General features: G+C 66.8%; 48 protein-coding genes and 1 tRNA gene (2 of these 49 only partly in view). 13 read left to right on the top strand and 36 right to left on the bottom strand.

Annotated elements, in window-relative coordinates:
- The 4 genes from ACXJKM_RS20280 to ACXJKM_RS20265 form a co-directional block, all read left to right on the top strand.
- Nucleotides 1-424: the end of a methyl-accepting chemotaxis protein gene (locus ACXJKM_RS20280; protein ID WP_457354732.1), read on the top strand. Its footprint begins 1,172 nt before the window's first position; 424 of the gene's 1,596 nt are visible here — the last part of the coding sequence; its start codon lies off the left edge, out of view; it ends in the stop codon at nt 422-424.
- Nucleotides 421-1,521, top strand: a complete 1,101-nt coding sequence (locus tag ACXJKM_RS20275) for an ABC transporter substrate-binding protein (protein ID WP_457354730.1) — start codon at nt 421-423, stop codon at nt 1,519-1,521. Before ACXJKM_RS20280 ends, ACXJKM_RS20275 begins: the two co-directional genes overlap by 4 nt.
- A 35-nt stretch (nt 1,522-1,556) precedes the next feature.
- Nucleotides 1,557-2,489 carry an alpha/beta hydrolase gene (locus ACXJKM_RS20270; RefSeq protein ID WP_457354728.1) on the top strand — a complete coding sequence of 311 codons (933 nt, stop codon included), beginning with the start codon at nt 1,557-1,559 and terminating at the stop codon, nt 2,487-2,489.
- 121 nt (nt 2,490-2,610) lie between these two features.
- A complete protein-coding gene (locus ACXJKM_RS20265) occupies nt 2,611-3,960 on the top strand; it encodes a glycoside hydrolase family 27 protein (RefSeq protein ID WP_457354726.1) in 1,350 nt (449 codons plus the stop codon).
- Nucleotides 3,961-3,964: 4 nt separating this feature from the next.
- Here ACXJKM_RS20265 and ACXJKM_RS20260 read toward each other — a convergent pair whose 3' ends face one another.
- From ACXJKM_RS20260 to ACXJKM_RS20215, 10 genes are read right to left on the bottom strand one after another with little or no spacing between them, the layout of a single operon-like run.
- Complete coding sequence (locus tag ACXJKM_RS20260) at nt 3,965-4,417, bottom strand: MarR family winged helix-turn-helix transcriptional regulator (RefSeq protein WP_457354724.1); 453 nt, start codon at nt 4,415-4,417, stop codon at nt 3,965-3,967.
- A 41-nt stretch (nt 4,418-4,458) separates the two neighbouring features.
- The gene (locus ACXJKM_RS20255; protein WP_457354722.1) at nt 4,459-5,445 is read right to left on the bottom strand and encodes an aldo/keto reductase; all 987 of its coding nucleotides are present in this window, start codon (nt 5,443-5,445) and stop codon (nt 4,459-4,461) included.
- Nucleotides 5,442-6,404, bottom strand: a complete 963-nt coding sequence (locus ACXJKM_RS20250; RefSeq protein WP_457354720.1) for a Gfo/Idh/MocA family oxidoreductase — start codon at nt 6,402-6,404, stop codon at nt 5,442-5,444. The genes ACXJKM_RS20255 and ACXJKM_RS20250 overlap by 4 nt, the downstream gene beginning before the upstream one ends.
- Nucleotides 6,401-7,267 carry a class III extradiol dioxygenase subunit beta gene (locus ACXJKM_RS20245; protein ID WP_457354718.1) on the bottom strand — a complete coding sequence of 289 codons (867 nt, stop codon included), beginning with the start codon at nt 7,265-7,267 and terminating at the stop codon, nt 6,401-6,403. Before ACXJKM_RS20245 ends, ACXJKM_RS20250 begins: the two co-directional genes overlap by 4 nt.
- Before the next feature lie 2 nt (nt 7,268-7,269).
- A complete protein-coding gene (gene ligA / locus ACXJKM_RS20240) occupies nt 7,270-7,704 on the bottom strand; it encodes a protocatechuate 4,5-dioxygenase subunit alpha (RefSeq protein ID WP_457354716.1) in 435 nt (144 codons plus the stop codon).
- Entirely contained in the window at nt 7,704-8,618 is a 915-nt protein-coding gene (locus tag ACXJKM_RS20235; protein WP_457354714.1) for an amidohydrolase family protein, read from the bottom strand. The genes ligA and ACXJKM_RS20235 overlap by 1 nt, the downstream gene beginning before the upstream one ends.
- Before the next feature lie 4 nt (nt 8,619-8,622).
- Nucleotides 8,623-9,306, bottom strand: a complete 684-nt coding sequence (ligK, locus tag ACXJKM_RS20230) for a 4-carboxy-4-hydroxy-2-oxoadipate aldolase/oxaloacetate decarboxylase (RefSeq protein ID WP_457354712.1) — start codon at nt 9,304-9,306, stop codon at nt 8,623-8,625.
- 1 nt (nt 9,307) lies between these two features.
- Nucleotides 9,308-10,336, bottom strand: a complete 1,029-nt coding sequence (locus tag ACXJKM_RS20225) for an amidohydrolase family protein (protein ID WP_457354710.1) — start codon at nt 10,334-10,336, stop codon at nt 9,308-9,310.
- A gap of 18 nt (nt 10,337-10,354) precedes the next feature.
- Nucleotides 10,355-11,743, bottom strand: a complete 1,389-nt coding sequence (locus ACXJKM_RS20220; RefSeq protein ID WP_457354708.1) for an MFS transporter — start codon at nt 11,741-11,743, stop codon at nt 10,355-10,357.
- 24 nt (nt 11,744-11,767) lie between these two features.
- The gene (locus ACXJKM_RS20215) at nt 11,768-12,469 is read right to left on the bottom strand and encodes a substrate-binding domain-containing protein (RefSeq protein ID WP_457354706.1); all 702 of its coding nucleotides are present in this window, start codon (nt 12,467-12,469) and stop codon (nt 11,768-11,770) included.
- Nucleotides 12,470-12,564: 95 nt separating this feature from the next.
- On the opposite strand from ACXJKM_RS20215, the gene ACXJKM_RS20210 reads away from it, so the two are divergent.
- Nucleotides 12,565-13,467, top strand: coding sequence for a LysR family transcriptional regulator (locus tag ACXJKM_RS20210; protein ID WP_056197427.1), 903 nt, complete (start codon nt 12,565-12,567; stop codon nt 13,465-13,467).
- On the opposite strand, the gene pobA is transcribed toward ACXJKM_RS20210, so the two are convergent.
- Complete coding sequence (gene pobA / locus ACXJKM_RS20205; RefSeq protein ID WP_457354766.1) at nt 13,446-14,618, bottom strand: 4-hydroxybenzoate 3-monooxygenase; 1,173 nt, start codon at nt 14,616-14,618, stop codon at nt 13,446-13,448. The two genes, ACXJKM_RS20210 and pobA, sit on opposite strands and share 22 nt — an antisense overlap.
- A 192-nt stretch (nt 14,619-14,810) precedes the next feature.
- On the opposite strand from pobA, the gene ACXJKM_RS20200 reads away from it, so the two are divergent.
- Nucleotides 14,811-15,647 carry a helix-turn-helix domain-containing protein gene (locus ACXJKM_RS20200; protein WP_457354704.1) on the top strand — a complete coding sequence of 279 codons (837 nt, stop codon included), beginning with the start codon at nt 14,811-14,813 and terminating at the stop codon, nt 15,645-15,647.
- On the opposite strand, the gene ACXJKM_RS20195 is transcribed toward ACXJKM_RS20200, so the two are convergent.
- Nucleotides 15,641-17,941, bottom strand: a complete 2,301-nt coding sequence (locus ACXJKM_RS20195) for an ATP-binding cassette domain-containing protein (RefSeq protein ID WP_457354702.1) — start codon at nt 17,939-17,941, stop codon at nt 15,641-15,643. The genes ACXJKM_RS20200 and ACXJKM_RS20195 overlap by 7 nt on opposite strands.
- A gap of 276 nt (nt 17,942-18,217) precedes the next feature.
- Here ACXJKM_RS20195 and ACXJKM_RS20190 point away from each other — a divergent pair, with 276 nt between their 5' ends.
- The gene (locus tag ACXJKM_RS20190; protein WP_457354700.1) at nt 18,218-19,117 is read left to right on the top strand and encodes a hypothetical protein; all 900 of its coding nucleotides are present in this window, start codon (nt 18,218-18,220) and stop codon (nt 19,115-19,117) included.
- 229 nt (nt 19,118-19,346) lie between these two features.
- Here ACXJKM_RS20190 and ACXJKM_RS20185 read toward each other — a convergent pair.
- The 23 genes from ACXJKM_RS20185 to kduD all read right to left on the bottom strand — a co-directional run bounded on the left by ACXJKM_RS20185 (nt 19,347) and on the right by kduD (nt 45,493).
- Nucleotides 19,347-19,423: transfer RNA gene (locus tag ACXJKM_RS20185), tRNA-Pro, on the bottom strand.
- A 35-nt stretch (nt 19,424-19,458) separates the two neighbouring features.
- Nucleotides 19,459-19,989: a MerR family transcriptional regulator gene (locus ACXJKM_RS20180; protein WP_056197417.1), complete on the bottom strand. Its 531-nt coding sequence runs from the start codon at nt 19,987-19,989 to the stop codon at nt 19,459-19,461.
- Nucleotides 19,990-20,035: 46 nt separating this feature from the next.
- Nucleotides 20,036-20,407, bottom strand: coding sequence for an integration host factor subunit alpha (locus ACXJKM_RS20175; RefSeq protein WP_056197414.1), 372 nt, complete (start codon nt 20,405-20,407; stop codon nt 20,036-20,038).
- A gap of 20 nt (nt 20,408-20,427) precedes the next feature.
- The gene (gene pheT / locus ACXJKM_RS20170; protein ID WP_457354698.1) at nt 20,428-22,857 is read right to left on the bottom strand and encodes a phenylalanine--tRNA ligase subunit beta; all 2,430 of its coding nucleotides are present in this window, start codon (nt 22,855-22,857) and stop codon (nt 20,428-20,430) included.
- Between the two features lie 6 nt (nt 22,858-22,863).
- Nucleotides 22,864-23,907: a phenylalanine--tRNA ligase subunit alpha gene (gene pheS, locus ACXJKM_RS20165; protein WP_457354696.1), complete on the bottom strand. Its 1,044-nt coding sequence runs from the start codon at nt 23,905-23,907 to the stop codon at nt 22,864-22,866.
- An 86-nt stretch (nt 23,908-23,993) separates the two neighbouring features.
- Nucleotides 23,994-24,350: a 50S ribosomal protein L20 gene (rplT, locus tag ACXJKM_RS20160; protein ID WP_025564000.1), complete on the bottom strand. Its 357-nt coding sequence runs from the start codon at nt 24,348-24,350 to the stop codon at nt 23,994-23,996.
- Between the two features lie 26 nt (nt 24,351-24,376).
- The gene (gene rpmI / locus ACXJKM_RS20155; protein WP_056197410.1) at nt 24,377-24,580 is read right to left on the bottom strand and encodes a 50S ribosomal protein L35; all 204 of its coding nucleotides are present in this window, start codon (nt 24,578-24,580) and stop codon (nt 24,377-24,379) included.
- Nucleotides 24,581-24,699: 119 nt separating this feature from the next.
- Nucleotides 24,700-25,245, bottom strand: a complete 546-nt coding sequence (gene infC / locus ACXJKM_RS20150; RefSeq protein WP_082532663.1) for a translation initiation factor IF-3 — start codon at nt 25,243-25,245, stop codon at nt 24,700-24,702.
- 66 nt (nt 25,246-25,311) lie between these two features.
- Nucleotides 25,312-27,219, bottom strand: a complete 1,908-nt coding sequence (gene thrS, locus ACXJKM_RS20145; protein ID WP_457354694.1) for a threonine--tRNA ligase — start codon at nt 27,217-27,219, stop codon at nt 25,312-25,314.
- Between the two features lie 179 nt (nt 27,220-27,398).
- Nucleotides 27,399-28,487, bottom strand: coding sequence for a patatin-like phospholipase family protein (locus ACXJKM_RS20140; RefSeq protein ID WP_457354692.1), 1,089 nt, complete (start codon nt 28,485-28,487; stop codon nt 27,399-27,401).
- Between the two features lie 19 nt (nt 28,488-28,506).
- A complete protein-coding gene (locus ACXJKM_RS20135; protein ID WP_457354690.1) occupies nt 28,507-30,765 on the bottom strand; it encodes a TonB-dependent receptor plug domain-containing protein in 2,259 nt (752 codons plus the stop codon).
- Between the two features lie 160 nt (nt 30,766-30,925).
- On the bottom strand, nt 30,926-33,256 hold the full coding sequence (locus tag ACXJKM_RS20130; RefSeq protein ID WP_457354688.1) for a Tex family protein: 2,331 nt from the start codon (nt 33,254-33,256) through the stop codon (nt 30,926-30,928).
- Between the two features lie 147 nt (nt 33,257-33,403).
- A complete protein-coding gene (locus ACXJKM_RS20125; protein WP_457354686.1) occupies nt 33,404-34,408 on the bottom strand; it encodes a PEP-CTERM sorting domain-containing protein in 1,005 nt (334 codons plus the stop codon).
- A gap of 115 nt (nt 34,409-34,523) precedes the next feature.
- On the bottom strand, nt 34,524-35,780 hold the full coding sequence (locus ACXJKM_RS20120) for a TIGR03862 family flavoprotein (RefSeq protein ID WP_457354684.1): 1,257 nt from the start codon (nt 35,778-35,780) through the stop codon (nt 34,524-34,526).
- A 69-nt stretch (nt 35,781-35,849) separates the two neighbouring features.
- Nucleotides 35,850-37,361, bottom strand: a complete 1,512-nt coding sequence (locus tag ACXJKM_RS20115; protein WP_457354682.1) for an MFS transporter — start codon at nt 37,359-37,361, stop codon at nt 35,850-35,852.
- 257 nt (nt 37,362-37,618) lie between these two features.
- Nucleotides 37,619-38,506 carry an SDR family oxidoreductase gene (locus tag ACXJKM_RS20110; RefSeq protein ID WP_457354680.1) on the bottom strand — a complete coding sequence of 296 codons (888 nt, stop codon included), beginning with the start codon at nt 38,504-38,506 and terminating at the stop codon, nt 37,619-37,621.
- A gap of 2 nt (nt 38,507-38,508) precedes the next feature.
- Nucleotides 38,509-39,033: a GNAT family N-acetyltransferase gene (locus ACXJKM_RS20105; RefSeq protein ID WP_457354678.1), complete on the bottom strand. Its 525-nt coding sequence runs from the start codon at nt 39,031-39,033 to the stop codon at nt 38,509-38,511.
- On the bottom strand, nt 39,033-40,052 hold the full coding sequence (locus tag ACXJKM_RS20100) for an NADP-dependent oxidoreductase (protein WP_457354676.1): 1,020 nt from the start codon (nt 40,050-40,052) through the stop codon (nt 39,033-39,035). Before ACXJKM_RS20100 ends, ACXJKM_RS20105 begins: the two co-directional genes overlap by 1 nt.
- 90 nt (nt 40,053-40,142) lie before the next feature.
- Entirely contained in the window at nt 40,143-40,949 is an 807-nt protein-coding gene (gene kdgR / locus ACXJKM_RS20095) for a DNA-binding transcriptional regulator KdgR (protein ID WP_457321418.1), read from the bottom strand.
- Nucleotides 40,950-40,994: 45 nt separating this feature from the next.
- A complete protein-coding gene (locus ACXJKM_RS20090; RefSeq protein ID WP_457354674.1) occupies nt 40,995-42,254 on the bottom strand; it encodes a pectate lyase family protein in 1,260 nt (419 codons plus the stop codon).
- A complete protein-coding gene (locus ACXJKM_RS20085) occupies nt 42,251-43,336 on the bottom strand; it encodes a pectinesterase family protein (RefSeq protein ID WP_457354672.1) in 1,086 nt (361 codons plus the stop codon). The genes ACXJKM_RS20090 and ACXJKM_RS20085 overlap by 4 nt, the downstream gene beginning before the upstream one ends.
- Entirely contained in the window at nt 43,333-44,502 is a 1,170-nt protein-coding gene (locus tag ACXJKM_RS20080; RefSeq protein ID WP_457354670.1) for an oligogalacturonate lyase family protein, read from the bottom strand. Before ACXJKM_RS20080 ends, ACXJKM_RS20085 begins: the two co-directional genes overlap by 4 nt.
- Before the next feature lie 229 nt (nt 44,503-44,731).
- On the bottom strand, nt 44,732-45,493 hold the full coding sequence (kduD, locus tag ACXJKM_RS20075) for a 2-dehydro-3-deoxy-D-gluconate 5-dehydrogenase KduD (protein WP_457354668.1): 762 nt from the start codon (nt 45,491-45,493) through the stop codon (nt 44,732-44,734).
- A gap of 424 nt (nt 45,494-45,917) precedes the next feature.
- Here kduD and ACXJKM_RS20070 point away from each other — a divergent pair, with 424 nt between their 5' ends.
- The 6 genes from ACXJKM_RS20070 to ACXJKM_RS20045 all read left to right on the top strand — a co-directional run bounded on the left by ACXJKM_RS20070 (nt 45,918) and on the right by ACXJKM_RS20045 (nt 57,396).
- Complete coding sequence (locus ACXJKM_RS20070) at nt 45,918-48,866, top strand: TonB-dependent receptor (RefSeq protein WP_457354666.1); 2,949 nt, start codon at nt 45,918-45,920, stop codon at nt 48,864-48,866.
- Between the two features lie 137 nt (nt 48,867-49,003).
- A complete protein-coding gene (locus ACXJKM_RS20065; RefSeq protein ID WP_457354664.1) occupies nt 49,004-49,570 on the top strand; it encodes a PEP-CTERM sorting domain-containing protein in 567 nt (188 codons plus the stop codon).
- Complete coding sequence (locus ACXJKM_RS20060; RefSeq protein ID WP_457354662.1) at nt 49,567-52,374, top strand: pectinesterase family protein; 2,808 nt, start codon at nt 49,567-49,569, stop codon at nt 52,372-52,374. Before ACXJKM_RS20065 ends, ACXJKM_RS20060 begins: the two co-directional genes overlap by 4 nt.
- Before the next feature lie 32 nt (nt 52,375-52,406).
- Complete coding sequence (locus ACXJKM_RS20055) at nt 52,407-55,298, top strand: TonB-dependent receptor domain-containing protein (protein WP_457354660.1); 2,892 nt, start codon at nt 52,407-52,409, stop codon at nt 55,296-55,298.
- A gap of 2 nt (nt 55,299-55,300) precedes the next feature.
- Nucleotides 55,301-56,641, top strand: coding sequence for a pectate lyase family protein (locus ACXJKM_RS20050; RefSeq protein WP_457354658.1), 1,341 nt, complete (start codon nt 55,301-55,303; stop codon nt 56,639-56,641).
- Complete coding sequence (locus ACXJKM_RS20045) at nt 56,638-57,396, top strand: rhamnogalacturonan acetylesterase (protein WP_457354656.1); 759 nt, start codon at nt 56,638-56,640, stop codon at nt 57,394-57,396. Before ACXJKM_RS20050 ends, ACXJKM_RS20045 begins: the two co-directional genes overlap by 4 nt.
- Before the next feature lies 1 nt (nt 57,397).
- Here ACXJKM_RS20045 and ACXJKM_RS20040 read toward each other — a convergent pair whose 3' ends face one another.
- On the bottom strand, nt 57,398-57,671 hold the 3' portion of the coding sequence (locus tag ACXJKM_RS20040; RefSeq protein ID WP_457354654.1) for a cupin domain-containing protein. It continues 53 nt past the right edge of the window; only the last 274 of its 327 coding nucleotides appear in the window; the start codon falls outside the window, past its right edge; its stop codon occupies nt 57,398-57,400.

The raw sequence follows: 57,671 nt of genomic DNA, 5'->3' as shown, positions 1-57,671 counted from the left end.
CGTGGAAGCCGCCGGCGCAGGCGAGCACGGCCGGGGCTTTGCCGTCGTGGCGGGCGAGGTGCGTTTGCTGTCCAAGGGCGTGGCCGACGCGGCGCGCGACATCCGCCGGCTGGTCGAGTCCTCGGCCGACGAGGTCAAGGCCGGCCAGGCGCTGGTCTTGCAGGCCGGTGGCGCCATGCAGGAGACGGTGGCGGCCGTGCAGCGGCTCACCGACTTCCTTGGTGGCATTGCCGCCGCCATGCCCGGCCAGGCGAGCCAGGTGGCCGCCGTCGACAGCGCCGTGCAGGCGCTGGAGCAGGTGACCCAGCAGAACGCGGCGCTGGTGGAGCAGGGCGCCGCCTCGGCCGTCGCGCTGGGCGACCAGGCGCACCGGCTGAAGTCGCTGGTGGCGGTGTTCCGGCTCCAAGAGGAGGAGGGCTCATGAACTGGCGCCCATTGCTTTTGCTGCTGCTGGGCCTGTTGCCGCTTGCCGCGGCGGCCGAGCAGGCGCCCCTGGTGCTGGGTCAGTCGCTGCCGCTGACGGGCGCCGCCTTCCCGATCAGCAACCGCGTGCAGGCTGGCGCCAAGGCCCTGGTGGAGCGGGTCAACGCCAACGGCGGCATTGGCGGGCGGCGGCTGGAGCTGGTGAGCCTGGACGATGGCGGCGACAGCCAGCGCCGCGCGGCCAACCTGCGCAAGCTGGCCCGCGAGCACCAGGCCATCGCCTTCGTCAACTGCCTGGGCGAGCGCGCCTGCCTGCAGACCGCCAGCATCGCCCGCGAGTTGAACGTGCCATTGGTCGGTCCGTTCTCGGGCGCCGCCGCGCTGCACCAGCCGGCCCAGACTACGGTGTTCAGCCTGCGGCCCGATGACCGGCGCGAGGCCGAGGCGCTGGCTGCGCAATTGCGAGCCATCGGTATCGAGCAGGTCGCACTGCTCGGCGACGGTGACGAGCCGGCCCGCGAGCGAGCCCTGTCGGCGGCGTTGCAAGCCGCTGGTATCCGGACCCATGCGCTGGCGATGCAGGCAGATTCCGCCGCCACGCTGCGCGAGCTGGCCGCCGTTGCGCCGCAGGCCCTGGTGCTCAATCTCGGTCCCGAGTCGCTTGACCTGCTGACCCGCCACGAGGCCGCCTGGCGCGCCGCGGTGCCGCTCACCGTGGCGGCACTGTCGTCGCCGGGGCTCACGCAGCTGACGCGGCTGCTGCGTGACCGGCTGATCGGCTTCACCAGCGTCGTGCCCAACCCCGAGATCTCGCAGCTGCCGCTGGTGCGCGAGTTCGAGCGCGACGCGGAAAGCCACGTCGGCCCCGAGGCCATCAGCCTGGAGGGCCTGGCGGCCTACCTGCATCTGCGCGTCTGCGTCGAGGCGCTGCGCCGCGCCGGCAACCGCGTCGACGGGCCTGCGCTGGCGGCCGCGCTGGAGAACCTGGGCGTGCTCGACCTTGGCGGCTTCAGCGTGCGCTTCAGTCCCCGCCAGCACCGCGGCTCCGAGCACGTCGAGATCGGCCTTCGCGGCCGCGACGGGCGCCTGCGGCGATGAACTTCACTTTCCCAGTCCCTCAAAGGAGACATTCCATGCTCGATCTGCACCTGCAACACGTGCTCGCCCAAGCGGCCGGCGCGCCCGACCTCTGTGACCTGCCGCCCGAGGCCTGTCGCGGCCTGTACCGGCAGATCTGCACGTTGGCGACCGTGCCGCCCGCCGACGTCGACGTGACGCCGCATGAGGCCCGCTTCGGCGGCCAGGACGTGCGCGTGCGCATCTACAAGCCCCGCAACGCCGCTGGCGCCTTGCCCGTGGCGCTGTACTTCCACGGCGGCGGCTTCGTGCTCGGCGATCTCGAAAGCTATGACGCCGTCTGCCGCCAGCTCTGCGCCGACAGCGGCGTGATGGTCGTCAGCGCCGCCTACCGCCTCGCGCCCGAGCATCCCTACCCGGCAGCCATCGAGGACAGCTTCGCCGCGCTCGGCTGGGTGGCCGAAGCCATCCGCAGCTTTGGCGGCGACCCCAGCCGCCTGGCCGTGATGGGCGACAGCGCTGGCGCCGCGCTGGCTGCCGCCGCCGCCTTGATGGCGCGCGATGCGGGCGGGCCGGCGATTGCCTTCCAGCTGCTCGTCTACCCGCCGGCCGCCGGTGGCCATGACGGCGACTACCCGTCCCGCGAGCAGCATGCCGCCGGCCCGACGCTGACGAAGCGGACGATGGACTACTTCAGCCGCCACTACTTCGGCGCCAGCGGCAAGGCGCCCGACTGGCGCGGCGCACCGCTGCTGGCGCCCAGCCTCGCCGGCCTGCCGCCGACGCTGCTGGTGCTGGCAGCCCATGACGCACTGCGTGACGAGGCCATGGCCTACGGCGAGGCGTTAGGCGCGGCCGGCAACGCCGTCACCGTCGTCGAGTACCACGGCCTGGCGCATGGCTTCATCAGCATGGCCGGCGCCGTGCCGGCGGCGCGGCTGGCGCTGGGGCAGATGGCGAGCGCCTTGCGGCAGGCCTTGCAGGCGTGATCTCCTGGTTTCACCCATGCCATATCGAAACTGGCATGGGTTGAGAGGAAATCGCCATTGGATTGTTGTCGCGCAATGCCGTACACCTGCAGCCACAACAACCGAGACAAGAGAACATCCCATGGCATTGAATCGCAGGGGCCTGATCAGCGCGGGCCTCACCGGCATCGCCGCGTCCACGCTGCCCGCTCAGGCTGCCTCCACTGCAGCCACGCCCGCCAAAGGCCTGCTGGCCCCCACGCCGCCGATGGGCTGGAACAGCTGGAACAGCTTCGCGACCACCATCAACGAAGCCCAGGCCCGCGAGACCGCCCGCATCATGGCGGACAAGCTGCTGCCGGCCGGCTACAACATCTTCACCATCGACATCCAGTGGTACGAGCCCACGGCGTCAAGCTACAGCTACAGCGCCAACCCCGAGCCGGCGATGGACGGTCACGGCCGGCTGATCCCCGCCGTGAACCGGTTCCCGTCCAGTGCCGAAGGCCGCGGTTTCGCGCCGCTGGCGGCGGATGTCCATGCCATGGGCCTGAAGTTCGGCATCCACCTGATGCGCGGCATCCCGCGCCTGGCCGTGAAGCGCAACCTGCCCATCCTGGGCACGCCCTACCGCGCCGCTGACATCGCCGACACCAGCAGCGTCTGCACCTGGAACCCCGACATGTACGGCGTGGACATGCGCAAGCCCGGCGCGCAGGCCTACTACGACAGCGTCTTCGCGCTCTACGCCTCCTGGGGCGTGGACTTCATCAAGATGGACGACATGAGCCGCCCCTACGACGCCCATGCGCCGGAGATCGAGGCCGCCCACCGTGCCATCCAGCGCACGAAGCGGCCGATGGCGCTCAGCCTGTCGCCCGGCGAGACGCCCGTGAGCCGCGCCGAGCACGTACGCCAGCATGCGCAGATGTGGCGCATCTCCGACGACTTCTGGGACGACTGGCATGCGCTGGACGCCCAGTTCACGCGCCTGGAGAACTGGAACCCCTGGCGCCGGCCGGGCGCCTGGCCTGACCCGGACATGCTGCCGCTGGGCCGCCTGGCCCTGGGTGAGCGCGACACCAAGTTCACCGCCGATGAGCAGCGCACGCTGATGACGCTGTGGGCCATCACCCGCTCGCCGTTGATCATGGGCGGCGACCTGCGCCACCTGGACGAGCCGACGCTCGCGCTGCTCACCAACCCCGAGGTGCTGGCCGTGGACCAGGCGAGCGCCGACAACCGGCCGCATTTCGTCGAGGACTTCGTGCGCATCTGGTCAGCCCGGCCCGCCGACGGCAAGGGCCGCTACGTCGCGCTGTTCAACCCGACGGACAAGGCCCGCGAGGTCGGCATCGCGCTGCGGGACCTGGGTCTGGACGGCGTGCGCCAGGTGCGCGATCTGTGGGCGCGCAAGCCTCTCGATGCGGCATCGGGCCGCTTCGCCCAGCAGCTGCCGTCGCATGGCGCCGGGCTCTACCGGCTCAGCTGACAGCTCAGCGGGCGACCTTGGCGAGCAGCTCCTGCAGCAGAAGGCGCTCGCCGCTGGACAGCACACGGTCCAGCGCTCCTTCAGCGACCTGCAGCGCCGCGAGGCTTTCCCCGGCCAGGCGCTCGCCTTCGGGCGTGAGCCGCAGGTGCAGCGCGCGGCGATCATTGGCGTCGCGTTCGCGCTCGACCCAGCCGCGCTCCTGCAGGCGGTCGAGGATGAGCGTCATTTGCGGTGCCGGCACGCGCAGCAGGTCGCACAGGCGCTTCTGCGTGGTGTTGCGGTTGGAGAGGATCAGCTGCAGCAGCGTGAACTCCACCGGCCGCAGGCCAAGCGGCTCGCCCACGCCCTGGCTGAACAGCTGGTTGGTTGTGACGGCCGCGCGCGCGATGGCGTAGCCCAGCGTGTGGGCCAGGCGGGACTGATCGAGGGGAGGGGACTTCTCGCGGGTCGGGCTCATGGGTTCGCAGGATAACCATGGCCTGCTGGCCGCCGTGGTTGTCAAAACTCTTCGGTGTCGATCTCGGCCTGTGTGGCGGCGCTGTAGCGCGCGCCGCTGACCGTGTGGCGGTTGATCAAGGTGTCGAGCCGGGCGAGTGTGGCGGCGTCGAGCGCCAGCTGCGGCGCCGCGAGCAGGTCACCCAGGTGATCGGGGCGCGAGGTGCCGGGGATGGGGACGATGTCGTCACCCTGGTGCAGCAACCAGGCCAGCGCCAACGTGGCCGGCGCGCAGCGCAGCCGGGCCGCTTCTGCTTCGAAAGCGTCCAGCAGGCGCAAGTTGGCGCTGTAGTTCTCGGGCGAGAAGCGCGGCATGGCGCGGCGGATGTCCCTGGGCTCCAGCTTGCTGATGTCGCGCAGCTCGCCGCCGAGAAAGCCGCGCGCCAGCGGGCTGAAGGCGACGAAGGCGATGCCCAGCTCACGGCAGGCTTCCAGCACGGCGATCTCGGCGTTGCGCGTCCACAGCGAGTACTCGGTCTGCAGCGCGGCAATCGGGTGCACCGCATGGGCGCGCTTCAAGGTGGCGGCAGAGACCTCGGACAGGCCCAGCGCGCGAACCTTGCCCGCCTGCACCAGGTCGGCCATCGCGCCGACGCTGTCCTCCACCGGCACCTTGGCGTCCAGCCGGTGCAGGTAGAGCACGTCGATGACGTCGGTGCGCAGCCGCTTCAGGCTGGCCTCGACGCTGGCGCGGATGGTGTCTGGCCGGCCGTCGATGACGCGCACACCGTCCACGCCCTGCATGCCGCATTTGCTCGTCAGCACGATGCGCTCGCGGTGCGGGGCCAGCAGGCCGCCGAGCAGTTCCTCGTTGGCGCCGAAGCCGTAGAGCGCCGCTGTGTCGAACAGCGTGATGCCGCCGTTGAGCGCGCCGTCCAGCACGGCCGCGGCCACGTCCCGCGGTGGCGGCGTGCCGTAGGCATGGCTCAGGTTCATGCAGCCCAGCCCCACGGCCGAGACGTGGAAGGGACCGATGTGGCGTGTCTTCATGCGGCGGCGTTGAGTTGTTGTTCCAGTTGGTGCAGCACGCGGTAGCAGGGCAGCACTTGCGCCACGCTGCTGTTGGGCTCGCGGCCCTCGCGGATGGCGGCGAAGAACTCGCGATCCTGCAGCTCGATGCCGTTCATGGACACGTCCACCGCCGACACGTCGATCTTGTTCTCCTTGCCATCGAACAGGTCGTCGTAGCGCGCCAGGTAGGTGCCGGTGTCGCCGATGTAGCGGAAGAACGTCCCCAGCGGGCCGTCGTTGTTGAAGGACAGGCTCAGCGTGCAGATGGCGCCGTTGGCGGCCTTGAGCTGGATGCTCATGTCCATCGCGATGCCCAGCGTCGGGTGGATGGGGCCTTGCAGCGCATGAGCCTGGACGACCGGGCTCTGCGCCTGGTAGGCGAACAGGTCCACCGTGTGCGCGGCGTGGTGCCACAGCAGGTGGTCGGTCCAGCTGCGCGCCTGGCCGAGTGCATTCATGTTGGTGCGGCGGAAGAAGTAGGTCTGCACGTCCATCTGCTGGACGTTGAACTCGCCGGCCGTGATCTTCTTGTGCACCCACTGGTGGCTGGGGTTGAAGCGCCGCGTGTGACCGCACATGGCGACCAGGCCGGACTTCTGCGCGATGCTGATGACCTCCTCGCCATCGGCCAGCACGTCGCACAGCGGGATCTCCACCTGCACATGCTTGCCCGCCTTCAGGCAGGCCAGGGTCTGGCTGGCGTGCATCTGCGTGGGCGTGCAGAGGATGACGGCGTCGACTTCGGGCAGAGCCAGCGCATCGGCCAAGTCGGTGGTGACGTGACCGATGCCGTATTTGTTCGCCACCTCGCGGGTCTTGTCCAGGTCACGGCTGATCAGCGAGACGACTTCGACGCCGGCTATGTTCTTGATGCCGTCCAGGTGCTTGATGCCGAAGGCGCCGGCGCCGGCCAGCGCAACACGAATTGGTTGAGTCATGTGTTCTCCAGAATCAGATGGCCGACCGCCGTGTTCGAGGCAGGCACGTGATAGAAGCGATGCGCGACGCGCGGTGCCGAGCCACCGTTGACGTCGGCCATCGCGCCGCGGGCGATCAGCCACATGACGAGCTCGATGCCTTCCGAACCGGCTTCGCGCACGTACTCGTCATGCGGCACGCGCGACAGGGCGTCGGGCTCGGCGATCAGGCGGTCCAGGAAGCGGGTGTCCCACTCGCGGTTGATGAGACCGGCACGCGGGCCTTGCAACTGGTGGCTCATGCCGCCGGTGCCCCAGATCTGCACATTCAGGTCCGGCCCGAACGACTCGACCGCGCGGCGGATGGCCTGGCCCAGCATGAAGCAGCGCCGCCCCGACGGCACCGGGTAGTGCACGACATTGACCGCGAACGGGATGACGGTGCAGGGCCAGGCGCCTTTCACCGGGTCGGGCTGGCCGCACATCAACGACAGCGGCACGGTCAGGCCGTGGTCCACGTCCATCTTGTTGACGATGGTCAGGTCGAAATCGTCCTGGATGACGCTGTGCGCGATGTGCGCGGCCAGCTCCGGGTGGCCGATGACGGTCGGCACCGGGCGCGGGCCCCAGCCCTCGTCGGCCGGCTCGAAGCGGGCCGCGGTGCCGATGGCGAAGGTGGGAATCAGGTCGAGGCTGAAGGCCGTCGCGTGGTCGTTGTAGACCAGGAAGACGACATCCGGGCGGTTGTTGTCGAACCAGCGCTTGGAAGGTTCATAGCCCGCAAAGACGGGCTGCCAGTAAGGCTCGGTGGTCTTGCCGAGGTCCAGTGCCGCGCCGATGGCGGGCACATGCGAGGTGTAGACGGAAGCGGTGATGCGGGCCACGGTTACTTCTTCCCTGCTTTGCCTTGCGGCTGGCGGTGCGCCTGCGCGTCGCCGTCCTCGCCAACGCGGCGGTTGCCTTCTACGGAGCGGCCACCGGCGATCATCATGTTGCGGTACTCCTCTTCGGTCATGCCGGTCATGCTGCCCGCCATCTGCTGGAAGCTCTTGCCGTCGGTCGCGCCGATCTTGGCCAGGAAGTAGATGTTGCCGCCCAGGCGGATGCACTCGTTGAGGTCGCGTGCCAGCACCGCCGCCTTCTGCGCATCGGTCATCGGCCACTCGTCGAGATAGGCGCGCTCGTCGGCCTTGAAGCGGGCGCGGTTGTCGGCCTTCATCAGCGACATGCAGAACTGGTTGAGCCAGTAGCCCTTGCGGGATTGTTCGGCGTCGAAGATGGTGGTGCCGGGGATGTCGGTGTAGGACTTGTCGAGCGGCATCAGCTTTCCTCCGGCCAGTACAGGCGCATGGGGTTGTCCACCAGCAGCCGGCGTTGTAGCTCAGGCGTCGGGGCGATGTGGGGGATGAAGTCGACCAGCAGCCCGTCGTCGGGCATGTGGTCCTTGAGGTTGGGGTGGGGCCAGTCGGTGCCCCACAGCACGCGGTCAGGGAACTCATCCATGACGCGGCGGGCAAAGGGCAGGACGTCACGATAGGCGGCCTGTTCGCCGTCCAGCGCGCGCGGGCCGGTGACGGACAGGCGCTCGGGGCAGCTGAGCTTGCTCCACACGTTGTCGTTCTCGCGCATGAACTTCAGGAAGAGCTCGAACTCGGGGCCGTCCACTGGTTTGCTCACATCCGGCCGGCCCATGTGGTCGACGACGACGGTGGTGGGCAGCGCGGTGAAGAAGTCCCACAGCTCGGGCAGGTCGGCCGCCTCGAAGTAGATGACGACATGCCAGCCCAGCCTGGCGATGCGCGTGGCGATCTCCTGCAACTCATCCTTGGGCGTGAAGTCCACCAGCCGCTTGACGAAGTTGAAGCGAACGCCGCGCACGCCGGCCTCGTGCATGCGTTGCAGCTCGGCATCGCTGATGCCGCGCTTGATGGTGACAACGCCGCGGGCCTTGCCGCCCGAGCTTTGCAGCGCGTCGATCAGCGCGCTGTTGTCGGCGCCATGGCAGGTCGCCTGCACGATGACGTTGCGCGCAAAGCCGAGGTGGTCGCGCAGTGCGAACAACTGTTCCTTGCTGGCGTCGCAGGGCGTGTACTTGCGCTCCGGCGCGAACGGGAACTGCGCGCCGGGGCCGAAGACATGGCAGTGCGCGTCGACGGCGCCGGCCGGGACTTGGAAACGCGGTTTGGAAGGAGCGGCGTACCAGTCCAGCCAGCCAGGGGTCTTGGTGAAGTCCATGGTTTCAGTCGATGTAGCGCAGGCCGGCTTTTTCCAGCGGCTCACGCATCTTGTACATGTCGAGGCCAAGCACGCCGGAAGCCAGCTTGGCGCGCTTCTCGCCTTCGAAGCTCTCGCGCTTGAGGGCGGCTTCCAGCGTGTCGACCGCACGCGCGGACGGCACGCAGACGACGCCATCGTCGTCCGCCACGATGACATCGCCCGGCGTGACCCACATGCCGGCGCAGACGACGGGGATGTTGACCGAGCCCAGCGTGGCCTTGATCGTGCCCTTGCTGCTGATTGCGCGGCTCCAGACCGGGAAGCCCATCTGCTGCAGTGTCTTCACGTCGCGCACGCCGGCATCGATGACGAGGGCACGCGCGCCGCGCGCCTGGAAGGAGGTGGCGAGCAGGTCGCCGAAGTAGCCGTCGGTGCAGTCGGCGGTGACCGCCGCGACGACGATGTCGCCGGGCTGGATCTGCTCGGCGGCGACATGCATCATCCAGTTGTCGCCGGGTTGCAGCAGCACGGTCACGGCCGTGCCCGACACCTGCACGCCGGCGTAGATGGGCCGCATATAAGGCTTGAGCAGGCCGACGCGGCCCATGGCCTCGTGCACGGTGGCCGAGCCCAGCGCGGCCAGGCCGTCGGCGGCCGTGCGATCGGCCCGTTGGATGTTGCGGTAGACGACGCCGAGTTCGTACATATCAAAGACCCTTGGCTTTCAGTTGCGCATCCAGGCGCGGGAAGACGCGGCGGGCATTGCCCTCGTAGACGGCGTGGCGATCCTCGTCGCTGAGATTGGCCGTGGCCTCGACGTAGCGCTTGGTGTCGTCGTAGTAGTGGCCGGTCTCGGGATCGATGCCGCGCACGGCGCCGATCATCTCGCTGGCGAACAGGATGTTCTTGACCGGGATCACCTTGGTCAGCAGGTCGATGCCTGGCTGGTGGTAGACGCAGGTGTCGAAGAAGATGTTGTTCAGCAGGTGCTCGCTCAGCAGCGGTTTCTTCAGTTCCTGGGCCAGGCCGCGGAAGCGCCCCCAGTGGTAGGGCACCGCGCCGCCGCCGTGCGGGATCAGGAACTTCAGTGTCGGGAAGTCCTTGAACAGATCGCTGGTCAGGCACTGCATGAAGGCCGTCGTGTCGGCGTTCAGGTAGTGCGCGCCGGTGGTGTGGAAGCAGGCATTGCAGCTGGTCGACACATGCACCATGGCCGGGATGTCGTACTCGACCATCTGTTCGTAGATGGGGTACCAGTGCCGGTCCGACAGCGGCGGCGACGTCCAGTGACCGCCAGAGGGGTCGGGGTTGAGGTTGATGCCGACATTGCCGTACTGCTCCACGCACTTGACCAGTTCGGGGATGCAGGTGGCCGGGTCCACGCCGGGGGACTGCGGCAGCATGGCCGCGGGCACAAAGTGATCTGGGAAGAGCTGGGCCACGCGGTAGCAGAGCTCGTTGCAGATGGCGGCCCAGGTGGCGGACGTGTTGAAGTCGCCGATGTGGTGGGCCATGAAGCTGGCACGCGGGCTGAAGATGGTCAAGTCCGAGCCGCGCTGCTTCATCAGCTTGAGCTGGTTGGTCTCGATGGACTCGCGCAGCTCGTCGTCGCTGATCTTCAGCTCGCTGGCCTTGGGGGCGCGCGACGGGTCCTTGAGGCCGGCGATCTGCAGGTCGCGCCAGGCGCCGAGGGCCGCCGGTGCGGTCGTGTAGTGGCCGTGGACGTCGATGATCATCAGAGCTTCTCCTTGTTGTCAGTGCGCGAGTGCCGTGCGGGCAGCGCGGCCGTCAGGGTCATCGGCGAAGCCATCGGCATCACGCTTGATCCACAGCGCTGCGGCGGCGAGGGCGCCGGGCACGGCCAGCACCAGGAAGACGGTGCCGATGCTGGCATGCATGGCAGCCATTTGGGCCACCAGCAGCGAGCCCAGGATGCCGCCGAAGCGGCCGATGCCCAGCATCCACGACACGCCGGTGGCGCGGGCGTTGGTGGGGTAGAAGGCCGCGGCCAGCGCCGGCAGCGAGGACTGCGCGGTGTTCATCAGCACGCCGGCCAGGAAGACGCAGACAACCAGCGCAGCCACGTTGCCCGTCATCTGGCCGATGGACCAGATGGCCACCGACGTCAGCGCAAAGCCCAGGGCGACGATGCGGTTGGGCTCCACGCGGTCCATCAGCCAGCCGAAGAACACGGCGCCCACGCCGCCCAGCGGGAACAGGGCGGAGATGAGCGTCGCGGTGCGCGGCTCGATGCCGGCTTCCTTGAACAGCAGGGGCATCCAGTTGATCAGCGCATAGAAGATCACCAGGCCCATGAAATAGGCCACCCACAGCATCAGCGTGCCCAGGCGATAGGAGCGGGCCAGCACCTGTGCCAGGCCACCGCGCTCGTTGGTGACGACGCGTGTCTCGCTGAGCGTGAAGCGCTCGATCTGGTGCACCTGCGGGCCGGCGATGCGTGCCAGCGCGGCGCGGATGCGTTCGACGGGATGGCGGCGCGTGACCATGAAGCGCACCGACTCGGGCAGCAGCGTCAGCAGGCCGATCGTCAGCAGCAGCGGCGCGATGCCACCCAGCACCAGCACGCTCTGCCAGCCCCATTGCGGGATCATCCACGCGGCCAGGAAGCCGCCGAAGGCCGCACCGAGCGGGAAGCCGCAGAACATCAGGTTGGTCAGCGTGGAGCGGCGCGCGGTGGGGCAGTACTCGCTCATCAGCGTGACGGCGCTGGGCATGGCCGCACCCAGCCCGAGGCCGGTGATGAAGCGCAGCACGCTGAGCTCCGTCAGGTTGGTGGCGAAGGCCGAGGCCAGCGTGGCCACGCCGAAGAGCAGCACCGTCACCGTCAGCACGCGCTTGCGGCCCAGGCGGTCGGCGATGGGGCCGGACAGCAGCGCGCCGGCGGCCAGGCCGAAGAGGGCGGCGCTGAGCACCGGCGCCAGCATGGGCTTGGTGACGCCCCAGTCCTTGATCAGCGACGGCGCGATGTAGCCGATGGCCGCGGTGTCGAAACCGTCCAGCAGCACGACGAAGAAGCACAGCGCGAAGACGACCCATTGCCAGCCGGACAGCGGGTGGTCGTCGATGAGACGCTGCACGTCCACGGCGCGCGTGCCGGGGGCGGGGATCGGTGAGGTCTGCAAGCTTGTCTCCTGTTGTCGTTGGGGTCAGCGCGCGTCCGAAGCCGCGCGCATGCCGTGTTGCCGTTTGATCGCCTCGGTGGCGGGGCTGGCCATGAAGTCCAGCAGGGCCTGTGCCGCTTCGGGCTGGGTCGCATGGGCCGTGATGGCGCCGCTGAAGCGGCTGACGATGTCGACCCCCGGCGGCATGCCGCCGAGCAGCGTGATGCCGGATACATCCATCAGCTCGCTGAATTGCTGAAAGCCCAGCTCGACCTCGCCGCTGGCCACCAGGCTGCCCACCGGCAGGCCGGGGCGGGCCTGCACGAGGCGAGCCTTCAGCGTGTCCATCAAGCCCCAGCGCTCGAACAACTGCATCAAGGCCGTGCCGCTGGGGCCGGTCGAGTAGCCGATGCTGCGGGCCTGCAGCACGGCGGCGCGCAGGGCGGCTTCGGTGCTGATGTCCGGTTGGGCAGCACCGGCGCGCACGGCGATTGCGACGCTGGAGTCGGCGATGGCCCGCACGCTGCCGGGCTTCAGGCGGCCGGCAGCCTCCAGCTTGGCGATGGCATCGCTGGCCAGCACAACCACGTCGAAGGCCTCGCCGTCGTGCACGCGACGCGCGGCGTCCACGCCACCGACCGATTCGAGGTGGACGGCCGGTGCGCCGGTTTGAGCATGCGCTTGTGCGAGTGCCGTCAGCAGATGGCGCGTGGCCATGGACGAGATCAGGGTGAGGGCGGTGCTCATGGGCCGCGATTCTTCGCAGTGAAGCTCTGTCACGCTAGGTCTGGCTGCTGCTATCAGCTATAGCGATCCGGCATGGGCTCTGCCAAGATGCGCACATGACGTTGAACCAGATCGAGTACTTCATCCAGGTCGCGGAGCACGGCAGCTTCAGCAAGGCCGCGCTGGTGTTGAACGTGGCGCAGCCGGCGCTGAGCCGGCAGGTGCGCGCGCTGGAGACGGAGCTGCACGAAACCCTCTTCCTGCGCAATGGTCGCGGCGTGACGCTGACCGAAGCCGGGCGCCGGCTGCTGGAGCATGGTCAGGGCATCCTGCACCTGGTAACGCAGGCACGCGAGGATCTCAGCGAACACCGCAACGAGCCGGTCGGCCAGATCGTCGTGGCCATGCCGCCGACACAGGCGCGCATGCACACGCTGCCGTTGATCAGGGGTTTCACCGCCAGCTGCCCGCGGGCGCGCCTGGTCATCATGGAAGGCTTTTCGACCCACCTCACCGAGTGGCTGGTGTCGGGGCGGGCGGACCTGGCGCTGGTCTACAACCCCGAGCCGCTGCCGTCGCTGGAGATCCTGCCGCTGCGCGAGGAGTCGCTGCTGCTGCTGAGCCCGCCCGAGGCGGCACCGAGCGGGCCACTGACGCTGGAGGAGCTGTCGCGCTTGCCGTTGATCATGCCGCAGCGGGGCCATGTGTTCCGCAAGCGCATGGAGGAGGCCGCAGCGATGGCCGGCGTGCAGTTGCGCGTGGACTGGGAGGTGTCCAGCGTGCCGGCCATCCTCGACCTGGTGGCTGCCGGCCTGGGCCACGCGGCACTGGGCGAAGACGTGCTGCGCGCCTTTGAACACCCGGAGCGCCTGGCCGTCACCCGCTTCAAGGCCAGCGATGTGAAGACGACACTGTGTCTGGTCACGCCGGCGCTGAAGCGCTCGACGCCGCTGACGCAGCGGACGGCGGCGCTGCTGATGAAGCTGGTGCGTGAGCCCTACCAGGGCAGGCCGACGTAGTTCTCCGCCATCGACGCCATCGCGGCCTCGGAGCTGACGACGTATTCCAGTTCGGCGCGATGCAGCTTGGCATCGATCTCGGGCTCGTTCGGCAGGTTGTGCATCAGGCTGGTGAACCACCAGGAGAAGCGCTCGGCCTTCCAGATGCGCGACAGGCAGCGGGAGGAGTAGTGCTCGATGCCAGCTTCGCTCTTCTCGCGGTAGTGCTCGATCAGCGCCTGGGACAGATAGCGCACGTCGGATGCCGCCAGGTTCAGCCCCTTGGCACCGGTGGGCGGCACGATGTGGGCGGCGTCGCCGGCCAGGAAGAGGCGGCCAAAACGCATCGGCTCGGCAACGAAGCTGCGCAGCGGCGCGATGCTCTTTTCCAGTGAAGGGCCGGTGACGAGGGCCGCCGCCGCCGCAGGGTCCATGCGCGCGCGCAGCTCGTTCCAGAAGCGTTCGTCGCTCCAGTCGCCCACCTGCTCGGTCAGCGGCACCTGCAGGTAGTAGCGGCTGCGTGTGCTTGAGCGCATGCTGCACAGCGTGAAGCCGCGCTCGTGGCGGCCGTAGATCAGCTCGTGCGAGACCGGCGGTGTGTCGCTCAGCATGCCCAGCCAGCCAAAGGGGTAGACCTTCTCGTGCGTCTGGATGGCGTCCGCCGGCACGCTGGCGCGGCTGACGCCGTGATAGCCGTCGCAGCCGGCGATGTAGTCGCACAGGATCTCGATGCGCTCACCATTCACCGTGCAGCGCGCACCGGGTGCATCGCCGTCGAAGCCGAACAGCTCCACGTTGGAGGCTGAATACAGCGTCTGTTCGCCCACCGCCGCGCGGGCTTCCATCAGGTCGCGCGTCACCTCGGTCTGGCCATAGACCATGACCGACTTGCCGCCGGTCAGCCGGCTCAGGTCGATGTGATGGCGCTGGCCGTCGAACATCAGCTCGAAGCCGTGGTGCACCAGACCTTCGGCATGCATGCGCGCGCCGACGCCAGCTTCATCCAGCAGATCGACGGTCGTCTGTTCCAGCACGCCGGCGCGGATGCGGCCGAGCACATAGTCGCCCGTCTGGCGTTCGACGATCAGGTTGGCCACGCCGGCCTTGTGCAGCAATTGGCCGAGCAGCAAACCCGACGGCCCCGCGCCGACGATGAGCACCTGGGTGCGCAATGTCTTCATGTCTCGCTCCGTTCTTGTCAGATACCTGTGAGCGTAGGCCGGTGGGGGTGTAGGAACAATGGACGACAGGAACGTGCGCTTGCACAATTCGAACCTATGTCAAGGTCTCAAGCCCGTTCCTCACCACCTCTGTATGAGCTTTATGGCGAGCTGGGGCGGGATGAAGCGCTGGATGGTCTCCACATGGAGTCCATCGCCGATCGCAGCCGATTGCACAATTGGGAAATCCAGCCGCACCGGCATGCGGCGCTGGTGCAGCTGCTGCTGATCGAGTCCGGCACGGCGCGCGTGCAGATCGACGGGCAGCTGCTGGAGCTACGTGCGCCCGCCGTCGTCTGGGTACCGATGCTGGTGGTGCATGGCTTCGCGTTCTCGCCGGAAACTGAGGGGCACGTCATCACGCTGGACCAGGCGCGGATCAGGAGTCTGATCGGCGGCTCGCGCGGCCTCTGGGAAGGCTTGGGAGCCTCGCGCGGCGTGGCATTGGAAGCCGGCTCACCCCACGCGCAGACGCTACTTGCGATTGCCCGCGTGCTGCGTGCCGATTACGCCTGCACGTCGCCCTGGCGCGCCCAGGTGCTTGACGGCGCTGTGCTGATGGCTGCCGCCCTCATAGCCCGGCTGCCTGCGCTTGCTGCGGAAGCGGCGGAAACTGCCGAGCCCGAAGGTCGGGCCATGCAGCATCTGGCGCGCTACCGCGAGCAGGTCGAGCGCCACTACCGCAGCCACCCGACGCTGGACATGCTGGCGGCGCCGCTGGGCATCACGACGACGCAGCTCACCCGCCTGTGCCGCCAGCATCTGAACTGCTCGCCGCTGGACATGCTGCACCAGCGCCTGTTGCTGGAGGCCAAGCGTGAACTGAGCTATACGACGTTGCAGGTACGCCAGATCGCCGATGGCCTGGGCTTTGCAGACCCGGCCTACTTCACGCGCTTCTTCCAGCGGCTGACGGGGCAGTCACCGAGTGGCTGGCGGGCCGACATGGCGTCGCGCTCGATGGTTACCCGAAATCATTGAGCGCTGCCAGAACCCTGCGAATTTGCATACCTTCTCAGATGCGTGGCCGTCTCACCTGAGCCCGTCGCGGCCATCTCCGCCACGGGGCCCTCGAACACCACGCGACCGCCGAATCGGCCAGCTTCCGGCCCCATGTCGATCAGCCAGTCTGCCTGGGCGATCATGTCCAGCTGATGTTCGATCACGACAACGGTGGCGCCGCGTTCGATGAGTTGGTCGAGCAATCGAAACAATCGATCGATGTCCGAAAGATGCAGGCCTGAGGTGGGTTCGTCGAACACATAGATTCGGCCCGACTGGCCCAGCTCCGTGGCCAGCTTCAGGCGTTGCCGTTCCCCGCCCGACAGGCTGGACAAAGGTTGGCCGAGCGACAGGTAGGCGAGCCCGACTTCATCGAGGCGGGCCAGCGCAGGCGCGATCTCCGGTTCGGCAAAGAAGGCGCTTGCTTCAGCCACGCGCATCGCCAGCACTTCGGCGATGTTCTTGCCGCGCAGGCGGTACTGAAGAGCCTCGTCAGTGAACCGGCGCCCTCGGCAGCGCTCACAGATGCTGACGATGGGTTCCATGAATGCGAGGTCTGTCTCCGTAGTGCCAAGGCCTTTGCACGCGGGACAGGCGCCGCCCGAGTTGGCGCTGAACAGCGACGCGCTGGCCGCGTTCGCCTGGGCAAAAAGGCTCCGGATGGGATCGAGGATGCCCGTGTAGGTCGCCGTGTTCGAGCGACGCGAACCTGTGATGGCACCCTGGTCGATGCACACGACCTCGGGGTAGGTGCGGGCGAAGGCGGCGTTGATCAGGCTGCTCTTGCCCGAACCGGCCACGCCTGTCACGACCGTCAGGACGCCCATCGGGATCGAAACGCTCACGTCCTTCAGGTTGTGCTGAGTGGCGTGTGTGATCGGCAGCCAACCCGATGGAGTGCGCGGTGTGGTGTTGATGCGCGCCGGGCGAGCCAGGCTGCGCCCCGTGGGCGTGTCGGCCTGCCGCAGGGCCTGCACATCGCCCTCGAAGACCACGGTGCCGCCTGCGTCCCCAGCGCCCGGGCCAATGTCGATGACGTGGTCCGCCGCCACGATGACGTCGGGGTCGTGTTCCACCACCAGCACCGTGTTGCCCTTGTCGCACAGGTGGCGCAACAGCTTGTTCAGGCGCGCAACGTCGCGCGGGTGCAAGCCCACGCTGGGTTCGTCGAAGATGTAGCTCATGTCGCTGAGGCCGCTGCCCAGGTGGCGAACCATCTTCACGCGTTGGGATTCCCCGCCCGACAGGCTCGTCGTTTCGCGACCGAGGCTCAGGTAGCCCAAACCGATGTCAACCAGATGCTGTACCCGGTAGGCCAGCGCCGGCACCATGCTGGCGGCAAGCGGCGCATCGACCTGGCCGATGACGGCCAGCAACTCACCCACCTCCATCTCGCACCAGTCGGCGATGTTCCTGCCGTCAATGCGGCAACTCAACACCTTCTCGTTGAGGCGCGCCCCGTGGCACCGCGGGCAAGGGCCGGCCGTCACCAACCGATCCCATTCGGCGCGGTCCAGCCCTTTGACCTCGCTGATGTTGCGGGTCAGGAAGTTGCGGCGGATGCGCGGCAGCACCCCCTCGTAGCGGCTGGTCGGTGGCCAGCCTGGCCCGGGGTTCAGGATGGGTACGTCCTGCGCATGGAGCAGCGTCTCCCACTCCTCGTCGGTGTAGTCCTTCAGCGGCTTGTCGTTGTCGAACAGGCCGCTGTGGACATAGCGCTTCCAGCGGTAGCCGCCGACGGCGAACGCGCTGAAGCGGATTGCTCCCTGGTTGAGCGAGCGCTGCCTGTCGAACAGCCGGTCGATGTCGATGGTGTCGACCTTCCCCAGGCCCTCGCATCGCGGGCACATGCCGTCAGGGTGGTTGAACGAGAAGATGTTGGAGTAGCCGACGAAGGGCTGCCCCACCCGCGAGAACAGCAGGCGGATCAGCGCGAGGATGTCGGTGGCCGTGCCGACCGTGGAGCGCGCATTGCCACCCAGGCGGCGTTGATCGATGACGATGGCCGCACAGAGGTTCTCCAGCACGTCGGCATCGGGCTGGGCGTGATGCGGCAGGCGGTGCCTCACGAAGGTGGAAAAAGTGTCGTTCAGCTGCCGCTGCGACTCGGCTGCAATGGTGTCGAAAACGAGTGAAGACTTGCCCGAGCCCGAGACTCCTGTGAACACGGTGATGTGCTTCTTCGGGATGTCGACGCTGACGTTGCGCAGATTGTTCTCTCGGGCACCGACGATGTGGATGAAGTCGGTGGACGGCGATGGATGTTTCAGCACGGAGGAGCTCTTTGCCTGCATGGACAGCGGCGGCAATCAATGTGCCCAGCTGCGGCGAATGCCTAGCAAACGTTCGTCCTGCCTCTGCCAGGGCAGAGCGCTGCCTGACCCTGCGGGGGTGCTCGACTGCTGGAAGCGATTTGGCCCTGACGTGAACATCGTCCAAAGAAACCTCACCTCGCGCGCCAGTCGGATTGACGAGAGGTTTGCAGACCTTCTCTAGCGCCTGGTGCCGGGCGATGACCAGGATTGCGACTCCGCTGTGGCGCGCTCAAAATGATTCAGATGGACCTGGGGCCTTCAATTGTTCATCGTCGGTTGATCAGCCGTCGTGCCGCGATGCTGGGCTTGGGTGCCACCCTCGCTGCCCCGTCCATCGCAGGCCAGCTTCTAGAAGTCGTGTATCCACGTACGCACGAACGGCCCACCGACGGTACGCCGTTCAAATTGCTGACAGCCGCGTTGGAGGCTTCTGGACGTCCCCACACTCTTCGAGTGAGCGAGGCGCCGCTGCCGTCGATGAGGGCTTTTTTGGAACTCAAAGGTGGCGGTGTCAATGTCATGGACACGGGTGCATCGCCAAAGGTGGCTGAGCGTACTCTGATCCTCCCCTTTCCACTGGATCTAGGACTGAGCGGCTACCGCCTCATGCTGGTACGTCGCGATCGACTCGACCGCCTGAGGGCCGTGCGTGAACACGATGACCTTCGGCAATTGGTTTTCGGTCAGGGGCCTGATTGGGTGGACTCCAGCATTCTGCGAGCCGCTGGGCTCAAGGTGCAGGAGGCAGAGTTCTTGCACCTGTTCCGTATGCTGGAGGCGGGTCGATTCGATGCCTTCCCGCTGGGAGCCGATGAGGCTGGCATGTTGCTGGACATGTTCGGCCACCTGGCGCCATCGGTAGTGTTGTTCGAGGATTGGTGTGTTCACTACCGGTTCGCGCGCGTCTTCGCTGTGCGTCGAGACGAACCGGCGCTGGCTGATGCTTTGAACGAAGGCCTGAGCAGACTTTTCGTCACGGGCCGCGCGAGAGAAATCCTGGCTCGGGATGCCCGCATCGGCCCCCTGCTCGACGGCCGCAGACGGCTACCTGCGTCAGTCTTTGAACTCGACAACCCCCTCTGGACGGCGCCCTTCCGGGCGATTCCCGAAGCATTGTTTTTCAAGCCGCACTGACCAACGGCCGCGGCGAAATCCGTTCCTTCCCCGGTAGGCAGCGCAAAACGGCGGGCTGGCGCCCCTCAAAGCCTGTCATGCGGGTCGGCCCGCCGAATCGGCTTGTTGGCCGTGGACCCGGGCCCCCGAAGCCTTTTTCCGGTGGCCCCCCTTGGAGCCTTTCCGAGGCCACAAAGGAAAACGGCCTAGCTGCCGAAGCTGCTAGGCCGTTGATTCTCTTATTGTTTTATGGTCGGGACGGCGGGATTCGAACTCGCGACCCCTTGCACCCCATGCAAGTGCGCTACCAGGCTGCGCTACGCCCCGACTGAGCCAAAAAGTATAACCGAGGAATTGCGCTTTCAGCCCAGAAGGCTGGCTCGGATCGCAAGAAGTTCGGCTCGAACCTGCTCCAGAGAGGTCAGCGGGTCCACGGCGAGCACCGGCAGTGTCAAGGATGCCCCGGAGGCCTTCAGCGGCTGGGCATGTGCATGCGATGCCAACCGGACGGCGGGCAGATGCGCCAGTTCGACCGGCGCGCTGGCGTCGTCGTCACCGTCGAGTTCCCCATCCATGGCTTCGAGCGCCTGTGCGGCCTCGGCTTCATCTCGGAAGTTCTGCGCCGCGGCCGCCGATGGCAGGCCTTCGCTGAGCTGGTTGCGCGCGCCGCTGATGGTGAAGCCCTGGTCGTAGAGCAGGTCGCGGATGCGGCGGATCAGCAGCACCTCGTGGTGCTGGTARTAGCGCCGGTTGCCGCGCCGCTTCATGGGCTTGAGCTGGGTGAACTCCTGCTCCCAATAGCGCAGGACATACGGCTTCACACCGCACAGCTCGCTGACCTCACCAATGGTGAAGTAGCGTTTGGCGGGAATGGAAGGCAGCGCTTTGTCCATTGAAATCAAGGGCTTCGGAGCGAAAGCTGAGGCAAGGCGTCAGACTCTACTCGAAGTCTTCGCCGCTGGGCGTATCGCCTTGCACCAACCCCTTGAGCTTGTGGGAGGCGTGAAAAGTCACGACGTTGCGGGCCTTGATCGGGATGGACTCGCCGGTGCGCGGGTTGCGACCCGGGCGCGGCGCCTTGCGGCGGATGTTGAAGTTGCCGAAGCCCGAGAGCTTGACGTCCTGGCCCTTGACGAGGCTGTCGTGCAGCATGTCGAAGAAGGCCTCGACCATGTCCTTGGACTCGCGCTTGTTCAACCCGAGCTTGTCGAACAGCAGCTCGGCCAGCTCGGCCTTGGTCAGGGTGGGCGTTTCCAGGCTGCCGATGACGACCGCAGCGGATTCGGATTTCTTGGCGTCGTTCGCGTCCATTCGTGTTCCTGTTCCTGGGGTCAGCCGCGCAGGCGGCCGCCGAGCTGGTCGCCGACAGCGGCCACGATGGCGGCCACGGCCGCATCGATGCGCTCATCGGTCAATGTGGCTTCGTCGTCGAGCAGTTCCAGGCGCACGGCCAGGGAGCGCTCGTCGGGTTGCAGATCCGTGCTGGCGCCAGCAGCGGGTTTGAAGACGTCGAAGAGCTTGGCTGAACGCAACAGCGCGCCGCCAGCGGCCGTGATGGTGGCCATCAGTGCATCGTGGGGCGTGCTGTCCTCGACGACCAGGGCCAGGTCGCGCTGCACGGCCTGCTGGCGCGGCAGCGGCTGGCCTTGCGGCAGCGTGCGAGTCAGCGCGGCGTCGAGATTGAGCTCAAAGACGACGGGGGCGCTGCCGCTGATCTCATAGGCCTGGCGCCAACGCGGGTGCAGTTCGCCGACGATGCCGATGGCGACGCCGTTCAGCTTGACGCTTGCGCTGCGGCCGGGGTGCAGGGCAGGGTGCTCGGCGGTTTCGAAGCTCAGTGTCTGCGGCGCGAATAGGGCTTCGAGGTCGCCCTTGACGTCGAAGAAGTCGACGGCGCGGTCACGCTGGCTCCACTGCTGCTGGTCGGCGGGGCCCCAGGCCAAGCCACCCAGGCGCAGCGGCTGATCGATGCCGGCCACGGACAGCGGCCCGTTGGCCACGCCAGCATCCCGCTTGAACACGCGGCCCAGCTCGAACACGCGCACGCGCGTCGCGCGGCGGGACTGGTTGTGGCGCAGCACCTGCACGAGGCTGCCGATCAGGCTGGTGCGCATCACCGACAGCGGCGCGGCAATGGGGTTCAACAGCTTGATGGGGTCGGTGACACCGGCCAGCTCGCGCTCCCAGCGTTCCTCGACGAAGCTGAAGTTGATCGTCTCGAAGTAGTCGCGTGCGGCGACGGCGCGGCGCAGCGCGTGTGTGCTCTGGCGCGATTCCGAGCCCGTGCGGCCCACGATGGGCGCCAGCGGCGCGGTCGATGGCAACGTGGGATAGCCCAGCACGCGGATGACTTCCTCGATGAGGTCTTCCTCGATCAGGATGTCGAAGCGCCAGCTCGGCGGAGTCACCGTGATCACGCCGTCAGCGGCCGTGAATGGCAGGCCCAGACGCGTGAACACGCCTTCGCACTGGGCTTGCGTCAGCGGCATGCCGATGACCTTGGCAGCGCGCGCCACACGCAGCATCACGGGCTTGCGCGTGGGCACGTTGGGCGACTGGTCGTCCATCGGGCCGACCTGGGTGCCAGACGTGCCGCAGATGTCGATGATGAGCTGCGTGACGCGTTCGATGTGCTCGACGGTCTGCGACGCATCGACGCCGCGCTCGAAGCGGTGGCCGGCATCGGTGGAGAAGTTGTAGCGGCGGCCCCGGCCCATGACGGCCTCGGGCCACCAGAAGGCGGCCTCGACGTAGACGTTGCGCGTGTCGTCGGACACGGCGGTGTGGTCGCCGCCCATGATGCCGGCGAGGGACTCGACCTCGCGCGCATCGGCGATGACGCCGACCTTGTCGTCGACGGTGATGGTGTTGCCGTTCAGCAGCTTGAGCTGCTCGCCGGCCTTGCCCCAGCGCACGACCAGCTCACCGCTGATCTTGTCGAGGTCGAAGATGTGCGACGGGCGGCCGTACTCGAACATCACGTAGTTGGAGATGTCGACAAGGGCAGTCACCGAGCGTTGGCCGCAGCGCTCCAGGCGCTGGACCATCCAGGCAGGCGTCTTGGCCTTGGTGTCGATGCCCTTGACGATGCGGCCGGAGAAGCGGCCGCACAAGTCGGGCGCCTCGATACGGATGGGCAGCTTGTCGTCGATGCCGGGCTTCACCGGCGGAAACTCGGCCTTGAGCAGCGGTACGCCGGTCAGCGCAGCCACCTCACGGGCCACACCGAAGACGCTCAGCCCATGGCCCAGGTTGGGCGTGAGCTTCAGCGTGAAGAGGGTGTCGTCGAGATTCAGGTGTTTGCGGATGTCTTCGCCAATGACGGCATCGGCGGGCAGTTCCAGCAGGCCGCCGTGGTCTTCGCTGAGCTTGAGCTCGCGGGCCGAACACAGCATGCCGAAGCTCTCGACGCCGCGCAGCTTGCCGACACCGATCTTGAAGGGCTTGGCTGCGTCATCGGTGGGCAGCTCGGCGCCGACGGTGGCCAGCGGCACCTTGATGCCGACACGGGCGTTGGGTGCACCGCAGACAATCTGCAGTGGCTCCGCGCCACCAGCGTTGACCTTGCAGACACGCAGCTTGTCGGCGTTGGGGTGCTGTTCGGCTTCGAGGATTTCGGCGACGACGATGCCGTGGAAAGGCGGCGCCACGGGGCGCAGCTCTTCAACCTCCATGCCGGACATGGTCAGCAGTTCGGCCAGTTTTTCAGTGGACAGCGGCGGATTGCAGAACTCGCGCAGCCAGGACTCGGGGAATTGCATAACGATTTACTTGAACTGCGAGAGAAAGCGGAGGTCGCCGTCGAAGAAGGCGCGCAGGTCGTTGACGCCATAGCGCAGCATGGCCAGGCGGTCGATGCCGGAACCGAACGCGAAGCCGATGTAGCGCTCGGGGTCCAGGCCCATGTTGCGGATGACCTGCGGGTGCACCTGGCCGGAGCCCGACACCTCCAGCCAGCGGCCCTTCAGCGGGCCGCTCTCGAACATGATGTCGATCTCGGCGCTGGGCTCGGTGAASGGGAAGTAGCTGGGGCGAAAGCGCAGCTGCAGCTGGTCGGTCTCGAAGAAGGCGGTGATGAAGTTCAGGTAGACCGCCTTCAGGTCCTTGAAGCTGATGTTCTCGCCCACCCACAGGCCTTCGACCTGGTGGAACATGGGCGAGTGGGTCGCATCGCTGTCGACGCGGTAAGTGCGGCCCGGCGCGATGACGCGGATTTCGGGCATGGTGTCCTGGCCCGCGTAGCGCTTGGCGTGGGCCTGGGCGTAGCGGATCTGCATCGGGCTGGTGTGCGGACGCAGGTTCAGCCAGGCACCGTTCTCGTCCTTCATGTCGACGTAGAACGTGTCCTGCATGGAGCGGGCCGGGTGGTTCTCGGGGTTGTTCAGCGCCGAGAAGCTGTACCAGTCGGTCTCGATCTCGGGGCCGTCCGCGACGTCGAAGCCCATGGAGGCGAAGATGGCCTCGATGCGCTCCATCGCGCGCGTGATCGGGTGCAGGCCGCCGGTGCCGCGGCTGCGGCCGGGAAGCGTCACGTCGAGGGCCTCGGCCTTGAGTTGCTTCTCGAGCTCTGCGGCGGCGAGCGCGTCGCGGCGTGCAGTCAGGGCGGTTTCGATGCCGACCTTGAGCTGGTTGATCTCGGCGCCGCGAGTCTTCTTTTCCTCGATGCTGAGGGCGCCCAAGCCCTTCATCAGTTCGGTCACACGGCCGGACTTGCCGAGGAAGCGCGCCTTGGCGTTTTCGAGTTCAGCGGGCGTTGGCGCGGCGGCAAAGTCGCTGCGTGCCGCTTCAAGAAGAGCGTCGAGATCAGACATTCGGAATTCGGAATGAAAAAGGGCCGACCCTGGTGGGCCGGCCCTGAAAGTTTGCGTGCCCCGACGCGAGCCAGGGCGAATCGCAATCAGGCGAGCGCGGCCTTCACCTTGGCGAAGATGCTGGCAAAACCAGCCGGGTCGTTCACGGCCAGATCGGCGAGGACCTTGCGGTCGATCTCGATCTGGGCCTTCTTCAGACCCGCCACGAACTTGCTGTAGGACAGACCCAGACCACGCGATGCAGCGTTGATACGGGCAATCCAGAGCTGGCGGAAGACGCGCTTCTTGGTACGACGGTCACGGTAGGCGTATTGGCCCGCCTTCATCACCGCCTGCTTGGCGATGCGGAAGACGTTCTTACGACGACCCCGGAAGCCCTTGGCCAGAGCCAAGACCTTCTTGTGACGGGCACGAGCGGTTACACCACGTTTGACGCGAGGCATGTGTTTCTCCTTGAGTCAGTGATGAATTACAGGCCAGCAAAGGGCAGCATCTGAGCGATGTGACCCATGTTGGTTTCGTGCACGGTGACGGCGCCGCGGAGCTGACGCTTGTTCTTCGTGGTCTTCTTGGTCAGGATGTGGCGCTTGAACGCCTGACCGCGCTTGACGGTGCCACCCGGACGAACGCGAAAACGCTTTTTCGCGCTGCTCTTGGTCTTCATTTTGGGCATGTTGATGCTCCTTCTAAGTGCGTCCCTGGGGCGGCGCCGGTGAGCCCGGCGCACTTGTTGGCCTCAGGAGACTAATGAACCCGTCGGCGACCAAACCGGCGGGTTGAACTCTTCGGTCTTTAGCGCTTTTTGGGCGCCAGGACCATGATCATCTGCCGACCTTCGAGCTTCGGCATGTTCTCGACGATCGCCACGTCGGCCAGTTCGTCGCGAATCCGCTCCAGCAGGCGCATACCGATGTCCTGGTGGGTGATTTCACGGCCCCGGTAGCGCAGCGTGACCTTGCCCTTGTCGCCGTCTTCGGCAATGAAGCGGCGCAGATTGCGCATCTTGATCTGGTAGTCGCCTTCGTCCGTGCCCGGGCGGAACTTGACTTCCTTGATCTCGATGATCTTCTGCTTGGACTTGGCTTCGGCAGCGCGCTTTTGCTCCTGGTACTTGAACTTGCCGTAGTCCATCAGCCGGCAGACCGGCGGATTGGCGGTGGCAGAGATCTCGACCAGATCCACATCCATGTCGCCCGCCATACGCAGGGCTTCCTGGATGCTGACGACGCCGATGGGTTCGTTCTCGGGGCCGTTCAGACGGACTTCGGGAGCCATGATTTCGCGGTTCAACCGGTGCTTGCGCTCCGGAATCGCACGACGGTCAGCAAACGTAGCGATGGTGTAGACCTTTCAACGGGCCCCCAGGCGAGAGGCCCAAACAAAACAAATCGCGCCCGAAAGGCTTCAGACCTTGTTGGTGATGTCTGCGGAGATCCGAGAGAGGAAGTCCTGCAGGGGCATCACGCCGAGGTCCTGGTTGCCACGGGCGCGTACCGCAACGCTGCCATTCGCCTTTTCCTTGTCGCCTACGACGAGGATGTACGGCAGCTTTTGCATGGAATGCTGGCGGATTTTATAGGTGATCTTCTCGTTGCGCAAATCTGCCGAGGCCCTAAGCCCTTGTTTTTGCAGCGATTTCACAATTTCAGACACGTAATCGGCCTGCGCGTCGGTGATATTGGCCACCACGACCTGCGTCGGAGCCAGCCAGACGGGCAGCGCGCCGGCATGCTGCTCGATCAGGATGCCGATGAAACGCTCCAGGCTGCCGACGATTGCGCGGTGCAGCATGACGGGTGTCTTGTGCTGGCCGTCCTCGTCGACGAACTCGGCGCCCAGGCGCCCCGGCATCGAGAAATCGACCTGCATCGTGCCGCACTGCCATTGGCGGCCGAGGGCGTCCTTGAGCGTGTACTCGATCTTGGGGCCGTAGAAGGCGCCGTCTCCGGGGGAGATGATGAAGTCCACGCCCGAGGCACGCAGCGATTCCATCAGCGCGTGCTCGGCCTTGTCCCAGACCTCGTCGGAGCCGATGCGGGCGTCAGGGCGCGTCGCGACTTTGTAGATGATGTCCGTGAAGCCGAAGTCCGTGTAGACCTTCTGCAGCAGGGCCGTGTAGGCCACGCACTCGGCCAGGATCTGGTCTTCCGTGCAGAAGATGTGGCCATCGTCCTGCGTGAAGCCGCGCACGCGCATGATGCCGTGCAGGCCGCCGGTGGGCTCGTTGCGATGGCACTGGCCGAACTCGCCGAAGCGCAGCGGCAGGTCGCGGTAGCTTTTGACGCCGTGCTTGAAGATCAGGATGTGGCCCGGGCAGTTCATCGGCTTGAGCGCGTAATCGCGCTTCTCCGACTCCGTCGTGAACATGTTGTCGCGGTACTTGTCCCAGTGGCCCGTGGCCTCCCACAGCGTCTTGTCGAKSAKCTGSGGGCCCTTGACCTCCTGGTAGCCGTTGTCGCGGTAGACGCGGCGCATGTACTGCTCCACCTCCTGCCAGACCGTCCAGCCCTTGGGATGCCAGAAGACGACGCCCGGGGCGTGCTCGTCGATGTGAAAGAGGTCCAGCTCGCGGCCCAGGCGCCGGTGGTCGCGCTTCTCGGCTTCCTCCAGCATCACCAGGTACTTCTGCAGATCGTCCTTGGTCGCCCAGGCCGTGCCGTAGATGCGTTGCAGCATCTCGTTGCGATGATCGCCACGCCAGTAGGCGCCGGCCACCTTCATCAGCTTGAAGTGCTTGAGCTTGCCCGTGCTGGGCACGTGGGGACCGCGGCACAGATCTTCAAACGCGCCCTCGGCGTACAGCGATACGTCCTGGTCAGCCGGGATGCTTTCGATGATCTCGGCCTTGTAGGCCTCACCCATGGCCTTGAAGTGCGCCACCGCCTCGTCGCGCGGCAGCACGCGGCGCGAGACCTTCTCGTCCTTCCTGGCCAGCTCGGTCATCTTGGTCTCGATGGCGGCCAGATCGTCGGGCGTGAACGGGCGCTTGTAGGCAAAGTCGTAATAGAAGCCGTTCTCGATGACCGGGCCGATGGTGACCTGAGCGTCGGGGTAGAGCGACTTGACCGCGTAGGCCAGCAGGTGGGCCGTCGAGTGGCGGATCAGCTCCAGGCCGTCGGCGTCCTTCTCGGTGACGATGGCGAGCTGCACGTCGTGGTCGATGACGTGGCTGAGGTCGACGACCTTGCCGTCGACCTTGCCGCCGAGGGCGGCCTTGGCCAGGCCGGCACCGATGCTGGCGGCGACGTCGCCGACCGACAGCGCGGCGGGGTATTCACGGCGCGAGCCGTCGGGGAGTTGAATCGAAATCATGGGTGCTCCGAAGAGGCGACAAACAAAAAAGCGCGGCCACTTGCCGCGCTTTGTTTGTGCCCGAAGGCGAGAAGACGTGACGAGCCGCGGCCGACTAACTACCGGTAAACGGGAACGTAGTTCGCGGTGTCATAACCAGGGTGCCTTTCTCGCTCTTGTGAGGGGAGGAAGGCGAGATTCTAAAGCGGTAGGGCGGAAATGGAGTCGCGCTGGGCCAACGCAGCGAATTCATCGGCCAGGCGCTGGCTTTCCGTCACGGCGACGCGCCAGCGGCGGCGGCGCTCGGCGGCGTCCAGCGCCATGAAGTCATTGCGGTCGGGCAGCTTGGCGCCGGGCAGCCTGGCGATGAAATCGGGCGACGGGCACAGCAGCACGACGTTGTCGAGGAAGTCCGTCGAGCGGTGGCGGTGTTTCAACGCCTTGTCCAGCCAGCCGGGCACCACCTGGCGCTGGAAATGCGGGTAAAGCACCAGCGGCGCGGTGGACGACTGCAGTGCGCGGTAGTCCAGGTGCAGGTGGTAGTCGGTGATGCCGCCGTCCCAGTAGGCGCCGCGCGGGGCGCCGGGCAGGTCGTGCTGGGCCTGCAGCCAGAAGGGGATGGAGCAGCTTGCCAGCAGCGCGCCGCGCAGGTTGGCGCGCGACAGATGCACCTCGCGGCTCGTGAAGTCGTTGAGCTTCAGCGGCAGGCGGTCGCGCGGGTCGGAGAAGACGACGCGCTCCAGGAAGCGGCCCAGCAGCGGGCGTGACATGGCGTTCGCCGCGAACGCGCCGAGGTAGCCCAGAGGCGTGCGCAGCTTGCCTTCTCGCGCCAGCAAGCCAGCGCGGCCTCGCGACGTGACCACGTGCAGGCGCAGCCGCGGGTGGGCCAGCACTTCGGCCTCGCGGCCCTCGAAGATATCGCCCAGGATCTCGCCGAAGCGCTTGCTGACACCCTCGGGCCGCGGGCGCTTCTCGCCGGGCAACACGTCGTACTCCTGTGTCACATAGGCCTCGGCCATGGTGTTGAACGCATCCGGCACGTCGCGGTGCGCCAGCGCAGCCGTGGCCATGCGCCAGGCACCGATGCTGGCGCCGACGAGATGCACCGGATGCTGGCTTTGCGGCAGCCATTCACCGAAGACGAAACGGTCCAACCCGTTGAGGATCAGCCCCTTGGGACCGCCGGCGGCAGCGGGAATCAAGCCAATATCCTCGGCGCGCAGCCCGCGCTCGGCCAGCCGCGCTTTCGCGGCCGGGCCGGCAAAGACCTGCAGGGCGCCCGAGCTCATGCGCTGAAGATAGCCCGGATCAGAACTTGTGTTCCCAGTTCACTGCCCACCATGGCACCGGATCGCGACGGTTCAGGTTGTAGTCGGGCGTGCCGATGATGACGACCCGCGTGCCCTGCTGGGGCTGGAACAGGCCGTTGACGCTGACGCGCACGCTGTCCTGCTTGCTGACCTGCATCGCCGCGAAGGCGTCCAGCGAGCGCGAGGCCAGCGAAGTCTGGCTCTGCAGCACGCTCTGGCGTACGTCGAACTCCGGTGCGATCTGTGCGCTGAATCCCATGTTGATGGGCAGAGTCTTGAACCGATAGTCCGCACCGAAGTTGAATTGCCATGGCTGCTGGCCTTCCAGACGGTTGTCGGGGCCGGGGATGTCGGCGACCGTGGACCGGTACAGGTTCAGCGACGCACGCAGATTGAGGTTGGTGCTGGGCTCGAAGAGGCTGGGGAAGAGTTCGCCGGCACGGCCCTTGACCTCCAGCTCCAAGCCCTGGGTCGTGGCCTTGCTGAGATTGATCTGGGTGATGACGTAGCGCTGCGTGTCGGCATAGTCGACGGTCATCAACCGCGGGCGGTCGGTGCGGATCAGGTTGGTGATGCGGCGATGGAAAACGCCAACGGAGATCAGCCCCCCGGCCGGAAGGTACTTCTCGTAGGCCACGTCCAGCCCCGTGGCCAGTTCAGGCTTGAGCTGCGGGTTGCCGATGCGGTCGGGACCAAGCTCGGTGTTGATGTGGGCATTGGGACCGCGCACCTCGTAATCGGTGTTGACGGTCGGCCGGGCGATGAGCTGCTGGACGTCGGCAGCCTTGTAGCTGCGCGTGAGGCTGGCGCGCACCAGGTCGCGGCCCTTGGGGTCGGGCTTGAAGTTCAGGTGCAGCAATGGCGTGGTGACCTTGCTGGTGCTGGCGAACTGGCTGCTTGCGCCTTCGCTGGCCATCTTGATCTGCTCGTGGCGAACGCCGGCATAGGCCGACCATTGCGGGTTGATCTCCCACTCGTCCTGCACATACAGGGCCGAGCGCGTGATCGTCGCGTCGAAGGGCTGGCCTTCGACGCCGGTCAGCAGGTCCTCCCATTTGGGGTTGGCCTTGCGGTAGTCGAACTGCTGGGTGCGACGGCTTTCGTCACGCGTGCGACGTTCCAGTTCGGCGCCGGTGGTCACGGTGTGGGCATCGCCAGCGTACTGGCTGTATTTGCCCGACAGCGTCGTGTTGCGATTGCGGTTTTCGCCGGTAGTGAGGCGGTCGATCGCCGGCGTGCCGTCCTTGTTGCGGCCGAAGAAGCCGGAGTTGAAGTCCGCGCCGCCACTGCCCGCACCGGCGCGCAACTCGATGCGGCGATCCTCGCCGAAGCGGTTGTTGTATTGCAGATTGACCCGCTGGGCCGAGAAGGTGCCACGGTTGCGGGTGGTGTCGAGCAGGCTGGGCGGCAGCACGCTCTTGCTCGGCGTGGCCGGGTCTGCGAACAGCACCTCGGTGGTGTTGGCGCCTTCGCTGCGGAAGCGGTTCTGGATGAAGAAGCCCTGCACGCTCAGCGTCTCGTCGTCGCCGAGCTTCCAGTTCAGGCGCGGCGCCATGTTGAAGCCCTGGCCGAACGAGCGGTCGCGCCCGCTGTTGCGCAGGCCGGTGAGGCCGCGGTCACGCACGCGGTCGCCCTCGTTCTCGTTGACGAAATTCCACTGTTGGACATTGATCGGCAGCACGAAACCCAGGCCGCCGATGACGCGGTCGCCATAGGTGAAGCCGGCGTTGATGACGGGCTTTTCCGACGCATAGGCCATTCCCAGCCGCAGGTCCTTCTGCACGACGCGCGGGGCGTCCTTCAGGATGATGTTGAGCGTGCCGGCAATGGCCTGGGCGCTCTGGTCGGCCGTCGGGGCCTTGCTGACCTCCAGCCGCTCGACCTGGGCGGGGTTCAGGTTGTCCAGGCTGAAGCCCGGGGGCGCCGGCTCGCCGTTGACGAGGATCTGCGTGTAGGCGCCGCCCAGGCCGCGCATGCGCAGCTGGCCGCCGGAGACGTTGATGCCCGGCAGGCGCTTGAGCACATCGCTGAGCTGGGTGTCGCCGTATTTGTCCAGCTCGTCGCGGCCATAGAGCTGCTTGGCCACGGGCTCGCGGCGGCGCAGGTCGGTGTCGGTCTGCTGGCGCGTCACCGAGACGCGCTCGAGCTGGTTGTTGCTGGGCGTGGGTGAGTTGTTCGAGGCGCGGTCGACCTCCTGCTGGGCCAGGACCAGGGCTGGGCTGAGCAGAAGCAGCAAGGCGAGGGCGGGGGTTTTCAAGACGGACTCCGAGAGATGCGATTCAGCGCGCGGCGCGCACCATAGCGGCAGCGCTGTCATGGCGCGGCGGTGCTGCGACCAGTTGCGGGTTCAGGGGCACCAATCGACGCCCCGCGGTGCGGGCCGCGATCATGGCAGCTCGCTGTGGCAATGACGAAGGTCAGCGCTTGAGCTTGGCAAAGGCCGCGGCCATCGCACCGCCGGCAGGGGCCTGGGAGTCCTGAGACTGGCGCGGGCCACGTTCGTTGCGCGCCGCGGGGCGGAAGTTGTTGTCCGGCTTCGGGCCTCGCGGTGCCTGGGCGTCCAGCTTCATCGTCAGGGAAATGCGTTGGCGCGCCAGGTCCACTTCCAGCACCTTGACCTTGACGATGTCGCCGGTCTTGACCACCTCGCGCGCGTCGCTGACGAACTTGTTGGACAGCTGGCTGACATGGATCAGGCCGTCCTGGTGCACGCCCAGGTCGACGAAGGCGCCGAACTGCGCGACGTTGCTGACCGTACCTTCGAGCAGCATGCCGGGCTGCAGATCCTTAACGTCTTCGACGCCGTCATTGAAGCGCGCCACCTTGAAGTCTGGGCGCGGGTCGCGGCCGGGCTTTTCCAGCTCGGCCAGCACGTCCTTGACGGTGATGAGGCCGAACTTCTCGTCGGCCAGCAGTTCGGGCTTGAGCGTACGCAGCACCTCGCTGCGGCCGACGACGTCAGCGGCCGGGCGCTTCAGGATGCTGAGCGCCTTCTCGACCAGCGGATAGGTCTCGGGGTGGACGCCGCTGAAGTCCAATGGGTTGTCGCCGCCACGGATGCGCAAAAAGCCTGCCGCCTGCTCGAAGGTCTTGGGGCCGAGGCCGCTGACGTCCAGCAATTGCTGGCGGCTTTTGAAGGCGCCATTCGCGTCGCGCCAGCGCACGATGCTGCTGGCGACCGACGCCGACAGGCCCGACACGCGGGCCAGCAGGGCCTGCGAGGCGGTGTTCAGGTCCACACCGACCTTGTTCACGCAGTCCTCGACGACGGCATCCAGCGTGCGCGCCATCTCGCTCTGGTTCACGTCGTGCTGGTACTGACCGACGCCGATGCTCTTGGGGTCGATCTTGACCAGTTCGGCCAGCGGGTCCTGCAGGCGGCGCGCGATGGATACGGCGCCGCGCAGGCTCACATCCAGGTCGGGCAGCTCCTTGGAAGCGAACTCCGACGCCGAGTAGACCGAAGCGCCCGCCTCGCTGACGACGACGCGCTCGATCTGCACCGACGCATCCAGCGCCTGCAGCTTCTTGATCAGCTCGCCGGCCAGCTTGTCGGTCTCGCGGCTGGCCGTGCCATTGCCGATCGCGATGAGGTTGACGCCGTGCGTGGCGCACAGCTTGGCCAGCGTGTGCAGGCTGCCGTCCCAATCGCGGCGTGGTTCGTGCGGGTAGACGGTGGACGTGTCCAAAACACGGCCGGTGTCGGAAACGACGGCGACCTTCACGCCGGTGCGGATGCCCGGGTCCAGTCCCATGACGACGCGCTTGCCGGCGGGTGCGGCCAGCAGCAGGTCGCGCAGGTTCTCGGCGAAGACCTTGATGGCGGTCGCTTCCGCCGCCTCGCGCAGCCGGGCGAACAGGTCGCGCTCCAGGCTCAGCGACAGCTTGACCTTCCAGGTCCAGCCCACGGTCTTGCGGATCAGCGCGTCACCGGGGCGGTTGGCATGGCGCCAGCCGAGGTGGCTCGCGATGCGGCCTTCAGCGAGGGTGGGCTGGCCGGCGATGACTTCTTCGTCCAGCACCAGCTTGGCATCCAACAGCTCCAGCGTGCGGCCGCGAAAGACGGCGAGCGCGCGGTGCGACGGCACCGTCTTGATGGTTTCGGCGTAGTCGAAGTAGTCGCGGAACTTGGCGTTGTCCGGCGTGTCCGGGCTCTTGCCGTCCATCAGCTTGGACTGGAAGAGACCGACGTCCCACAGCCACTCGCGTAACTTGCCCACCAGCACGGCATCCTCGGCCCAGCGCTCGGCAAGCAGGTCGCGCACGCCATCGAGCACCGCGTGGGCATCGGCAAAACCGGCCTCGGCGTTGATGAAGCTCGCGGCTTCATCGAGCGGCGTCAGTGATGGGTCTGCGAAGAGCTTGTCCGCCAGCGGCTCCAGGCCGGCCTCGCGGGCGATCAGGCCCTTGGTGCGACGCTTGACCTTGTAAGGCAGGTAGAGGTCTTCCAGCTCCTGCTTGGTCGGTGCCGTGCGGATGGCGGCTTCGAGCTCCGGCGTCAGCTTGCCCTGCTCGGCGATGGACTTGAGCACGGCCTCGCGGCGCTCGGCCAGCTCGCGCAAGTAGGCCAGGCGCGCGTCCAGCTCACGCAACTGGATGTCGTCGAGACCGTCGGTGGCCTCCTTGCGGTAGCGGGCGATAAAGGGCACGGTGGCCCCACCATCCAGCAGCTCGACGGCAGCCTGCACCTGGGCGGGCCTCACCTTCAGCTCGGCGGCAATCTGGGAAACGATCAGCTTGTTGTCCAAAACGGGCTCTGGAAATCGGGCGAAAAGCCTGCGATTTTCCCACACGAGTTTCCTGCAACGGGATACCTGAAACCCGTCGCGCGACTTCTCCAGGTTTTCCGTCGCGCAGGGCGCCGCCCGCTGCCGCGGACCGGCGGGCCCTGAGTGTCAGCAGCGCAGGCGGCGGCGCGTGGCAAGACCCAGGCCGATGAGGCCGGCCACAAGCATCGCAGCCGATGCCGGCTCGGGCACGGCTGAGACTGCGTTGAAGGGCTGTGGCGCGTCGTTGCCGATGCGGATGCTCGTGACGTCGAGCGTGTGCGAGAAATCGGCGGCGCCACCGTTCTGCGCACCCGTGAACAGGAATGCGCCCACCATGTAGAAGTAGCGGCCGCAGGCGGGCGAGATGGGAGTCTGGCAGTCGATCCGCGTGCCATTGGCGCTCACGTGGAGGGTGGTGTCGACGTCCAGCGAGCGGCTCATGGTGTCGCTTTGCACACCGAACACGTCGAGATGGGTCTGCGTGCTGGGGTGGGCGGCAATGAGTTGCTGCAGCAGGGGATCGCCCCCGACTTCGAAGGCATCGAGCCCCGCGGCCTTGAACAAGGCGTACTGGCTTTCGGCCGTGAAGTTGGCTTGCGAGCCGACGACGAAGGCGGTGACGGCAGCGCCCGAGCGGTCGGCGCCCAGGGCGCGGTCACCCGTCGTCGCCAGATGGCCATCAAGCTTCAGGTCAAACTGAACGGTCGTGTCCTGGTCCAGCATGGCCCAGTAGCCCACGAAGGAATGGCCGACTGCAACGCTGCTGATGGCGGTCGGATTCAACGGCGCCAGCGCGGAGGCCGACGCACCGAGGCTGGTCGGTCCGACGCGGGCGAAGGCCGAGGCCAGCTTGTCATTGACGGCTTGCGAGTCAGCCGCGCTGCGGCTCAGCTGGGCAGCGGACGGAAAGTTCAACCAGGCGCCGTCCTGGCTGAGCGTGCCGTCGATGATCGTGCCGGCCGTGGCCTCGTTGGTGGCGACAAACCACTGGTTCAGTTCCAGCCCGTACAGGTTGGACGCATTGGGCATGCCCAGGGAAATGGGCGGCAAGGTCGCGTCGGCCGATGCCGGGAGGTGGGCGAACGCGGCGGTCAAGCTCAGGGCCAGGGTGGCGAGGCGCAGGGACGTCATGAGATGAGGCGTTAGCAGGGACGGCGGAGTCTAGGAGTCGCTTCGGCTCACTCCGTCCCCGTGGCACCCAAGGGCTAGGGATGCCTGCCGGTTGGATTGCAACCAGCTGTGACTGTCAGGACGTCAGCCAAGCCGCAAGCCCGGCGGCTGCTGCGCGCCCGCTTGCCATGCTGGCCGTCAGCAGATAGCCGCCGGTGGGCGCCTCCCAATCCAGCATCTCGCCGGCGACGAAAACGCCGGGCAGGGCGGTCAGCATCAGGCCACCGGTCAGCGCCTCGAAGCGCACGCCGCCGGCCGTGCTGATGGCTTCGGCCACGGGGCGGGGCGCGTGCAGCGTCAGCGGCAGATGCTTCAGCGCGGCAGCCAGCGTAGTGGCGTCCAGCATTTGCTCGCGCGTCAGCAACTCGTGCAGCAGGCCGAGCTTGAGTGGGTTCAGGTGCAGGCGGCTCTTCAGGTGCGAGGACAGGGACCGGCTGCCGCGCGGGTGCCTGACCTCGGCGAGCACGCGCTCGGGCGCCAGCTGGGGCAGCAGGTCCAGGTGCAGCGTGGCGACGCCGTCACGCGCGATCTGCTCGCGCAATGTGCTGCTCGCTGCATACACCAACGAGCCCTCGATGCCTGTGGCCGTGAAGACGAACTCGCCGGCGCGATTCGCGAAGCCTTCGGTCTCGAGTGCGACCGGCTTGATCGGTTGGCCGGCGAACTCGGTGGCAAAGCGTTCGCTCCAGCCGGGGCCGTCGGCGTGGGCCGCGGTGGGCCCCACGTCGAAGCCGCAATTGGCGGGATGCAGCGGCGCGATGTCCACGCCCCGCGCAGCGAGCCGCTCGACCCAGGCGCCGTCCGAGCCGAGTTGGGGCCAGGAAGCGCCACCCAGCGCGAGCAGCGTGGCGCGTGGTGTCACCAGGCGTTCACCGTCGGGGGTGTCCAAGCGCAGCGCGCCATCGTCAGCCCAGCCCGTCCAGCGGTGCCGCATCGCGAACTTCACGCCGGCCGCGCGCAGGCGGTGCAGCCAGGCGCGCAGCAGCGGCGCGGCCTTCAGGTCTTTCGGAAACACGCGGCCCGAGGTGCCGACGAAGGTCTCGACGCCCAGTCCCGAGGCCCAGTCGCGCAGCGCGTCGCCGTCAAAGGCGCGCAACAGCGGCTCGATCTGCGCGGCGCGCTCACCGAAGCGGCCGACAAAAGGCTCGAAGGGCTCGGAATGGGTCAGGTTGAGGCCGCCCTTGCCGGCAAGCAGGAATTTGCGGCCCACGCTGGGCTTGGCGTCGAAGACGGTGACCGCCAGGCCGGCGGCGGCCAGCACTTCGGCCGCCATCAGCCCGGCAGGGCCGCCGCCGATGATGGCGATATCGGCCGTGAGATCTTTGGGATGCATGCCCGATTCTAGGAACCGGTGCTTGCGGCGCTGTGTTTGGGCCGTGCAGCCTACGGAGCTCCTCGCCCGTCAGGCCCGTACCGCCGGTTTCGCCCCCGCCGGCGCCAGGGCGTTGTTGCCCCAGCACTGCTCGTACTTCCATCCGGTCAGTTCCTCGGCCACGGCGCGGGCCTGCGCAGGGGCGTCGGCGATGCGGCCACCGGCCTTGATGCGGGCGATTTCTTCCAGCAGGACGGCGTGGTTCTTGCGGTCGAGCTTCATCTGGGTGGTGTAGTAGATGCCGCCCAGCGCCAGGCCGATGACGCCCAGCGTGAAGATGCCGACGATGGCGTTGATCGCGCTCTCCGGCTGTGTGGCCTGGCCGGAAAGGAAGCCGAACTGGCCGAGGATCCAGCCCATGACAAAGACGACAGCCGAGCGCGTGATCTTGCCTGCGAAGGTCATGGCGCCGGCATAGATGCCTTCGCGCCGCCGCCCGGTCAGCACCTCATCGACGTCGGCCAGGAAGGTGTAGACCGTCCAGGGGATGTAGTAGACCCCGCCGGTGCCCAGGCCGAACACGGCCGTGACGGCGAAGAGAGCGATGGCCGTGGTCTGCTTGCTCCAACCCAGGTAGAACAGCGCGGTATAGGCCAGCACGCTGCCGCAAACGATGAGCAGGGCAATACGGTAGGGGCGCGCAAAACCGAATTTGATGCACAGGCCGATGAATAGCATGGTGGATATCAGCTGCATCACCGAGCTGAAACTGTTCAGATAGCCGACAACCGACTTGTCCTGCCCCATGCAGAAGACGATGAAGTAAGTAAATATCGAAGCAAACAGCCATTCCGCCCCAAACCCCAGCAGATACATGCCAAGGTGCTTGCGAAAGATCTTGAGATGGAAGGTGGACAGCATGTCCATGCCGAGTTTCTTGAGCGCCTGGCCCAGGCTGCCGGCGCGCTCCTGCGCCACTTCATGCACGGGCCGCTCCCAAGAGGAGAGGTAGAGGGCGGTCATGGCGCCGCACATGATGAGGGCGTAGATGATGCCGGTCAGCAGGAAGGGCGTGGCCGATTCCTTGCTGTAGACCAGGAAGAGCTGGGCCGGGATGAAGGCGGCCAGGAAGTTGGCCGCCTTGCCGAACATGGCCTTGGCGCCGGTGAGTTTGGAGCGAGCCGAAAAATCCGTGGTCATCTCGGTCGCCAGGGTTTCATACGGCACCATGATCGAGGTATAGACCAGCTCGAAGAGGGCATACATGCTCAGGTAGTACCAGAACCCGAAACCCTCGATCCACATCAGTGGATAGAGCAGCACCAGGGGTATGCCCGTCAAGATGAAAAAACGCCGGCGCCCGAACTTTCGGCCCAATCGCGTGTTGTAGAAGTTGTCGCTGATATACCCCATCACGGGGTTGCTGATGGCATCCAGGATGCTGGCCAGGGAGAAGATCGTGGCCGCCTCGACGACCGTCAGACCGCAGAAGGTCGTGTAGAAATAGAGCAGCCATGCGGCCGCAATGGCCAGGGCACCGCTGCCCAGCAGGTTGGCGCCGCCGTAGCTCAGCGTGTGCCTCATCGAGATCGTTTTGCTCATGACTTGCTGTCTCTCATTTAACTGGAAGACAGTTTCATTTTTTGTGGCCTGCCGTTCCGTGAAGCAAGTATCCCATTTACAGATGCTTTGGGACCTGCCGTCAACCCTGGGCTGAACCGGTCGCAGGTGGCCTGAACTTCTCGTTCCCCCATGCACTGAGCCCTGCCGGCTGGGGCCGGCAGGGCTCAGTGCAGCTGCAGTCGCTGCGCAAGGGGGCCCGCGAGGCCGACGCGATGGTCAGGCCCCGCTGGGCGGGCTCAATCGGCGCGCAGCTTGGCGCGCAGGCCGGCGCCGATCTCGGGCCGATCGAGGAAGGGATCGGTCGGGTTGCGCAGCAGCATGACGTCCTCCAGCCGCGTCTGTACGCCGGCCAGGGCCTGCGGGTGGCTGAAGATGTAGAACTTGTTGTGGTCGATGGCGTCGAACACCATGGCCGCCACATCGGCCGCGGTCAGCTTGCCCGAGGACACAGCCTTGTCGCTCTGGGCCTGGGAAATCATCTGGCTCTTGGTCGGCTTGCTCGCCGCGAACTCGCCGGGGCGGTTGCGGTGGCTCTGGCTGATGCCGGTGGGCACGAAGAAGGGGCAGAGCACCGAGGCATGGACCTGGTCGGTCACCAGGGACAGGTCCTGGTACAGCGTCTCGGACAGCGACACGACGGCGTGCTTGGACACGTTGTAGACRCCCATGTTCGGCGGGTTCAGCAKCCCRGCCATGSWGGCGGTGTTGACGATGTGGCCCGAGTAGCCCGGGTCGGCCTTGGCCGCAGCCAGCATCATGGGCGTGAACAGGCGCACGCCATGCACGACGCCCATCACGTTGACACCCATGACCCATTCCCAGTCGGCCAGGGAGTTCTCCCAGATCAGGCCGCCCGAGCCGACGCCGGCGTTGTTGAAGACGAAGTGGGGTGCGCCGAAGCGTTCCTGCACGGCCGCAGCCAGTGCTTCCATCTGATCGGCCTTGGCCACGTCGACGACCCGGGCCAGCACCTCGACGTCCTTGAACTCGGAGGCGGCCTTGTCCAACGCATCGGCCTGCACGTCGACGAGGACGAGGTTCATGCCGCGCCGGGCGGCGAGGCGGGCGGTTTCCAGGCCGAAGCCGGAACCGGCGCCGGTGATGACAGCGGTTTTCTTGGTCATGTTCAGGTCTCCTGAGAAGGCGAAGGGCCGCCCCGAGGCTTCTCAACCCCCTCGGGGGGCTGAGGCGCTTGCGCCGATTGGGGGCTACGTTTCTGCATCTCTTGGTGAGCGATGCCGTCTTCCATGTATTGCTCGCCAACGGGCGAGAAGCCGAAGCTTGCGTAGAAGCGCTCCAGGTGCGCCTGCGCATGCAGCGTGATCGACTGGCCGGGCCACAGCTGCTCGCACTGCGCGACGGCTTCGGCCATCAGCGCGCGGCCCACGCCACCACTGCGTGCCGCGGGCGATGTGACGACGCGGCCGATGAGGGCGTCGGGCGCCTTCAGTCCCGGTGGGATCAGCCGCGCATAGGCCTTGAGCTGGCCGTCATCGCCGTGACCAAGCAGATGCCAGGTCTTGGCGTCGAGGCCGTCGATGTCAAGGAACACGCAGTTCTGCTCGACGACAAAGACCTCGGAGCGCAGGGCCAGCACACTGTAGAGCTGCGGCACGCTCAGCTCGTCAAAGCGCAGGCAGGTCCAGCGCATCAGATCAACTTGACGAGCTGCTTGCCGAAGTTCTTGCCCTTGAGCAGGCCGATGAAAGCCTCGGGCGCGCTGGCGATGCCGTCGGCAATCGACTCGCGGAACTTGAGCTTGCCCGTGGCGACCATCGTGCCCAGTTCCTTCAGCGCCTCGGGCCAGACTTCCATGTGCTCGGACACGATGAAGCCTTCGACTTTCATGCGGTTGACGAGGATGAGCTGGGGCGCCGCCATCGGGATGGGCTGGCCGTCGTAGCCGGAAATCATGCCGCACATCGCGATGCGGCTGAAGGCGTTGGCGCGCAGCAGGACGGCGTCCAGGATCATGCCGCCAACATTCTCGAAATAGCCGTCGATGCCGTTCGGGCACTCGGCCTTCAGCGCGGCAGACAGCGAGCGCACGTCGGGGTGCTGCTTGTAGTCGATGCAGGCATCAAAGCCCAGTTCCTCGACGACATAGCGGCACTTGTCGGCGCCGCCGGCGAGGCCCACCGCGCGGGCGCCGCGCGCCTTGGCGAGCTGGCCGACCACACTGCCGACCGCACCGCTGGCGGCACTGACGACGACGGTTTCACCGGCCTTCACGTTGATGATCTTCGTCAGGCCATACCAGGCCGTCACGCCGGGCATGCCGACCGAGCCCAGGTAGGCGGACAGGGGGATGTGGGCGGTGTCGACCTTGTTCAGCACGCCGCGCTGGGTGGCGTCGACGGTCTGGAATTCCTGCCAACCGCCCATGCCGACGACCTTGTCGCCGACGGCGAAATTGGCGTTTTTCGACTCGACGACTTCGCCGACGGTGCCGCCGATCATGACTTCATCGAGCGGCTGCGAGGCCGCATAGCTCTTGCTCTCGTTCATGCGCCCGCGCATGTAGGGATCGAGGCTGAGGAAGTGGTTGCGCACGCGCACCTGGCCCTCGGTCAGCGCGGTGAGCGGCGCTTCGACGAGGCGGAAGTTGGCGGGCGTGACCTCGCCCTTGGGGCGGGAGGCGAGGACGATCTGGCGGTTGATGGGGCTCATGGGGCTGCTGGTTCACACGACAGCCGCCATTGAAGCACCCCGGGGGAGGCCCCTGCGTCCCAGGCGCGACAACGCTTTAGAGCGGTCGACTCACGGTGCGATCGTGATCGGGTAGCTGGTGCAACCCAGCTTTTCGGAGATGTCCTTGCTGGCCGTCTGCAGCATCCTGACGACCTCGGGCGCCTTTTCGACATCGAAGCGGAAGGTCGGGAAGGACACGCTCATGCCGGCGATGGGCTGGCCGAGGCGGTCGAAGATGGGCACGCCCAGGCAGCGGATGTGATCGTCGAACTCTTCGCGGTCTTCACCGAACCCCTGCTTCTTGACCTGCTCCAGCTCGGCCAGGAAGGCCGGGCGTTCCGTGATGGTCTTGTCGCGAAAGCGCTTGAACTCGGCCCCGTCGAGGATGCGGTCGCGGCGCTCGGGGTGTTCCCAGGCCATCAGCACCTTGCCGATGGCCGTGCAGTGCAGCGGCGCGCGGCGGCCGATGCGCGAGTACATGCCCAGCATGTGGCGCGAATCGACCTTGTGGATGTAGATGATCTCGCTGTCGATGAGGCTGCCCAGGTGGACGGTCTCGCCAGTGGCGTCGGCCAGCATCTGCATGTGGTGCTTGGACAGGTCCACGAGTTCGGGCGAGGGCAGGGCCTTGGCGCCGATCTCGAACATGCGCATGGCCAGGCCGTAGCGCTCGCTGTCGGCCTCCTGGCGCACATAGCCCAGGCCCTTCATCGTCTGCAGGAAACGGTAGACCGTGGCCTTGGGCATGGCCAGGCGCACCGACAGGTCGGTGATACCGATGTCACTGCGCTCACCCAGGGCGTTCAGGATCGCGAACACCTTGAGTACCGCGGCAACCGACTCCGGCTGCTTGGAATCAGCAATGTCGTCGTCCATCGTTTCGATTCTTTCGGGTGCGTGTTTCAGTAGCCGGATTCTGACTCAGGCGCGGCGCGGCCCGACGCCTGCGCGGATTTGCTCAACCAATTGATCGGGACGGGCCGGGCGCAAGGCTGCCGCGTCGTAGGACTCGTCGGGGCGCCAGCCGACGTCGGCGGACAAGGTCTCGCCGGGGTGCGTGGCTGCCCAAGCGGCCAGGATGTCGACCGGTTGGCCGTTGAGCCGGCTTTCACGGTCGGTGAAGGCGCTGCCCTTGAGGCGGCGGATCAGCCGGTCGGCCTTGATCTCGGGCGGCAACTCCCAGCGGTTGTGCTCGCTGTACAGGCGCGAGCGGATGCCCACGCCCAGGGAGTAGCCAAAGTCCTCGGCACGCTCGGCGCTGAAGAGGTTGGCGACGACATGCACGCGGCCAAAGCGAACCCGCGGCGTGCGCTCCTTGCAGGCGTGGAAGTGGTTGTGATGCAGCGTGACGCGCAGCAGGCCGTCATCCGTGATGCGGCCGTCGCTGTTGCCGATCAGCATGGTCTTGTCGTGGGCCTGGAAGCGGCACCAGGACACGGTGACGAGATCGCTGCCGTTGGTGATGTCCAGCAAGCCGTCGTGGTGCTGCACGCGCTGGCCCAGGCGGATGGGCTCGAGCTTGTCGGGGTGGTTGCCGTCGTCGAACAGGCAGTGGTCCACCCAGACGCGGTCGGCACCGCGCAGCGACAGCGCGTCGTACTCCGAGTTCCACTCGCCGTGCACGTTGTCGCGCGGCTCCCAGGCGGGGAAGTGGTCGTACGCGTCGGAGAAGCGCAGGTCGCGGATGACGATGTTGCTGACCTTGTCCAGCAGCACCATGCCGTGCTGGAAGCCGGCGCCAGGTGCGGCGCCCAGCAGCGTCGTGTTGGACGGCAGGCGCACGATGGAGACGTCGGCCTGGCGCTTCTCGGAGCGCTTGCGGGCATCTTCCAGCGGCCCCCTGGGGTCGTCGCGGCCCCAGGTGGCGGGGTCGAACGCGCGGTCGAAGGCGTCGAAGTTGAACTCGGGATCGCGGAAGGCTTCGACGCCGCCGGGGCAGAGGTCGATGAGCTTGTGGATGCGGATGATCTTGGGCTTGTCGCCCAGGCGAAGCGCGGCATCCAGGCCGGCGCGATCGTGAACGTCGAAGACATGCTCGGGAACGGCTCTGGCCCCGCCGGTCGTGCCGCCGGTGCCCGCCCAACCCAGAGGCGCTTCAACGGGTGCATGGGGCGCGGTGGCGCAACCGCCCAGGGCAGAGAGACCGGCAAGAGCCAGCAGGTGGCGACGTTGGAAGCTCATTGATTTTTGAACTCGAAAAGACGGTTGCCGGCGGCGTCGAAGGGTCGGCGCGAGGTGCTGGCCGACCAGGGGCCGATGTGGAGGCCGATCTCGCTGTCGCGCACGACGGCCGCGCCATTGGGGCTGGTGCCGGCCACCCAGGTGCCAGCCTTGACACCCGCATCCCAGGCACGACCGATGGATGTGGCGCCGGGCGCGATGCCGGGCTCGCCGACCAAGCGGCTGTGCGTGATCAGAAACCCCTGGGTCACGTCGGGCGCCGTGCTGGGCGCCAGGACGATGCCGCCGTGCCCAGGCGTGCGGCGGTTGGCGCGGCTGAGGATGGTGCTGTGTTCGATGACGAGCACGGCGTTGCCGAAGATGAAGTCCACGTCGCCGGCGATGAGGCTGTGGCGGATCAGCTGGCGGGCTGGCGCGTCAGGCGTGCGGCGCTTGGCGTAGAGCGTGTCCTGGTGGCCCAGCAGGCGCACGGCTTCGAGCTGGATGCGGTCGCCCATCAGCGTCAGCGCCACGGCCTGCGCACCGCCGCTTTCGCCCACGCCCGGCGGGTAGGCCTCGCCACGGCGCACGCCGTCCATCGCGTCGTTGGCAATGGTCAGCGAGATGAGCTGAACGTCGTTGCTCTGCACCAGCATGCTGGTGCTGCCGCTGGTGCCGACGGTGGCCTTTCCGAGTTCAGGCCAGCAGGGGTGGGCGGGCTCGTTCTCGCCCTTGGGCTTACCGGAGAAGCGGCTGTCGACGAGTACGACGGCGCTGGCCTCAAGCGCCGAGCCGACGAGGGCCAGCGGCGCCTTGTCCTTGATGCAGACGGGACCGCGGTAGGTGCCGGGCTGGATGTGGATGACCCAGCGCTTGCCGCCCTCGGCGGGCACCTTGTCGATGGCGGCTTGCACCGATTCACCCGGCTTGACGACGAAGTCAGGCGCCGTCGCGGTGAGGTCGGCCAGCGGCCCCGGCTTCCAGTCGCCGAGGTAGGCCGCCGCGGTGTGCGCGGCGGCCTGCTCGGCCGGCAGCTGAGGGCGTGCTTGCCCCTGAGCTGCCGTTACGGCAAGCGATGCGGCCAAGGCCAGCGCGAGCTTCACAGGTCGGCCAGGTAGAGGGCCGGCTCGACGCCGTTCGCGCGCTCCTTGTCGCAGCTGAAAAGCACCTGCTTGTTGTCCGGCGTGAAGCTCGGGTGCGGGTGCGTGACCTGGCGGTCGTCCTTGTAGACGTCCCAGCCGCTGTCGTGCCGCGCGATGGGGCGGGTCGTGCCGGCTTTCAGGTCGAACAGGTGCAGATACGGGTCGCCCACCAGCATCGCATTGCTGGCCGTGCTGTCATGGCTGACCTTGCCCACGCCGTCGCCGACGATCAGCGTGCCGTCGTAGTTGCTCATCAGGTGCGAGCACTGCGGCATGGCCGTCAGCAGCTTGTTCTCGAGAGTGACGGGGTCGAGGCTGTAGATCCAGCGCTCGGGCGACTTCTCGTTGTAGCTGACGTAGATCATGGCGCTGCCGTCCGGCACCCAGAACTCGTGCGTGCAGCTCTCGCCGTCGAGATGTTCCTTGCCGCAGCGGCGGTTCGTGCCGTTCTCGTCGATGAACCACATGCGCGCGTCGATGAGGTCGTGCGGGCCTTCGTGGCAGTAGGCGACGGTGTTGTCATCGAACGGGCGGTATTGCGGGTGGCCCAGCCAGCCGCGCTGCTCAAGGATGACGGTGCGTTTACCGGTCGCCAGGTCGACGCTGAACAGCCGGCACAGCGGCCGCTTGTGGAACATCTCGTTGAACTTCTGCCAGGTGTTCAACGGGAACCAGTCGTCAGCTGATATCTCGATGCCGACGATCTTTGTGCAGGCGCTGTTGCTGACCCAGGTGCCATAGCCCACCCAGGCGTCGGGCACGACGTACAGGACCTCCTCTTCCAACGTGGCGAGCTCCAGGCGGATGAACTGGCGCTTGTCACGGACGAAGTAGAGGTGCTTGTCATCGGGGCTCAGGAAGCCGCCGAAGGTGTTCTCGCCCATGCCGTCGGTGAGCTGGACGCAGCGCTGGGTGTCGAGATCCAGCAGGTGGTAGTTCCAGTTCGGACTCGGGTTGGGGCCGAACTCGCCGCCGAAGATCAGCTGGCGGCCATCGTTCGTGAAGCACTTCTGATAGAAGTAGTTGCGATGGCAGGTCACGTCCGGCGGCGTCAGCCGCGTGACCCGCGCACCGGTGTCGGGGTCCTCGCGGGTGAGGAATTCAAACTTGCGTTCGGTGGATTTCATGGCGTGATCCTTTTTTGGGCCGAGCGCTGGGCCGCTCCCGAGCCGGCCCCTTTGGCGATGTGCTTGCCGGTCGAGCCGGCAAGCATCGCCGTCCCCTCGGGGGCTGAGGCCGGACACGGCAAGTCCAGTGGACTTGTTGTGCCTGCCGAAGCGCTGCGGCGCTAGACGCAGCGCGGTCCCAGACCAGACTCGCTCGCGTGCAGCGATGCGCGGCTGGGCGAGGGGCGTTTTACCTGGCCAGCCAGCCGCCGTCCACGGCAATGGTGTAGCCGTTGACATAGTCCGAAGCCTGCGACGCCAGAAACACGACCGGGCCGGCCAGATCCTCCGGCTTGCCCCAGCGGCCGGCCGGGATGCGGTCGAGGATGGCGCTGTTGCGCTGCTCGTCGGCGCGCAGCGCGGCGGTGTTGTTGGTGGCCATGTAGCCCGGCGCGATGGCGTTCACATTGATGCCGTGCGAGGCCCACTCGTTGGCCATCAGCCGCGTGATGCCCATGACGCCACTCTTGCTGGCCGTGTACGAGGGCACGCGCACGCCGCCCTGGAAGCTCAGCATCGAGGCGATGTTGATGATCTTGCCGCCGCTGCTCTGGGCCAGGTAGACCTTGGCCACCGCCTGCGACAGGAAGAACACCGACTTCAGGTTCAAGTCCATCACGTCGTCCCAGTCGGCCTCCGAGAACTTGATGGCGTCTTCGCGGCGAATGATGCCGGCGTTGTTGACCAGGATGTGCACCGCGCCCGTGAAGGTCCTGGCCTGGGCGACCAGGTCGGAAATGGCGCTCACGTCGGACAGGTTGGCACGCATGTCCAGGAAGCGGCGCCCCAGCTTTTCCACGCCTGCCTTGGTCTCATCCGGGTCGGAGACGTTGAYGCCGACGATGTCGGCGCCGGCTTGGGCGAGCGCCAGCGCCATGCCCTGGCCCAGGCCGGTATTGCAGCCGGTGACGATGGCCGTCTTGCCGGCCAGGTTGAAGTTGTTGAGCACCATTTTTTGTTGCGTCCGTTCAGCGCGAGGGTCGTGGCCAAGGTGGTTCAGCTGGTTGAAACGCAGTTCCACTTTTTCCGATGCCACGACTTTAGGCAGCGCGCAAGTGTTGCGGAATCATGGTTTCTAATTAGTGAACCGATGTTCCGATTTTTGCATCTTCCCCCTATCATCGTCCACAGCGAACTTCGAAGACCCCAGCAATGAGCCCCTGTTTACCCATGACGGGCCCGCGCTGATCGACAAGTTTTTCCCTCGCCGCGACAACGACCTGTAGTCACGACGAAAGAACCGGCGCTCGCACTACAGCGTCGCCGGCTTTGGAAATCAACGGGTGCCCTGCGTGCGCCCGGGTTCCCAGCCTTGCATAACCCGAGAGCCGCCGGCGCGACACAGCGCCCAGGCGGCCTGCACCAGGAGACACCACATGCCCGCCGCTCGTCCTTTCCGTCGTCCGTCCCAGCGCCTGGCCTTGCGTCCGGTGGCCCTGGCCGTCACTTTCATTGCCGCGCCCGTCTGGGCCCAGACCGCGCCGGCCGCCTCTGCGCAACTGGAGACGGTCACCGTCACCGGCATCCGCGCCTCGCTGGAGAGCGCGCTGAACGCCAAGCGCCAGGACAAGGGCATCGTCGATGTCATCAAGGCCGAGGACATGGGCAAGTTCCCGGACACCAACCTGGCCGAATCGCTGCAGCGCATCCCGGGCGTCGTCATCGACCGTGACGCTGGCGAAGGCCGCAACATCACCGTGCGCGGCCTGGGCGGCGACTTCGCCCGCACCCGCATCAACGGCATCGAGGCCCTGGCCACCACCGGCGGCACCGACAGCTCCGGCGGCGCCAACCGCACCCGCGCTTTCGACTTCAACGTCTTCGCCGCCGACCTCTTCAACTCGCTGACCGTGCGCAAGAGCAGTTCGGCCGACGTCGATGAAGGGTCACTTGGCGCCACCATCGACCTGCAGACGGCTCGCCCCTTCGACCTGAACAAGTTCGCGGCCGCCGTGTCCGTCAAGGGCACCTACAACGATCTGTCCGGCAAGGCCACGCCCAAGGCCTCCTTCCTGATTTCCAACACCTTTGCCGACAAGAAGATCGGCGTGCTGCTGTCGGGCGCCTATTCCAAGCGCAAGGTCTATGAAGAGGGTTTCAGCACCGTGCGCTGGGACAACGGCCCGTCCAGCGGCAACGCCTTCAGCGGCTGGTGCCCGCCCCAGGGCGTGACGGCCAACCTGCCCACCGGCTCCACCGCCACCACCTGCGGCCCCGCCGCCCAGGGCGTGGCCCGCCTGCCCAACACGCCGGAAAACCTGGCCGCCTACAACGAGGCCAGCAAGGCGACCAGTTTCCACCCGCGCCTGCCGCGCTACGGCCGCCTCACGCACGACCAGGAGCGTCTGGGCATGACCGGCGCCATCCAGCTGCGCCCGGCCGACAGCATGTTGATCACCTTCGACATGCTGTACAGCAAGCTGGAGGCAACCCGCCAGGAAGACTTCCTGGAGGCCATCTCCTTCAGCCGCGCGCTGTCGGCCGGCGGCAAGCAGCAGACCAGCGTCGTCGAGGCGCAGTACGCGCCCAGCGGCCAGATGCTCTACGGCAAGTTCAACGGCGTCGACGTGCGCGCCGAGTCGCGCTTCGACAAGCTCAGCACCGAGTTCACGCAGCCCTCGCTGACCGTCGAGCAGGACATCACCGACACCCTCAAGCTGACTCTGCGCGGCGGTCGTGCCACGTCCCGCTTCCGCAACCCCATCCAGACCACGACGACGCTGGATGCGCCCAACGTGAACGGCTATGTGTTCGACGCCCGCGGCGACGACCGCGCGCCTCTGCTCGGCTACGGCAACCTCAACCCCAGCGACGCCAACGGTGGCCTGAAGATCTACGGCGTGCCCGTCGGCTCGACCAGCATCGCCAACTTCACGCCCAGCGAAATCCGCATCCGCCCCAACGGCGTGACCAACCGCCAGGACGTGCTGACCGCGGACGTGGCCTGGGAAGTCATTCCCGACGTGCTGACGCTCAAGGGCGGCGCCAGCTACAAGCAGTTCAAGTTCACCAGCTACGACATCCGCCGCACCGTCGAGACGATGAACACGCTGCCGGCCAACGTGATCCCGGCCAGCCTCGTGACGACGCTGACGGGCTTTGGCAAGGGCCAGAACCTGCCCAATGGCTCGATCACCTCCTGGGTCATCCCCAACCTGGACGCTATCGCCCAGGCCTATGACATTTACTGCAACTGCCTGAAGACCGGCCCCGCTGGCGGCCCGGGCGACTACACGCTGACCTCCATCACCAACGGCAGCGCCCGTGGCGGCAACCGGGCCATCTCGGAGACCGACACCGGCACCTGGTTCATGGCCGACTTCGAGACCCGCCTGGGCGGCATGGCCGTGCGCGGCAACCTCGGCACGCGCTACGTCAAGACGGCCATCGTCGCCAGCGGCTACCTGGCCACGGGCGGCGGCAGCCCCGTCACCGCCACCCGCGATTACACGGACTGGCTGCCCTCAGCCAACATCGCGGTCAACTTGACCAAGGACCTGATCCTGCGCGCCGCGGCCGCCAAGGTCATGTCGCGCCCGCCGCTGCAGAACCTGAACCCGGGCGGCACGCTGAGCACGACAGGCACGCTGAGCTACACCGGCGGCAATCCGGCGCTGGAGCCCTTCCGCGCCACGACCTTCGACCTCAGCGGCGAGTGGTACCACTCCAAGAACGGTTTCATCGGCCTGGGTGTGTTCCAGAAGGACATCAAGAGCTATGTGCTGACGGTGGGTCGCAACGTGGCGTACAAGGACACCGGCCTGCCGATGTCGCTGCTGCCGAGCAACTTCACCGGCGACGAACTCTTCCTGGTCAGCGCGCCGGTCAACAGCCCGGGCGGCAAGCTCACCGGCTTCGAGATCAACGTGCAGCAGCCCTTCACTTTCCTGCCGGGCTGGGGCAAGAACTTCGGCGTGCTGGCCAACTACACGCAGGTCAAGTCCAAGATGGACTATGTGCTCTCCGCCTCGGTCGGGGCGGCCACCGTCTCGGAAGACCTGGTCAACCTGTCGCCGCGCTCCTGGAACCTGTCCGTCTACTACGACGACGGCACCTTCAGCGGCCGCGTGTCGACCTCGGCCCGCTCGGCCTTCCTGACCACCATCCCGGCCGGCAACAACCAGGACGTGGCAGGCAAGAACAAGACCTTCAACGTCGACCTGTCGATGGGCTATCAGTTCAACAAGCAGCTGCAGCTGACGTTTGAAGCGACCAACCTGACCAACCAGCCCAACGACCAGTTCATCTCCCGCGCGATGAACAACGTCGTCGTCAACAACTACACCGGCCGCGAGTTCATCGTCGGTGGCCGCTACAAGTTCTAAGGCGGACATGGCCTAAAGAAAGCAAAGGGCGCAGACCTACGTCTGTGCCCTTTTTCGCTTGCGGGACCCTGCAGGTCTCCTGATCCCGAAGACGTGTCGATCGCCCCGCGGCGAGCCCGACCACACGGAGACAAATCATGAAGACCCACAGGACCCTGGTGGTCGCAGCCGCTGCATGGCTGATCGCCACCGTCGCCCAGGCCGCCAGCAGCCTGCCCGCCGGCACCCTCATCACCGGCCAGGTCAGCGGCGCCAGCACGATAGTGCTGGGCCTGGACCACGGCTTCACCGAGGAGGCGGGCAGCAACATCACGGCGTTGGCTGCCACCGACCTCGAGTTCCTGACTGGCGACGCGGCGGTGGGTATCGACTTCTTCAGCGACGGCCATGTGCAGGTCTGGAACAACACCGGCGCCACCGGCCTGACCGGCAGCTACAGCTTCACCTTCAGCTTCGCCGGCCTGAGCCAGCCCATCACCGGCTTCACGACGCTGGACATGACGGGTGTTGCCGGCGGCAACGTCAGCCTGCAGCTGGTTGACCCGCACACCGTCAGCCTGACGCTGAACAACGTCAACTTCACGAGCGAGTTCGGCAGCTTCACGACACAGATCGCCGTCAGCGCCGTGCCGGAGCCTGGCAGCCTGGCGCTGCTGGCCGCAGGCCTCGGTGTCGTGGCCCTGCGCAGGAGGGTCGTCGCATGAAAGCCCTCAAGCACCTGGGCATTGCCGCGCTGCTGGCCCTGAGCCTGCCGGCCCATGCCGTTGATGCCGCGCAACAGACCGCACCCAGCGATGGTTGGGGAGCCGGCACCGTCGGCGGCAGCGCCGCCACCCCCGAGCACATCTACACCGTGCACAACCGCGCCGAGCTGCTGAACGCGCTGGCCAATGGCGGCAACGCGGCCAAGATCATCAAGGTGGCCGGCACCATCGACATGACCGAGGGCACGCCCTTCGCCAGCACCGCCGACCAGAAGGTGAGGGCGCGGGTGCGCCTGACCAGCAACACCACGCTGATTGGCGAAGGCCCGGGCGCCGGCTTCGTCAATGCCTGGATCGACATCACCAGCGTCAGTCAGGTCATCGTGCGCAACCTGCACCTCGTCGCGCCCTGCGATGTCGGCCCGATCTGGGACCCCACCGACGGCGCGCTGGGCAACTGGAACTCCGCCTACGACGCCATTGGCATCGTCACGGCCACGCAGGTCTGGATCGACCGCAACACCATCACCGACGCACCCGTCACCGACGACACCCTGCCCGTCGAGAACGGCAAGACCAAGCAATGCCACGACGGCGCCATCGACATCACCAAGGGCGCCGACCTGATCACGGTCTCCTACAACCTCGTCACGGCGCATGACAAGAGCATGCTGATCGGCGGCTCCGACAGCCTGACCAGCGACGCCRGCAAGCTGCGCGTCACCATCGCCAACAACGTCTTCAACGGCGTGGTCCAGCGCGTGCCACGCGTGCGTTTCGGCCAGGTCCACGTCTTCAACAATTATTTCGTTGGCAGCAAGACGGCCAACCCCTATCCGCACAGCTACAGCGTCGGCGTGGGCAAGGCGAGCAATGTGCTGTCGCACAGCAATGTGTTCGCCATCGACGGCGCGACCGGCTGTGACAGCGTCGTCGTCTATGCCAGCTCCGACCATACGGGCGTGTTCCAGGACAGCGGCTCCACCATCAACGGCGCCGCGTTAGGCGCCTGCAGCGCGCTGCCCGGCACGGTCTTCGTGCCCGGCTATGCCTTCAAGCCGCGGCCGGTGGCCCTCGTCAAGGCCAACAACCTGGCGTTGGCCGGCGCGTGGAAGATCTCGACGCAGATCAGCGGCAGCGGCAATGTCAGTGAAGTGGGCGGCACGAAGGCGCCCGCCGCGAACGAGACCAATGTCCACACCGACACGCGCCTGTCCCTGTCCTTCGATGCGCCGCCCGCCATCGGCACGGCGGGCAAGGTCAATGTCTACCGCACGAGCGACGACGTGCTGGTGGACAGCATCGACCTGAGCACCGCGCCTTCGGCCAGCGATACGCAGACGGTGCTGGCCCGCACCAACCTCGAGATCGACGCGCTGGGTCTCGGCGTCATGCCCGACGGCGCCACGTTCGCGCGCTATGTCTGGTACCGGCCCGTCAGCGTCAGCGGAGCCAAGGCCTCGGTCAAGCTGCACAGCAACAAGCTGGATTTCGCCACGACCTACTACGTGACGATGGACGCTTCGGTGCTGTCCGGCACCATCAAGGGCGCTGCCTTCGCCGGGATAGCCAAGGCCGACAACTGGAAGTTCACGACGCGCGCTGCGCCGGCCAGCTTCACGAACCTGAACGTCGACGACGGTGGCACAACGGCCGACTTCCGCACGCTGCAGGGCGCGCTGAACTGGGTCATGAAGAACTGCTCGACGAACAGCCCGGCCGCCAACGGCTGCAACACCGTTGCCACGCCCAAGACCATCCACCTGGCCAACGGCAGCTACCCCGAACTCAACATCCTGCGCAAGGTGTCCAACCTCAGCATCGTCGGCGAGAGCCGTGATGGTGTGGTGGTGGGCGACGTCAACTTCGAGTCGCTGAACTCGGGCAGTGGCGCGAGTTCCGCAACCGCTGGCACCGCACTCAGCACCTCGGGCAAGACCCTGGGCCACCGCGTGCTCGGCGGCGGCCGTACGGCCCTGCTCGTCGAGACGTCAGACCTGCTGACGCTGCAGAACTTCACGCTGCAGAACCCGCATGTGCGCAGCACGAGCTGGGACAACCAGGCCGAGGCCATCTACTTCAACACCAGCACGACGGCTGCGGCCGCGCGCTTCGTGGCCAAGCAGATGAACTTCCTGAGCCAGCAGGACACGCTGCAGCTCAAGGGCTACAACTGGATCTACCAGTCCCTGGTCGCCGGCAACGTCGACTTCATCTGGGGCAGCGTGATGGCCAGCCTGTTCGAGGACTGCGAGATCCGCTCGGTGGCCGACACGTCCAGCGGCTCGGCGGGCTTCATCCTGCAGTCGCGCGCCACCGCCGGCGACAAGGGCTTTGTCTTCCTGAACAGCCGGCTAACCGCCGAGCCTGCAGTGAGCCAGGCCTACCTCGCCCGCAGCGGCGGCACGACGGCAACGACCTATATCGATCACATCGCCTTCGTGAACACCAAGATGGGCTCGCACATCCTGCCCGCCGGCTGGTGTGTGGGTACAGGCACCAGCAAGACGGGCGTGGGCACGGGCAATTGCGGCAGCAACCCACCGTCCTGGGCCGGCACGGCCGACGGCGGCACCACCGACACGGTGGGCTGGCGCGAGTTCGGCAGCATGGACCTCAACGGTGCGCCGCTGGACGTCAGCGCGCGGCTCGGCGTGGCGTCGGTCAAGGTCGCCAATGTGCCGACCAATGTCGTGCTGGCCAAGCCGCTCGGCTCCGCTGCGGGCTTGACCACACGGGCCGAGATCTTCCAGAACTCGACCATCGCCACCGGCGCGCCCGGCGGCTGGGTGCCAGCCCCCTAGACCCATCCAGCAAAAAGCACCACGGAGACACGATGAACATGAAGAACCCGCACGCTCGCCTGACCCTGTGCGCCAGCGCCGTGTTGAGCCTGATGGCCACGGCCCACGCGCAGACCACCGATGCTCCCGCGACGCTGGAGCGCATCCAGATCACCGGCTCCTCCATCAAGCGCCTGGCCGGCGAGACGGCACTGCCGGTCTCGGTGATCAAGTCCGAGGAGCTCGAAGCCCGCGGCCACACCGAGCTCAAGGACCTGGTGCTGGAGATGCCGCAGTCGCTGTCCCTGGGCACCAACAGCGGTGCCGCAGGCCCGATGCTCAATCTGCGCGGCCTGGGGCCGATGCGCACGCTGACCCTGCTGAACGGCCGGCGCATGGCCAACGAGCCGCTGCAGGACCAGTACGTCTCCGTCAACGTCATCCCGCGCATGGCCCTGGACCGCGCCGAGACGCTGCGTGACGGTGCCTCGTCCATCTACGGCTCCGACGCCATCGGCGGCGTGCAGAACTTCTACACCTTCAACAGCTTCAAGGGTGCGCGGGTGAAGGCCGAGTGGAACCAGCCCGAGCACTCCGGCGGCGGCGAGACCAAGGCCATCGGCGCCATCGTCGGCGCGGGCGACCTCAACGCCGATGGCTGGAACGCCTACTTGTCGCTGGACCATCAGCGCAAGTCGGCGCTGTTCAAGATCGACCGGCCCGAGCTGTATGACTACTCGGTGCTGTCGGCCATGGGCCTGGGCCTGCTGCCCGACAACAAGAACCCCAGCCCAATCGCCAACTTCGGCTTCGCAACCGGTGCCAATTCCAACTACAACCCTGCCTTTGCGAACGGCTGCGCGGCGCCGTACTCGCTGCCGACTCTCGGCGCCGGCAGCGTCGCCACGCCGGCCACTTACTCGAACGCCGGTTGCTACCGCAACCCCAACTATTACGACGCCGTCACCGATGGCAGCGAGATCACCAACGTCTTCGGCAAGCTGAGCTGGAAGATCAACAACGACCACTCGCTGGCGCTGGAAGGCCTGCACTCCAGGTTCAATGTGCAGAAGTACCGTGGCATGCAGGTGCCCGCCGGCACGGCCCCGGCCACCACCTACAGCATGCCGGCCACCAGCCGCTTCTACCCTGGCAAGGGCATCACGCCGGCCGTCAAGGTGGTGGGCAGCAACACCGGCGCCAACTCGCCGGCGATGTTCATCGACGCGAGCAAGACGCCCGGCACGGTCACCGACCTGAACATGAACAACCGGACGATCTACTTCGTCTGGGGCCCGGCAGAGCTCGGCTCGGCCTACCGCAACGACGAGCAGACCAACGACCGCCTGGTGCTCAGCGCCGAGGGCACGGTGGCTGGCTTTGACTACCGCGTGGGCCTGAACTACGGCCGGTCGCTGCGCGACACCCGCGCCGGCGCCGGCTACATCCTCTACTCCAAGGCGCAGGAGGGCTTCACCAAGGGCATCCTGAATCCCTTCGGCCTGCAGGACGAAGCCGGCCTCGAATACTTGCGCAGCATCGAGGCGAGCGACTACAGCTACCGCGTCAACCGCGCCTACAACCGCAGCGTGGACGTGACGCTGACGCACTCGCTGATGGACCTGGCCGGTGGCCCGCTGATGCTGGCCGTGACCGGCGAAGTGCGCCGCGATTCGGCCAAGGTCGAGGCCGCACCGCTGGACTACGTGGCCAAGAACGCCAACGGCAGCTATGCGATCGACGCCTTCGGCAACGTCAGCAAGCACGACCTCGTCGGCGAGACGCCCACGGGCGTGGCACGCGACCTCGGCCGCAACATCAAGTCGGCGGTCATCGAAGTGGACGCGCCCATCACCAGGCGGCTGAGCTTCAACGCCGCGGTGCGCTCCGACACCTACAGCGACCTGAAGACGACGACGGTCAACCCCAAGCTGTCGGCCCGCTACCAGGCGCTGGACGAGTTGGTGCTGCGCGCTTCGGCCAACACGGGCTTCCGGGCGCCGTCCATCATGGACATCCAGAACCCGACGCCCGAGGTTCGCACGCAGATGATGGACGACCCGGTGCTGTGCCCGAGCGCGACGCCCACCATCACCAACACCGGCAACCCGGTCAACGGCTTCACGCGCGACCAGGTCTGCAACCAGACCATGAGCTACTGGACCAAGTCCCCGGACAACAGCTTCCTCAAGCCCGAGAAGTCCAAGGGCTGGACGCTGGGCCTGGCGCTGGAGCCGACCAAGGGCCTGCTGATGACGGCGGACTACTGGGGCATCAGGCTGACCGACATGCTGGGCGCCGTGGCCATCGCCGAGGTGCAGCAGCAGCCGGCCAAGTACGCGACCAACATCATCCGCAAGGCCGACGGCACCATCGACTACATCATCGCCAGCCAAGCCAACCGCGGCGACACCAGCATCCGCGGGCTGGACCTGTCCATGATGTACCGCGTCGCCACGCCCATCGGCCAGGCCAGCTTCATGCTGGACGGCACCTACTACGAGAGCTACCGCTTCAGCGCCGAGAAGAACGGCGAGGTGCTGAGCAATGTCGGCATCATCACCAACGACGCGCGCTACGGTGGCGCCGGCGTCAACTCGGGCCTGGCCGGCATGCCCCAGATCAACCCGCGCTGGAAGCACACCGCCTCGGTGGGCCTGCGCAACGGCCCGTGGTCGGGCCTGGTCTCGGTGCGCTACAACACCGCGCTGACCGACATCACGCCGCGCGCCGGCTCGACGGTGAACCGCGTCAGCCCCTACAGCCAGTACGGCGCCAGCCTGGCCTACTCAGGCTTCAAGGGGCTCAAGCTCAGCCTGGCGGTCAACAACATCACCAACGCGACACCGCCGATCACGGCCAACAGCCTCTACGTGGGCTACATCACCAGCATGGCCGACGTGCTGGGCCGGGCGTACAAGGTCACCGCCGACTACAGCTTCTGAGCATGAGGCATCTTCATTCTCCGGGCCGTCGCGGCCTGCTGGCCGGTGCTGGCGGCCTGGGTCTCATGGCCTGGCTGCCTTCGGCCGTTGCGCAGGCCCCGGCCACGGCTGGCATCGCCACCCGCGGCTGGACCGAGACCCAGGGCGGCCGCGGTGGCCGCGTCATCAAAGTCACGACGCTCGCGCCTGCGGGCCCCGGCAGCCTGAAGGAGGCGATCGAGGCCAGCGGCCCGCGCATCGTCGTCTTCGAGGTCGGTGGCGTCATCGACATGGGCGGCCAGCCGCTCAAGATCACGCAGCCCTTCCTGACGCTGGCCGGCCAGACGGCGCCCGATCCTGGCGTCACCGTCATCAAGGCCGAGACGACGATCTCGACCCACGACGTCGTCATCCAGCACCTGAGCTTTCGGCCCGGCGAGTTCGGTCGGCCCAAGAAGGGCGGCGGCGACCAGGACGGCATCTCGACGCTCGGCGGCGCGCACGACGTCATCGCCGACCACTGCAGCTTCTCCTGGGCCACCGACGAGAACCTGTCCGCGAGCGGCCCGCGCTTCGAGGGCAAGACGCTGGAGGACTGGCGCAAGGCCACGTCCCACCGCATCACCTACACGCACAACCTCATCTACGAGGGGTTGGGCAATTCGGTGCACGAGAAGGGCGAGCACAGCAAGGGCAGCCTGATCCACGACAACACCAGCGGCGTGCTGATCTACGGCAACGTCTACGTGTCCAACCGCCAGCGCAATGCCCTCTTCAAGGGCGGGGCGCAGGGGGCGATGGTCAACAACTACATCTTCAACCCCGGTGATCGGGCGGTGCACTACAACCTGCTGGCCAACGAGTGGGAGGGCCAGCCCTGGCAGACCGGCAAGCTGACGCTGGTGGGCAATGCCATGCGCTACGGCCCGAGCACGGTGGCGGGCACGCCCTTCTTCATGCTGCTCGGCCAGGGCGACCTCGAGCTCTACATGGCCGACAACCTCGCCCACGACGCGAGCGGCGCGCCTGTGCCTCTGCTGGGTCGCAATGCCGCGACCACGGCCAAGCTGATCGTGGCCAGCCAAGCCTATCTGCCGCCTGGCCTGCCGCCGCTTCGTGCTGCCACCGCGCTGGCGCATGAGCTGCCTGCCCTCGTAGGTGCACGCCCATGGGCGCGCGACCCGCTGGATGCGCGGCTGCTGGCGGAAATGGCGCAAGGCAAAGGCAAGCTGATCGACTCCGAAGTCGAGAACGCCCTCAGCTACCCGCGCCACGCGCCAACGCGCCACGCCTTCAAGCCCGAGGACTGGAACCTCGACGACATGAGCCCCAAGGCTGGGTGGCCAGCCCTCGCAAAACCATGAAACTGTCCCCCTTGTTCCTCACCCTGCTGCTGGCCGGCAGCGCCGCCGCGCAGACGCCGGCTTCATTGCCGGCTTCCGCGCCGCGCGGCGAGACCACCGCCAATGTCGCCACCGGCCCGCGCCTCATCCTCGTCGGCGACTCGACGATGGCGCCGCGCAGCGGCTACGGCAATGCGCTGTGCGCGCGCTTCCAGCAGGTCGCCTGCATCAACCTTGCGCGCGGCGGCCGCTCCAGCATGAGCTTTCGCGCCGAGGGGCTGTGGTCCACGGTGCTGGCCCTGCTGAACGAGGGCGGCGCCAGCAAGCAAAAGACCCTGGTGCTGATCCAGTTCGGCCACAACGACCAGCCCGGCAAGCCCGGCCGCTCGACCGACCTGGCCACCGAGTTCGGCCCGAACATGGCGGGCTATGTGAAGGACGTGAAGGCGGCCGGCGCCGAGGTGATGCTCGTCACGCCGCTGACGCGCCGCACCTTCAAGGACGGAGAGCTTGGTAACGACTTGCGCCCCTGGGCAGAGGCCGTCATCAAGGTCGCGGCGGAGCAGGGCGTGCCGGTACTCGATCTGAACGCCATCAGCCACGCTGCAGTCGCCGCCATGGGCCAGCCGGCCGCCGACACGCTGGCCGAGGCACCGCCGCGCTTCGATCGCACCCACCTGGGACCCAAGGGCGCGGCGCTGTTCTCGGAGCAGGTGATGGAGGGGTTGTTGAAACTCAGGCCGGAGCTGGCCACGGCGCGCACGCTCGAGAGGTGAGTCAGGGCAGCACGACGGTCACGAGAGCCATGGCGTCCTCGAGCGCCAGCACGTCGTGCACGGCCTCTCGGTCCAGGTAGAGCAACTGGCCTGCCTGCAACTGATGGCGGCCGGCGTCGGTCGTCACGGCCAATGCGCCAGAGATGCACTGGATGGTGATCTCGTGCGCCACCTTGTGCGGCGGCAGCGCCTTGCCGGCGGGCAGCACGAGACGCATGACTTCCAGGTCGAGCGACTTGAACAGCGCCACCGTCCGCGCCCCATCTGGGTCGCCA

The sequence above is a fragment of the Roseateles sp. P5_D6 genome (genome assembly GCF_054049415.1).
Note: the sequence above shows the minus strand (reverse complement) of the source record. Positions and strands in the feature narration are given on the sequence as shown.

What these genes read in the sequence shown, in the direction of transcription:
- ACXJKM_RS20260 (WP_457354724.1), bottom strand. Translation starts at nt 4,417, where the DNA reads ATGAGCCCGACCCGCGAGAAGTCCCCTCCCCTCGATCAGTCCCGCCTG.
- rpmI (WP_056197410.1), bottom strand. Translation starts at nt 24,580, where the DNA reads ATGCCCAAAATGAAGACCAAGAGCAGCGCGAAAAAGCGTTTTCGCGTT.
- ligK (WP_457354712.1), bottom strand. Translation starts at nt 9,306, where the DNA reads ATGTACGAACTCGGCGTCGTCTACCGCAACATCCAACGGGCCGATCGC.
- ACXJKM_RS20055 (WP_457354660.1), top strand. Translation starts at nt 52,407, where the DNA reads ATGAACATGAAGAACCCGCACGCTCGCCTGACCCTGTGCGCCAGCGCC.
- ACXJKM_RS20045 (WP_457354656.1), top strand. Translation starts at nt 56,638, where the DNA reads ATGAAACTGTCCCCCTTGTTCCTCACCCTGCTGCTGGCCGGCAGCGCC.
- ACXJKM_RS20255 (WP_457354722.1), bottom strand. Translation starts at nt 5,445, where the DNA reads ATGAAGACACGCCACATCGGTCCCTTCCACGTCTCGGCCGTGGGGCTG.
- ACXJKM_RS20235 (WP_457354714.1), bottom strand. Translation starts at nt 8,618, where the DNA reads ATGGACTTCACCAAGACCCCTGGCTGGCTGGACTGGTACGCCGCTCCT.
- ACXJKM_RS20125 (WP_457354686.1), bottom strand. Translation starts at nt 34,408, where the DNA reads ATGACGTCCCTGCGCCTCGCCACCCTGGCCCTGAGCTTGACCGCCGCG.
- ACXJKM_RS20190 (WP_457354700.1), top strand. Translation starts at nt 18,218, where the DNA reads ATGATTCAGATGGACCTGGGGCCTTCAATTGTTCATCGTCGGTTGATC.
- ligA (WP_457354716.1), bottom strand. Translation starts at nt 7,704, where the DNA reads ATGCCGCTCGACAAGTCCTACACCGACATCCCCGGCACCACCATCTTC.
- pheT (WP_457354698.1), bottom strand. Translation starts at nt 22,857, where the DNA reads ATGCAATTCCCCGAGTCCTGGCTGCGCGAGTTCTGCAATCCGCCGCTG.
- ACXJKM_RS20175 (WP_056197414.1), bottom strand. Translation starts at nt 20,407, where the DNA reads ATGGACGCGAACGACGCCAAGAAATCCGAATCCGCTGCGGTCGTCATC.
- rplT (WP_025564000.1), bottom strand. Translation starts at nt 24,350, where the DNA reads ATGCCTCGCGTCAAACGTGGTGTAACCGCTCGTGCCCGTCACAAGAAG.
- ACXJKM_RS20270 (WP_457354728.1), top strand. Translation starts at nt 1,557, where the DNA reads ATGCTCGATCTGCACCTGCAACACGTGCTCGCCCAAGCGGCCGGCGCG.
- ACXJKM_RS20050 (WP_457354658.1), top strand. Translation starts at nt 55,301, where the DNA reads ATGAGGCATCTTCATTCTCCGGGCCGTCGCGGCCTGCTGGCCGGTGCT.
- ACXJKM_RS20100 (WP_457354676.1), bottom strand. Translation starts at nt 40,052, where the DNA reads ATGAGCCCCATCAACCGCCAGATCGTCCTCGCCTCCCGCCCCAAGGGC.
- ACXJKM_RS20115 (WP_457354682.1), bottom strand. Translation starts at nt 37,361, where the DNA reads ATGAGCAAAACGATCTCGATGAGGCACACGCTGAGCTACGGCGGCGCC.
- ACXJKM_RS20275 (WP_457354730.1), top strand. Translation starts at nt 421, where the DNA reads ATGAACTGGCGCCCATTGCTTTTGCTGCTGCTGGGCCTGTTGCCGCTT.
- ACXJKM_RS20080 (WP_457354670.1), bottom strand. Translation starts at nt 44,502, where the DNA reads ATGAAATCCACCGAACGCAAGTTTGAATTCCTCACCCGCGAGGACCCC.
- ACXJKM_RS20120 (WP_457354684.1), bottom strand. Translation starts at nt 35,780, where the DNA reads ATGCATCCCAAAGATCTCACGGCCGATATCGCCATCATCGGCGGCGGC.
- ACXJKM_RS20265 (WP_457354726.1), top strand. Translation starts at nt 2,611, where the DNA reads ATGGCATTGAATCGCAGGGGCCTGATCAGCGCGGGCCTCACCGGCATC.
- ACXJKM_RS20210 (WP_056197427.1), top strand. Translation starts at nt 12,565, where the DNA reads ATGACGTTGAACCAGATCGAGTACTTCATCCAGGTCGCGGAGCACGGC.
- ACXJKM_RS20215 (WP_457354706.1), bottom strand. Translation starts at nt 12,469, where the DNA reads ATGAGCACCGCCCTCACCCTGATCTCGTCCATGGCCACGCGCCATCTG.
- kdgR (WP_457321418.1), bottom strand. Translation starts at nt 40,949, where the DNA reads ATGGACGACGACATTGCTGATTCCAAGCAGCCGGAGTCGGTTGCCGCG.
- ACXJKM_RS20225 (WP_457354710.1), bottom strand. Translation starts at nt 10,336, where the DNA reads ATGATCATCGACGTCCACGGCCACTACACGACCGCACCGGCGGCCCTC.
- ACXJKM_RS20105 (WP_457354678.1), bottom strand. Translation starts at nt 39,033, where the DNA reads ATGCGCTGGACCTGCCTGCGCTTTGACGAGCTGAGCGTGCCGCAGCTC.
- ACXJKM_RS20070 (WP_457354666.1), top strand. Translation starts at nt 45,918, where the DNA reads ATGCCCGCCGCTCGTCCTTTCCGTCGTCCGTCCCAGCGCCTGGCCTTG.
- ACXJKM_RS20065 (WP_457354664.1), top strand. Translation starts at nt 49,004, where the DNA reads ATGAAGACCCACAGGACCCTGGTGGTCGCAGCCGCTGCATGGCTGATC.
- ACXJKM_RS20200 (WP_457354704.1), top strand. Translation starts at nt 14,811, where the DNA reads ATGGAGTCCATCGCCGATCGCAGCCGATTGCACAATTGGGAAATCCAG.
- ACXJKM_RS20250 (WP_457354720.1), bottom strand. Translation starts at nt 6,404, where the DNA reads ATGACTCAACCAATTCGTGTTGCGCTGGCCGGCGCCGGCGCCTTCGGC.
- ACXJKM_RS20140 (WP_457354692.1), bottom strand. Translation starts at nt 28,487, where the DNA reads ATGAGCTCGGGCGCCCTGCAGGTCTTTGCCGGCCCGGCCGCGAAAGCG.
- ACXJKM_RS20090 (WP_457354674.1), bottom strand. Translation starts at nt 42,254, where the DNA reads ATGAGCTTCCAACGTCGCCACCTGCTGGCTCTTGCCGGTCTCTCTGCC.